Origin of the sequence: Pseudoalteromonas sp. RB2-MNA-CIBAN-0110, assembly GCF_040309305.1 — a bacterium.
Taxonomy (GTDB): Bacteria; Pseudomonadota; Gammaproteobacteria; order Enterobacterales; family Alteromonadaceae; genus Pseudoalteromonas; species Pseudoalteromonas arctica.
The window spans coordinates 1-57,671 of record NZ_JBEOOQ010000008.1 but is presented as its reverse complement, the minus strand read 5'-3'; the positions used below and the strand labels follow the sequence as shown (position 1 = coordinate 57,671).

Here is a 57,671-nt window from a genome sequence, read left to right as displayed (position 1 = left end):
CGCAGTCATCGTTACTCGAAATAAAAAACATTGCTGATGAAGTAAAAGAGCGTAACGGCAACTACACCTGTAGTGTACTCATACTTGAATCAATAAATGCAGTCGCACCTATTGCCATTGCGCTTGGTGTTGAGATTGACAGTGTTGTATATCGAAGTGTACTCGTGCATAACGAAAACGACAGCCCCTTGCAGCTAGAAGAGCGTTTTGTAAACCCTGCACTTGCGGCTGGTTACTTACAACAAGACTTTAGCACGCTTACACCTCATGAATATCTATCTAGTGTTGCACCACTTACCCAAGCGAGGCATACCGTAGAGGCTATTATGCCAAACAGCGAAATGTGCCAATGGTTAAATTTATATAACGAAGAACCATGCTTACAAGTTATTCGACGCACATGGTCTATTAACGGCATTGTAAGCTTTGCGCGCCTTGTATCACCAGGCAGTAAATATCGCTTAGGTGGACACTTAACATTTAAAAAATAACAAACAATAGCGCTTACTGCGCTTTTTTTATAACAAATCACCTTGTATATACAACAGGAGCAAAACATGAACAACCGACTCGACACAAGTCGCGTAATACGTGCACCTCATGGCGATAAAATAAGTGCTAAAAGCTGGCAAACTGAAGCTGCTAAGCGCATGCTAATGAATAATCTAGACCCTGAAGTTGCAGAACATCCTCATGCACTTGTTGTATATGGTGGTATTGGCCGAGCAGCTCGTGATTGGCCAAGTTATGACAAAATTATAGAAACCCTCGATAGACTCGAAAACGACGAAACTCTGCTTGTACAATCAGGAAAACCCGTTGGTGTATTTAAAACCCACAGTAATGCCCCTCGTGTACTTATTGCCAACTCAAACCTTGTTCCACACTGGGCGAATTGGGAGCACTTTAACGAGCTCGATAAAAAAGGCTTGATGATGTACGGACAAATGACAGCGGGTTCTTGGATTTATATTGGCTCGCAAGGCATTGTACAAGGCACTTACGAGACCTTTATAGCCATGGCAAAGCAACATTTTTCAGGCAGTGCTAAAGGCAAGTGGGTATTAACGGGTGGCCTTGGTGGTATGGGCGGTGCGCAACCACTTGCCGCTACAATGGCAGGGTTTAGTGCGCTAGTTGTTGAATGTGATGAAAGCCGTATCGATTTTCGTATAAGAACAGGCTACGTTGATGTAAAAGCAACGAACCTTGAACACGCACTGCAATTAATAACCGACGCGTGCATAAAAGGTGAAGCCCTATCAGTTGGCTTACTTGGTAACGCTGCCGATGTATTTAGTACACTGGTTAAAACAGGTATTACACCTGATGTAGTCACAGATCAAACATCAGCTCACGATCCATTAAATGGTTACTTACCACAAAACTGGACAATGGAGCACGCAGCAAAAATGCGTGAGCAAGATCCAAAAGCGGTAGTAAAAGCTGCTAAACAATCAATGGCAGTCCAAGTTAGAGCCATGCTGGCGCTGCAAAAAGCGGGTGCCGCCACTACTGATTACGGAAATAATATTCGTCAAATGGCGTTTGATGAAGGTGTTACCAACGCGTTTGATTTTCCTGGGTTTGTACCCGCCTATATTCGCCCTTTATTTTGTGAAGGTATTGGCCCATTTAGATGGGTAGCATTATCGGGCGATCCAGAAGATATTTATAAAACCGATGCAAAAGTAAAAGAGCTTATTCCTGATGATGCACATTTACATAATTGGCTTGATATGGCGCGTGAACGCATTCAATTTCAAGGGCTACCTGCACGTATTTGTTGGGTAGGTTTAAAAGATAGAGCACGCCTTGCATTGGCCTTTAACGAAATGGTTAAAAATGGCGAACTTAAAGCTCCTATCGTTATTGGTCGTGACCACCTCGACTCGGGCTCAGTTGCCAGCCCTAACCGCGAAACAGAAAGTATGAAAGATGGCTCAGATGCAGTATCGGATTGGCCATTACTCAATGCACTGCTTAATACAGCAAGTGGCGCTACTTGGGTGTCTCTTCATCATGGTGGCGGTGTAGGTATGGGGTTTAGTCAGCACTCTGGTGTGGTTATTGTTGCCGATGGTACAAATGAAGCTAAAGAGCGTATTGCTCGCGTACTTTGGAACGACCCTGCAACGGGTGTAATGCGCCATGCTGATGCTGGATACGACATAGCAAAGAACTGCGCTAAAGAACAAAATTTAGACCTACCTATGCTAAACGAGGAATGATCATGTTCGAACTTACTCTCACACCAGGCTCACTTAATTTAAACACACTGAGAAAAATTAATAATTCACCGGTAAAGTTAAGCCTTGCAAAGCATGCCGAGTCGCAAATAGCAGCAAGCGCGCAAACCGTTCAAAACGTTATTAATGAACACCGCACTGTATACGGAATTAACACCGGCTTTGGATTATTAGCCAATACCAAAATTGCCGACGACGAACTTGAATTATTACAGCGTTCCATTGTGCTTTCACACGCTGCGGGCATTGGCGAATACATGGATGACAGCACAGTAAGGTTAATGATCACCTTAAAAGTAAATTCGCTTTCGCGCGGCTACTCGGGTATTCGCCTGCAAGTAATCCAATTTTTTATGCAGCTGCTTAGTAGCGAAGTATATCCATGCGTGCCTAAAAAAGGCTCCGTGGGGGCATCGGGAGATTTAGCCCCTCTTGCGCATATGTGCCTACCTTTATTAGCTGAAGGTCAAATGCGACATAAAGGAAAAATAATTAGTGCAGCACAAGGGTTAAAAATAGCGGGGCTTGAACCTCTTACCCTTGCAGCTAAAGAAGGCTTAGCATTATTAAATGGCACACAAGCATCGACTGCGTTTGCACTACAAGGCCTATTTAGAAGCGAGAACTTATATGCACAAAGCTGCGTAATCGGCTCGATAAGTATAGAAGCTGCAATGGGCAGCCGCGCGCCATTTGATGCACGTATTCATGAAATTCGCGGTCAGCGCGGACAAATAGACACCGCTCAAGTATTTAGAGAGCTACTCGATACGCACTCTCAAATTAGTAACTCCCACGTCAATTGTGAAAAAGTACAAGATCCATACTGCCTTCGCTGCCAACCTCAAGTGCTAGGTGCTTGCCTAACTCAGATACGCCAAGCCGCAGAAGTATTGTTATGCGAGTCAAACGGTGTAACCGATAATCCGCTAGTTTTTGCCGATGTAGGCGACATAATATCGGGAGGTAACTTTCATGCAGAGCCAGTTGCAATGGCCGCCGATAACTTAGCTATCGCAATTGCCGAAATTGGTGCATTAGCAGAAAGGCGAATTGCATTACTTATCGATTCAAACCTATCCAAATTACCGCCATTTTTAGTTGAAAACGGCGGTGTAAATTCAGGATTTATGATTGCCCAAGTTACCGCAGCAGCGCTTGCGTCAGAAAACAAATCATTAGCGCATCCGGCTTCGGTCGATAGCTTGCCTACATCTGCAAATCAAGAAGATCATGTTTCTATGGCAACCTTTGCAGCAAGGCGCTTAGATGAAATGGCCAATAATACCCAAGGTGTTTTGGCAATAGAATGGTTAGCATCGGTTCAAGGGCTAGAATTTAGAAAGCCGCTTGAACCATCACATAAAGTGCAAAGCGCTAAAGCGTTGTTACGCGAGCATGTGAGTTATTATGATAAAGACCGCTACTTTGCTCCCGATATCGAAGCTGCTAATACATTACTAAGTGAAGGTAAGCTATGCGACTTCATAGAGAGCAGTCCCCTGCCTTCAGCATATTAAATACCATATTGGTAAGTAAAGCCTAGCGCTTCAATAGCTGAGCCAATAACTTTGCGCTCAGCTTTATCATCACTGGTAAAGCGTGGTAACTCGCCACCATGTTCTGCACACTTCACTGCATAGTATTCAGCTTTTGTTGGGTGCGCAGGATTAACAACATTATAAATATTTTGCCCTACTTGCCAGTGTTCTATCACCGCAAAAATAGCATTAATTACATCTTGTTGATGCACCATATTTACTACTTGCTCACTTGATGTATTAAACTCTTTGCCTGCCACAAAACGACCTGGTTCTCTGTTAGGCCCTAGTAATCCAGCTAAACGCAGCACTTTCCCGTCTTGCTCAAGTACTTGCTCTTCTGCCTCATAGAGCTTTATTTGGCGCTCGTTTGTGCATGAAATATCGCTACTTTCGCTATATACACCAGGCTCTTGATCGTACACCCCGGTTGACGAGCATAATAAAAAGCCCTTTGCGTTTAACTCCTTTGAGAGCTTAAGCGCTGCGGTGAGTGTTTCAGGATAATTACTTTCACTGTGCCTGCTACGTGGTGGAATAGCACATACCCAATAAGCATTTTGTAAATCAACTTGATGTCTTAATTGCCCATCTTCAAGTGTAAACTGACGCTCAAAATCAAACTCGTGTATATCTGTTCTATGCGTTCCTTGTACTTGCCAATCAGTTTTTTGCGCACTTACGCATAAAGCATGCCCTAACCAACCTGCACCTAATACTACTAATTTATTACTTTTATTTGTCATTTTTGTATAAGCCTTTATTTTAAAAGCATAATTAGTTCTTTCTATCTAACTTTATAGAGATTTTAAGTAAGATATGATTAGATATAATTTCATAAATAATAAAAATATGCGCACTCATGCTAAATAATTTATCATTACGGAAGAAAATATTATTATTGATTGGTGGAACAATTACCGTTTTACTAATTATCGCCTCAACATTTTTTGTTAAACACATTGCTAATCTCTCTAGAGAAAACATAGAAAACGAAGCACAAAGTTATCTACAGACCGAGCAACTTTCAATGCAAAGTTACTTTGCGATGTACGGTAAAATGGTATCAACCTTTGTTAATAACCCACATTTAATCAACTTTTTTGAAAATTGGGATACTCGCGATCAAGCACTCGAAAGCGCGTCAGGTTACAACGAAGTAAACCAAGACTTTGTGCGTTTAAGCTCAAACGACGAAAACATCTTATCGGCCTTTTTTGCCTCAGCAACCACCGGTGAATACTTTAAAGAAAATGAACGTACAAGTCACTACAACGGCCAGCCTTATTACGCCTACAAGCGTGGTTGGTGGCAAGAAGCCATGCAAGTTAACAAACTTTACGTAGGTCCAATCTCTGTTGATTTAACCACAGGCGTAGCATCTGCAGTAGTACAACAACCTGTTTATAACGCACAGCGTAAACTCATTGGTATGGGCGGTGTTGATTTACAACTAAACAAAATTAACGACATGGTCGAAAATATTCGCTTTAACGGCCAAGGTTATGGATTTTTACTCGATGGAAATCAAAAAGTAGTTCACTTTTCAAAAGCCACTGGACACAAACTTTCAATTACAGATGAAGGTGCAAACGGTAAAGAAGGACTCGATGCGCTTGAGCAACAATTTACAGATACAGCAGGCTTTAAAGAATTAAATACACAAATGCGAAATAACCTTAAAGGCAGCCAAATGGTTACTTTTAAAGGTGAGCAGTTTTATGTGGTTTACCATCGTCTGCAGCTAGAGCAGCCTCATATAGATTGGTATGTAGGTCTACTTATTCCTACTAGCATGATTGAAGAGCCCGTAAATGCCGCAGTAACCGCAACAACAACTGCAGTAGTTATTATCTTAATTATTATATTAGCCATGATTTTATGGGCTACCCATATGATTTCAAAACCCATCACAACACTTACGCATATTATGCGTGATATAGCATCGGGTGAAGGCGACCTTACTCAAAAAATTGATATTAGTAGTCAAGATGAAGTGGGACAGCTGGCCAATCATATGAACACTTTTATTGATAAGTTACGCGCCATGATGCTAGAAACCGCAGCGCAAGCAGAACAGCTAAGTAATGCAGCAGCTCAATTAAGACGTGTTTCAGAGCAAACTAATTCTGAAATTCAGCAAGAGAAGCAGCAAGTTGATAGCGTCAGCGCCGCGGTAACTGAAATGGCGACTACTGTGCTTGAAATATCACGTAATGCACAACATACAAATAACGCAGCTGAAGAAGTTCAGGCAATTACAGCTGAAGGTGCAAGCCGTTCTACACAGGCGCAAAAAGTAATGACTGAACTGGCGTTGCATATTGGCGAAGCATCTAAAGTGGTAGCAGGCCTTGAGCAAGAAAGTAATAATATTGGCGCATTAGTCGATGTAATTAATTCAATTGCCGATCAAACCAACTTACTTGCACTTAATGCGGCTATAGAGGCAGCTCGTGCCGGTGAACACGGTCGAGGCTTTGCCGTTGTTGCTGATGAAGTACGCTCACTAGCAAGTCGCACACAAGAATCAACAGACGATATTCGTAATATGATTTCGCGCTTGCAGCAAATAGCTCAACAGGCCTCAGTGATGATGCAACAAGGACAAGATCAAACCGAGGGCTCAGTACTGCAAACTAAAGAAGTGCTTAGCTCACTTCACAATATTGCGCAGTCGGTCACTAAAGTACAAGACCAAAGTCATCAAATAGCCACGTCAACTGAGGAGCAAACAGTCGTTGCTGAAGATATTAATACGAGCCTTTCGGCAATTAATAACTTAGTGAACAGTACCGCTGACCATGCGCACACCCTCGCTGACGAAGCTCGTGACTTAAGTGATTTAGCTGCAGCACTTAACAAAACGGTTAACCAATTTAAATTATAAAACACTCATTTAATAGCTGTGTTTAAGCGTCAAACTTAAGCGCAGCTATAACCCTTGTTTTTAATTTATTTAGCACCATATCTTTACAGTTCGCTACTATTTTTACTGTAATTGAGTAATACAAAGTTATTTTTACGAACCAGATCAAATTTTTCGATTTTATACACAGATCTTTTTATTGAGATAGTTTGTTGTTTGGCAGAGTCTGGTATAGTAGCGCACGTAATAAACAGTGCTTTTTGAGCGGTTTAATACAATATTGCTAATTAATATGTTCTAAGTGTTATTTAAAAGCACATATTAATTACCAATTGTTAAAAATGGGTTAGCCGATACTCGGCTGACAAAGAATACATTGTAACGGTTTTATCATGATATCTAATTTATTTACCAAGCTTTTTGGTAGTCGCAATGACCGCACTATTAAAAACTTAAGAAAGACGGTCGCGCTAATCAATGCGCTAGAAACGCAACTTGAAGCGCTTTCTGATGAAGATTTAAGAGCTAAAACAGCTGAGTTTAGAGAACGTTACGATAACGGACAAGGCCTTGACGATATCCTACCTGAAGCTTTTGCTGTGGTACGTGAAGCGTCAAAGCGTGTAAATGGCATGCGTCATTTCGACGTGCAGTTATTAGGTGGTATGGTTTTACATCAAGGTCGCATTGCAGAAATGCGTACCGGTGAAGGTAAAACACTAACAGCTACCCTACCAGCTTATTTAAACGGCTTAACAGGCAAAGGTGTTCACGTAATTACTGTGAATGACTACCTTGCTAAACGTGATGCTGAAACCAACCGTGCGTTATTTGAATTTTTAGGCCTTACTGTAGGCTGTAACGTACCGGGTATGATGCCACAGCAGAAGAAGCTAGCTTATACTGCTGACATTACGTACGGTACAAATAACGAATTTGGTTTTGACTACCTTCGCGATAATATGGCTTTTAGCATTGATGAACGTGTTCAGCGTCCATTATTTTATGCCGTAGTCGATGAAGTGGATTCAATCTTAATTGATGAAGCGCGTACTCCGCTTATTATTTCAGGCCCAGCTGAGGACAGCTCTGAGCTATACACTGAAATAAATACCATCGTTCCTTTACTTGAACTTCAAGAAAAAGAAGACGAAGAAGGTGTTGAAGGCGACGGCGATTACACTATTGATGAAAAGTCTAAGCAAGTTCATTTAACAGAACGTGGTCAAATTAAAGTAGAAGAGCTACTTACTGAACGCGGCTTAATTGAAGAAGGCGATTCGCTTTACTCAGCAGCAAGCATTACGCTACTAAGTCACGTTTATGCCGCCCTTCGTGCCCACAAGCTATACCAAAAAGATGTTGATTACGTAGTAAAAGAAAACGAAGTAATCATTATCGATGAGCATACTGGTCGTTCAATGGAAGGTCGTCGTTGGTCAGAAGGTTTACACCAAGCTGTTGAAGCTAAAGAAGGTGTAAATATTCAGAACGAAAACCAAACACTTGCATCTATTACGTTCCAAAACTACTTCCGTTTATACGAAACATTAGCAGGTATGACAGGTACTGCCGATACTGAAGCTTTTGAGTTTCAATCTATCTACGGCCTAGATACTGTTGTTATGCCAACTAATAAGCCAATGGTTCGTGATGATCGCGCCGACTTAGTTTACCTAACACAAGAAGAAAAGTACGAAGCAATTTTAATTGACATTAAAGACTGTCAAGACCGCGGACAACCAGTACTTGTAGGTACTATTTCAATTGAAAGCTCTGAGTATTTATCGCAGTTTTTACGCAAAGAAAAAATTAAGCACAACGTACTTAATGCCAAATTTCATGCGCAAGAAGCAGATATCGTTTCAGATGCTGGCCTACCAGGTACAGTAACAATTGCAACCAACATGGCCGGTCGTGGTACCGATATCGTGTTAGGTGGTAACTGGAATAGTGAAGTTGAAAAACTTGAGAACCCAACTGCTGAGCAAATTGCTGAAATTAAAGCAGCTTGGAAAATTCGCCATGATGCGGTAATTGATGCTGGCGGTTTACATATCATTGGTACTGAACGTCACGAATCTCGTCGTATAGATAACCAATTACGTGGTCGTTCTGGTCGTCAAGGTGACGCCGGTTCTAGCCGTTTCTACCTATCGATGGACGATGCACTAATGCGTATCTTCGCTGGTGAACGCATGACTAACATGATGCGTAAACTAGGTATGCAACGCGGTGAAGCAATTGAACATCCATGGGTAAACCGTGCGATTGAAAATGCACAGCGTAAAGTAGAAGCACGTAACTTTGATGTTCGTAAGCAATTGCTTGAGTACGATGATGTAGCAAACGATCAACGTCGCGTTGTTTACTCTCAACGTAACGAGCTGCTTGAAGAAGGCGATATTTCAGAAACTATCACAGCAATTCGTGGTGATGTTCTTGCTAGTGTAATTGATCAGTACATTGCACCGCAAAGCCTTGCTGAAATGTGGGATATTCCTGGCCTTGAAGAGCGTTTAAAACAAGACTTCTTACTTGAGTTGCCAATCACTCAGTGGTTAGCAGATGACAATAAACTATACGAAGAAAAACTTCGTGAGCGTATTGAGCAGGCGGTTGAACAGTCATACAAGCAAAAAGAAGAGCAAGTTGGCGATTCTGTTTTACGTCAATTCGAAAAAGCGATTATGCTACAAAGTCTTGATCAGCATTGGAAAGATCACCTTGCTGCTATGGATCACTTACGTCAAGGTATTCATTTACGTGGTTACGCGCAAAAGAATCCTAAGCAAGAGTATAAGCGTGAATCGTTTGAGCTGTTTTCTGAAATGCTTGAAAACTTGAAAGTAGATGTTGTAAGCATCCTAAGTAAAGTACAAGTACGCGCAGAAGAAGATGTTGAAAAAGTAGAAGAGCAACACCGTAAAAGTGAAAATGCTCCTCGCGAATACCAACATGAAGAAGCTGAGCAAGTAGGTGGCGAAGCGCCAGCACCAGAAACAGCTACTGTAATGGCTCGTACAGAACCAAAAGTAGGTCGTAATGACCCTTGTCCTTGTAAATCAGGTCAAAAATTCAAACAATGTTGCGGTAAATTAAAATAGCCCAGTATTGTTATTAGCTTATTAAAAAGCGGCGCTAGCGTCGCTTTTTTTTATGGAGTTTTAAAGTAATGACTATAGAAATTGTACATGTAGCTGTTGGTGTTATTAAGAAAAATAACGCTATATTCATTTGTAAACGCGCAGATGAACAACATCAAGGCGGTTTATGGGAATTTCCTGGTGGCAAAGTAGAAGCAGGTGAAAGTGTTTTTGTTGCACTTAAACGCGAGCTTACTGAAGAAGTTGGATTAACGATTCACAGCTCTAGCCAACTTATGGTGATTGAGCATGACTACGGCGATAAATGCGTTAAATTAGATGTACACGTAGTAAGTAACTTTAGCGGTGAAGCACATGGCGCTGAAGGGCAACCTAGTGAATGGGTAGCAATTAGTGAATTAGAAAATTATGATTTTCCTGAAGCTAATGCTGAAATTATCGAGAAAATAGTAGCCCGATACGCATAACAAACTAGGTACAAGTGAGCACAATGAACATCTCAATACAAAATAAGCTAAGCGAACAATTAGCATTAAATCCTGAGTTAACTCAAGTTAGTGTGATTGGTAGCGGCCATATAAATAGTACATGGCTACTTACGTGTATTGATAAACAGTTTATTGTGCAAAAACTTAATACTGAGGTATTTAAATACCCTGCTCAGTTAGTAAGTAATGCAAAACTAATTGAGCAGCATTTAAATACCAAACAACTACAAAGCAACTACCCCCTTGAAACAGTTAAACATATAGCCATACAAAACAACGAACACTTAATAGAAATTGATAGCGCGCATTATCGCGTCCTTAGCTATATTAGTGACAGTTACAGCGAAGACGTTGTTAAAAATGCGCAACAGAGCGAGCAAGCGGCTTACGCCTTTGGCGTATTTGCTCATGCATTACAAGATTTTGATACACAACAACTACATACTGTAATTCCTGATTTTCACAACTTAGCGATGCGCTTTGAGCAATTAAATACCGCAATCACAAATCACTCTGTAAATAGAGTAAAGCACTGCGCTGACGAAATAGAATATTGCTTATCGCAGCAGCATTTAATTACCGAGCTTAGTAGTATAGCTAAGCAGATACCACTTAGAGTGTGTCATAACGATACAAAAATAAATAATATGCTGTTTTGTAGTGCAACTCACAAAGCAAAAGCAGTGATTGATTTAGATACCTGCATGGCGGGATTTAGGCTTTATGATTTTGGCGACATGGTACGCACTTTCTGCTCCCCCGAAGCCGAGGATTCAACAAACTTACACAACGTTATTATTCGAAAAGATATATTTTCAGCCATTGTTAAAGGCTATGTAACGCCATTAAAAAGCAGCATGAGTACAAAAGAACAAGAAAGCCTGCTGTTAGGCGCTAAAATAATGCCGCTCATGTTAAGTGTGCGCTTTTTAACTGATTACTTAAATAACGATGTGTACTTTAAAGTGGCTCATGCAGAGCATAATTTAGAGCGAGCACAAAACCAACTCGCGCTTTATAAAAACATACTCAGTAACGAAAAATGGATGCACCAATGCTTAATGAGCTAAAGCTTATTTAACCTGAACTCTGGTTAAGAGGTTTATTAACGTATTGAATCATGGTGATATTTAAATTTATTTTCTCTAGCCAGAGATTTTTAGTGAAAACAAGGCGAATTTACGCGTCAATAGCTGGCCTATTGCAAGTAAATTCAACGCAGTTAGCGCTGAAAATAGCTGCTTGAGATAGATTTATTATCCATAGTTCAGGTTATTTACAAATTCAAGATACAAAAAAACCAGTAAGCTAAAAACTTACTGGTTTTTTATTAACTTTAAATCAGTCTATTTAGTAAATTACCAAATTTTTACGCGATCTTCTGGTTTGATATACATTTTATCACCTTCTTTTACGTCAAACGCTTCGTAAAACTCAGGCATATTCGACAAGATACCGATTACACGGTAGTGACTTGGTGAATGAGGGTCTGTTAATAAACGATTACGTAACTCTTCATCGCGGTAGTTACGACGCCAAATTTGTGACCAACCCATAAAGAAGCGTTGATCGCCTGTGTAACCATCAATCACTGGTGATTTTTTATCACCTAAAGACAGCATATACGCTTTATGCGCAACCGTTAAGCCACCTAAGTCACCAATGTTTTCGCCAAGCGTTAGCTCGCCATTAACACTTGCATCTTCAAACGGTTTATATTCGTTATACTGTGCAACTAGAGCCGCTGTACGCTCTTCAAATTGCTTAAGGTCAGTCTCACTCCACCAGTTACGTAAGTTGCCATCACCGTCGTATTTAGCACCTTGGTCGTCAAAACCATGACCAAGCTCATGCCCAATTACTGCACCAATTGCGCCGTAGTTTACAGCATCATCCGCTTCTAAATTAAAGAATGGCGGTTGTAAAATAGCTGCTGGAAATACAATTTCGTTGTTTACTGGATTGTAATACGCATTTACTGTTTGCGGAGTCATGTGCCACTCAGAGCGATCAACTGGTTTACCCAATTTAGCAATCATGTCTGCGTATGCCCATTCGCTATAACGAATGTAATTGCCTACTAGCTCATCTGAGTTAATATCTAGCTCAGAGTAATCTTTCCACGTGTCTGGGTAACCAATTTTAGGCGTAAATTTGTCTAGTTTTTCTTTCGCTGCAAGCTTTGTTTCAGGGCTCATCCACTCAAGATTTTCAATAGCAACGCCATAACCTTTAATTACGTTATCAACTAGCTCTTCCATGCGTGCTTTAGCTTCTGGCGGGAAGTTATCTTTAACGTATACCTTACCTAAAATTTCACCAAGTACACTGTTAGATGCATCAACCGCTTGCTTCCAAAGAGGTGCTTGTTCTTCTACGCCACGAAGTGTTGTGCTGTAAAAGTCAAAGTTAAGGTTAACTAAATCTTCACTAAGTAGTTCTGCATAACCACTTACAAAATGAAATTTTAAGTAGTTTTTCCACGTCGCTAAATCAGTGTCTTTGTAAATAGTAGCAAGTGCTTCTAAGTAGCTTGGTTGACGTACAATAATGTCACTTGAACTCACGCCTGCATCTTTAAAGAATGCAGCTAAATCAAGGTCACCCATCAACTTGCTTGCATCTGCTACTGTCATCTTATTATAAGATTTAGTTGCATCACGGCTTTGCACACGGCTCCACTGAGCATCAGCTAGTGTTTTTTCAAATGCAAGTACGCTCTTAGCTGCTTCTGCCGCATCCTTAACGCCTGACTTTGCTAAAACATCAGTGATGTATTGCTCGTAAGAAGCGCGAATTTTAGTGAATTTTTCGTCATCTTTTAAGTAATAGTCACGATCTGGTAAACCAAGACCCGACTGAGATAAATACAATGCATACTCACTTGAGTTTTTAGCATCGTTATTTACAAACCAACCAAACGGTAAAGTACCGCCTTGTTTTTGAATTTTAGCCATTAAACCCACTAAATCAGCTTTAGATTTAACGCTATCAATTGTATCTAATGACGGTTGTAATGGCGTAATACCTAGCTCATTACGCGCATCTTTATTCATATAGCTTTTATAAAATGCACCAATTTTGTACTCATCACTGCCTTTTTTAGCGGCTTTGTTTGCGGCTGCACTTTCAAGGGCTATTTTCATCGCTTTTTGCGACTCATCATATAACTGCGAAAAAGAACCGTAGTTAGATTTATCACCTGGTATTTCAGTTTTAGCTAACCACTGACCATTTACATGGTAGTAAAAATCGTCTTGTGCGCGTACTGAACTATCCATATTAGCTAATTCAATACCAAGCTCTAGTGGTTTTTCAGCGGGTGCTGTTACTACTGGAGTGTCGGTTACTTTTGTTTCTTGTTGTTTTTCACCACAACCTACCAAGCCAAGCGCAAGTGCGATACTTGCAGCAGCCATTGTTACTTTATTCATAATTATTCCGTTTGTTAGTTAGAATTGAATCATACCAATCTGCTTATATATGGGGTCTATTTAACGTTAAGAAAATTACGCTAGAACCAGGCAAAAGTTTTTGTATCTAGTTGCTCTAAATAAAAAATTTTAACGACGTTATAGTGCAATTTAATTCGTTAAATTGATCAAAGACTTATGCAGGTTGGTATCACATACCAACTCCATTAAATTCTTGAATATAGCAGGAGTAAAAATAGCACTGCCTACACGCTTTTACTTAATGGAATGGGTATCAAAGAGCTTTCGATCAATATAAAGCCCACGCAGTATCATAAACCTCATTAAGCCAACAATAAAATGGAATATGTAACAAAGTATTTTGAATGCGGTGAGCTGCCAAATTAGCCCCACCAATAACAAAATGGTGGGTAGTTAAGACTTACTTTTATTTTTTCCGTGAAGCGCTAAACGCTCTAGTTTTTCTTTTAAAGAAGGGGGTGCAGAAGATGCTATCGCGTTTAAGTAATCAGCTGTTTGCTCACTCATTTTACGTGAGTTGGTAACTGCAGGACTACCCGACTTATTCGCTGTACTTAATCTTTGAGTTGCTTGAGGATTTGCAGTTATTTTTATTTGCCCGAGCTCTGCCATTCCAGCGGCTCTAAAATGTGAAAGCATATCCATTTTTAAATAATTAAGCCTAAGCGCGATAGGTGCAGACACCGCCTCTATCATTAGCGTGCCGTCTCGGTAATTACTAACTCGGCATTTATCACCCAACTTAGGACCCAAAAAATCTTTTAATAGGGTTTGCTGTGTATCAAGTGCTTGGCTTTTGCCTGCATAAGCTGATAAACGATTATTTAACCCCGCCATAATATCGGTTAGCGGTTTTGGTGCATATCTATCTTTAGCCATTTTACACCTCGTAAAAGCTCACTTAGACCCAGAGATAATACTCTAGGTCTAAGTATACACTGCGTATTAATACTACGCGCCGGCTATTTGCATTTGCTCTATTAATACTGAGCCAGTTTGAATACCACCACGGCGTTCTATGTCACCACCAATAGCAGATATGCCTTTAAACATATCTTTTAAATTACCAGCAATGGTAATTTCGCTTACAGGATATTGGATTTCACCATTTTCAACCCAAAAACCAGCAGCACCACGAGAGTAATCACCCGTTACGGTATTTACGCCCTGCCCCATTAGCTCTGTAACTAATAAGCCGGTGCCCATCGTTTTTAATAGTGCAGTTAAATCGTTATGAGTTTGCTCAACAAGCCAGTTATGTATACCGCCAGCATGCCCTGTTGGGGTCATATTCATTTTACGCGCGGCATAACTTGCTAATAAATAAGTTTGTAGCTCGCCGCCTTGAATAATTTCCCTATCGAATGTTTTAACACCTTCGCTATCAAACGGTGACGACGCCAACCCTTTTAAAATATGTGGGCGCTCAGCAATATTCACACAATTACTAAATACTTGTGTGCCTAAGCTATCAAGTAAAAAACTTGATTTACGATAAAGCGCACCACCACCAATTGCCGACACTAAGTGACCAAACAATGAATTTGCAATATCGGCTCTAAAAATAACAGGCACTTTCATTGTGCCTAACTTTTGGCTATTTAATTTAGCCAATGTTTCAGCTGCTGCTTCAAGCCCAACTGCCGCTGCGTCATTTAAACCCGCTTGATCGCGTGCAACAGTATAAGCAGAGTCGCGTTGCATCTGCTCACCATCTTGACCAATTACCATAGTACTAATGCTATGACGAGTGCGTGGAAAGCCAGTTATCAAACCATGGCTGTTACCATAAACACGTAATCCTTGGTGAGATGAAAAACTCGCGCCATCAGAGTTAACAATACGCTCATCTGCGTTTAATGCAGCTTGCTCAGCAGCATGACAAAGCTCAATGCCTTCCTCAGGGCTTACATCCCAAGGATGGTATAAATCTAAATCTTTAGGATTAAATTCAAGCAATTCTTTATCAGCAACGCCGTTAAATGGGTCATCCGATGTAAATTTGGCTATATCAATCGCTTTTTCGACTACCATGCGCAATGTTTTTGGATTTAAATCAGCGGTTGACGCCGAACCTTTATTATTACCAACGTATACACTAATGCCTAAGCCGCCGTCCTGGTTAAACTCAATGGTTTCTACTTCACCCATTCGTGTACTAACCGATAAACCAGACGTGCTAGACATGGCAGCTTCTGCAGCTGTAGCGCCTAATTTTTTAGCATGTTCGAGTACTTCTGCTACCGCATCTTTAACTTGCGATATTTGAGAATAAATTGGATCGTTTTGTTGGCTTTTCATAAATTAAGTCCTGAGCCTTAGAGGCATAATGCACGCATTTCTTATATTTAAATGCTAACACACTCAATGCATCACATCAGCTAATATTCCTAAGTATCATATTCATGTATAATGGCAAAAGTTATTTTTATTTAAGAGCACCCCATGGCAAAGAAAAAAGGCAAGCCTGCTGAAATTGAAGAAGAAATTGAATATGTATCAAGAACGGAACTTAAGCGCGAAGCGCAAGAGTTTCATCAGTTAGGTACTGAAATTGCCAAAATGGGTAAAAAACAGCGCGAACGCCTGCCATTAAATGACGATTTAAAAGCGGCAATGGTTGTTGCTGATAAAATAAGTAATAAAAGTGACGCGTACCGCCGTCACTTAAACTACATCGCTAAAACGTTGCGTACTGTAGAAAACATTGACGCTATTAGAGCGATTATCGATGTAATGCTTAATAAAAATAACCAAGCTGAAGTATTGGTCAAAAAAATTGAGCAATTACGTTCAGACCTAATTGAACAAGGTGATGACCTTATCAATGAGACTATTGAACAGTTTCCGTCTCTTGATCGTCAGCAAATGCGTCAATTGGTTCGTAATGCGGCAAAAGAAGCGAAAGCTGAAAAGCCGGGTAAAGGTTATAAAGAGTTATTTCAATATCTCAAAGATGCCCATACTGTTACGTATTAATTAGACCGCATTAATTGATATTTTATTAAAAAAGGTGCTTCGGCACCTTTTTTGTTATAGATCAAACCGCCTCACTGCGTACTTTTTTATAATCACCCCCTAAATAAATACTTAGGTGCGCGTGATGATTAAACTTCCACACTGGGATCAGACCCTAATAAACAAATATAATGTGTCTGGCCCACGCTATACCTCGTATCCCACCGCTCTATCGCTGCGTGATGGGTATCAACAACAAGACCTACTAAACGCTGTAGAATCATCAACGAGTCGTTCACTCTCTTTATATATTCATATTCCGTTTTGTAGTCAGCTTTGCTACTACTGTGGCTGTAATAAAATAATTACCCGCCATCAATCTAAGGCCGATACGTATCTCGACTTTTTAGCAAAAGAAATTACTGCCCAAGCTCATTTATTTAAAAACTACACGGTTGAGCAATTACATTTAGGTGGCGGTACTCCCACCTTTTTAACCGCAAAACAAATGACTCGTCTAATTAAGCTTTTAGAGCAGCACTTTGATTTTACAAGCACAACAGAGCGCGGCATTGAAATAGACCCACGCTCACTTGCCGATAATATGCTTGTTGATTTAAGAATGCTTGGCTTTAACCGTGTCTCATTTGGGATTCAAGACTTTAACGACGACGTGCAACTTGCTGTTAATCGCCCGCAAAATGCAGATACGGTCAAGCAATTAATTACACAAGCTCGCGAGCTGGGATTTCAATCTATTAATGCAGATATGATTTACGGGCTTCCTCTGCAAACGCCAGAGAGCTTTAAGCAAACTATAGAGCAACTTATTGAGTTAAGCCCTGACCGAGTATCGGTGTTTAACTACGCGCATTTACCAGAGCGCTTTGCCGCACAGCGTAAGATTAAAGATGCAGATTTACCCAGTTCACATAATAAACTCACTATGTTTAAAAACACGCTGGAGCAGATGACGCAAGCAGGCTATCAATTTATTGGTATGGACCACTTTGCAAAAACCGATAACGAACTAGCTATTGCGCAAAATGAAGGCAAGTTACATCGTAATTTTCAAGGTTATACAACACATGGAAATTGTGATTTATTAGGCTTAGGCGTGTCATCAATTTCACAAATTGGCACTGCCATTTTACAAAATCAAAAAGAATTAAAACATTATTACCACAGCATCGAAACACAAATCGGCTGTGCTCTTAATAAAGGTATGCACTTAACACATGATGATGTAATTCGTGCTGATGCAATTAAGCAGCTCATTTGCCAGTTTGAATTAGATATACAAGACTTTAGCGAAAAGCATGCGCTTATATTTAATGACTACTTTGAGGATGCATTAATTGCGCTTACGCCACTTATAAAAGATGAACTAGTCACTATAAATGATAATAAAATTAGCGTAACGCCACGCGGCAACTTATTCATTCGTATTATTTGCATGTGCTTCGATGCTCATTTACAAAAACAAATAAATGCGACGCGTTTTTCACGAGTGATTTAGCAGATCACTAATTTAATGCAATTAGTATGAAAATTTTTACGCATAAAAAAAGCAGACCAAGGTCTGCTTTTTTTGAGTACTAGAAAAATTAAAGCTAGTTAAAAACCACTTTATCGCTGCCAGGAGCGGCTTTAAACTCGATGATAATTTTAGCGCAATCGGCTTTAACTTCATCTTTAAGTGTTTCTTCAGCTTGCCAGCGAGCCTTATCTAGCTTAAAAATCTCTTTTTTAGCATATTTTTTACGTGCATCGTGTGTCGGCATTTCTTTAACTACCTGGTACATTTTATAAATGCCAGGATATTGTGTCGTTAAATCACGCTCGCTCTCAAAGCCATATTGAGACATAAGTACCCAAATACGTAAACAGCCTTCAGAAAACTCACACTGCTCTTCATTCATTGCACGCGCAATTAAATGAATACTATCGGCTAGTTTGGCATTTCGCTTTAAACGCGACTTCTCAAGCTTTTGCTTTTGTTCAGCCTGCGTTTTAGCAATTAACTTTTTTTGCGCATTTAACTTATACAGCAACTGACCCGCATAAAATGCCAGACCAACTATTATAGCAGCGCCTAAAAGTAAGGCTAAAATTACCGCGGTACTCATTATTTATCCTTACTATTTGTCGTCTTCATCTAACCATTCGTTGGCTAAATCGTCAGATAAGTATTGATCGAAATCAGAATTGCCTTTGCTTTCAATATCATCTTCAAGGTCATCTTCAAATTCGTCTTCATCCTCGTCTTCAATACCAAGAATTTCACATAACGCCTGATGGCGAGCAATACGGCTATTAAAGTACTTAGCATCTTTACCAGTTAGCATTTCACCTTCTTCATGACGCTCTACTAGTTTAAGTAAACGCTCGTCATTCTCAAGTGCTTCTAGCTCTTGTTCAGGTGTAAATTCAGGCTCGATTACCTTTTTCAGCTCAATAGTTGGCTTTAAGTTGCGTTTCATTTCAACTTTAGGCTCAGGCGCAGTTGCAATTAATGGTACAGGCTTTTTACTGCCTACACGCTTATCTTTAGGCGCGTGACCAGCATTATGGCTTTCGCTATCTAGTAAATCTGGCGCGTTACGAGAACCTGGCTTAGCGCCTTTGGTTTTTTTAACTCGCTGCTCTTTTAATGCGCGCATTTCTTTAAGCTTATCTTGGCTTAAACGAACAGGTCCGTTTGCTGGGCTTTTGCGTGACTTTTTAGTTCTACTCATATCTTGATCATCTCACTTAAGAGGTTTTGAGCGAAGCGCAAATTAATGGGCATCGCAGTGCTGGCCTAGCCAGAAGAATTCAGTTTGCGCTTAGAGGTTGGGTCTCTCATTTAAAAGCGCCTTAGCTAATTAATCGCTAATTTTAAACGGTGGGTATTGTAACAGGACAAATAAAAAGGCGGTAGAGAAAACATCTCTACCGCCTGCTAATCTGAGCGCCATTATCTGGACACTTCTCCCTTCGACTTTTTTTAGTCTTTATTATTTTTATTATTATCAGTCCGTATTGTTATTATTTTTACGTTCCTTGTTACATTCCATTTTGTTTTTATTATTAAACTTCCATGAGTTTTTTATTATTTTCGGTCATCCTGACACTTTTTTATTATTTCCTTTAGTAGCACTAATCTTATGCTATGTAGTCATGCCGCGTTACTTTCCTTGATAGTTATTTCCGTTTTGTTATTGTTGTTTTGCGACAGTGGTTAATTTACTCGTTAATGATTTTGTTACAACTGGTTTATATAACTTTTATTATCTTTATTACATTGAGATATAAAAATAAACATAAATTACAATAAGTTAATCAATAATCAAAAATAAAAAGAAGACTTTTCTTACAACCAGACATGGTCAATGTCTTACATTAAAACGGACGATATCGTTAATTTTTGACACAAAAAAAGCAGCCTAGGCTGCTTTTTTTAACACATTGTAGTTTATTTATTATTAACTGCTAAATAAATACGACTTTAGTGTAAGCCACCTAAATACTGAGAAAGTACTTCGATGTCTTTATCTGTTAATTTTTTTGCAATATCGCCCATCATGCCATTTAAGTCATTATGACGAGTACCATCACGGAATTTTTCAAGTTGAGCCTTGATATATCCTGGATGCTGAAAAGAAATTTTTGGAAACTTAGCAAGTGACGAGCCATTACCACGTGGGCCATGACATGCTGCACATGATGGAATTCCACGTTCTGCATCGCCTGCTTTAAAAAGCATCTCGCCAACTTCAACAACATCTTTAGGTGTAGCACCTTCAGTCATGTTCATTGAAGAAAAATAAGCAGCTAGATCTTTCATGTCTTGCTCGCTAAGTGGCATAGCCATAGCGCTCATTACTGGATCCATACGCCCTTCTTTGCCGCCTGACGTCATACCTAATTTTAAATCCTGAAGTTGCTTGAGGATATAATCTGGATGTTGACCTGCAATTTTAGGGTAAATATTAACCGGCGCATTACCGTCTGGGCCGTGACAAGCCGCACACGTTGCTGATTTTTCTTTACCTGCGTTTACATCGCCATCAAATGCTGTTGCGTTGCTTGCTGACAACGCACCAAGCAATATTGTTAAAGATAGTGCTATTTTTTTCATGGTGAATTCTCTGTTTCCGACCCTGTATCATCTACAATCGTGATGTTGTAATACATATATTCTACACGATAATAAATTCTCTGGCACGTTTTCTACACATATTAAGCTTATAATTTACAGGGTTTTGACTTAGATTAAGCTTTAACATGTTTTAAATGTACCATAGGTGCTGTTTTTAGGTGGTTAAATACGCTTTTTAATACATCCTTTATAGTATAAAATACGCGCCCTGAGTGAATTTGGTTTACTCAACGTTATTTATTTAAGTTTTAGGAGAGCCTGTGCTCAAATCTCGTATCAAATATAATACTGCGTCTTTCGTAACAAGCGCTCCCGACATTACTAAATTACCTGCTGATACGGGAATTGAAGTTGCGTTTGCCGGTCGCTCCAACGCAGGTAAGTCGAGTGCATTAAATGCATTAACCGATCAGAAGCTAGCACGTACAAGTAAAACACCTGGACGTACTCAGCTAATCAATACATTCGATTTAGCTGATGTTGACGATATGCGCCTTATCGATTTACCAGGCTATGGTTTTGCTAAAGTACCAATCGAAATGAAAAAGAAATGGCAAAAATCGCTAGGTGAATACCTACAAAAGCGTCAAAGCTTAAAAGGTATTGTTATTTTAATGGATATTCGTCATCCATTAAAAGATTTAGACCGCGATTTAATTAATTGGGCTATTGGTAGTGAAATTCCAGTATTGGCACTATTAACTAAAGCCGATAAATTAAAGCAAGGCCCTCGTAAATCACAAGTACTGCAAGTTCGTCGTGAATTAAGCACACTTGATGGGGATATTACAGTTCATGCATTTTCATCATTAAAAGGCACGGGTTTACCAGAAGTAGCTAAAAAACTAGATGAATGGTTTTTAGGTCCTGTTATTGCTGTACCACCTACCGATGAAACAATCACAGACGAAACAAACCCAGAGGCTTAAACGCTGGCGTTACGATAAATAAAACTGCTTTCCTGCAGATTTAATAAAATAGCCGAGCTTATCAGACTCGGCTTTTTCAGCCCACTGATAAAATACGCTTCGCGCAACACGCGCACTACAGCCATAAGGTAGCTTTAGATAAGGCACTTTTGACCCTTTATAGTCTTTTATAACTAAAGGCTGCTGAGCGCTCACCAACCACTGCCTAGCTAAATTATCAATACAGCACAACACCTGCCCTTGCACTGTATTTTCAAAACGCCAATCAACAATAATAAACGGCGCATCATCAACCGTTATTGTTATTTTTTCGACAGGTGTTTTTAAATAAAATTGCTCACCTTCTTTACATAGAACAGAAGCAAACAGCTTCACCATGGCTGGGCGTGTTATTTCGCTGCCATCGTAAAACCATTTCCCCTCATGATTAATGACAATTGGCAGTTCACCACAATGATTAGGCTGCCAACTATCAAAAGGTTTGCTTGGCTCGCTTAATTGCTTGCTAAGCTCACTTAAAGAAATCACTGTTTTTTAAGTGTAATTGCAAATGTAACAGGCACTGCTGTTGCAATTGAAGGTAAGCCCGCTAGCTCTTGCAGCTTTTTAACGCCTTCGGTTACACCAAAATCATCACTATTAATAATAATAGGTGTTAATGATGATACCGTTAAATCACCACTTTGCGTGCTGTTAACGAGTACATCAATTGCCAATGGCTTTTTATTACCGTGAAAATCAAGCTCAGCTTTAATACCCTTCAATACATATTGACCAGGCTTTTTAATATTGCTCAGTTCTTTAGTTAAATTTGCAGTTAAAACAGCATTTGGAAATTTAGCCGCTTCGAATAAAAATGTTGTTAAACGCTCATTACGAATAGGAATTAGAGTTTCGGCTGATGTTAAATCAACATTAACGCTAAACTCGCCTTTATCAGAAAGCATACCTTCAAGGTTAGTAAAATGGTGAGCTTCAGCAATCGAATCTTTTTTAATTGAAACAAAGCTTAGTTGGCTTTTATCATTCACTAGCTGCCAATTGGCCTGAGCAACATTAGAAATAACTAAACTTGATAAAGAAAAACCTGCAATAGCTAATGCTTTAAACATAACGCACTCCTTAGTAATAAAATGAAAAGAATAAAAATAATATCACTTCGATGGTATCACCTGCGATGTACCCAAACCACCTCGAAATGACGAATGAATAATACAATTGGTATAGCGCAATAAAGAATTAATTAGATAGGATTTTCAGGCGTAAAACAAAAAACGGCCCACCAAACAAGTTGGTAGGCCGGTATAGCAAACTGGGGAGAAGCTATCAATTTGTTGCACCCTTTCAGATGCATCATCAACAGGATGTCCTACAGGATAGGACAGGCGGGACTTTAACAAAAGCACGCATTAAAATACAATCATATTCCTGTAAAACAGCTCGAATTGACGAACATATAACTATTTAATACAAATAGTTGCTTAAATTAACCTTATTTTAACTAAAGCTTGCATATACCTGATTGAATCGCTGTTATTCGCCATTTTTATTAAACATAAAAAAAGCGCCAAAAGGCGCTTTAATTAAAATGCTCAAATTGCATTAATGAGCTTGTTCCCAGTTGTCACCTTCATCAGCTTCAACTATAAGTGGTACATCTAGCGCAGCAGCTTGCGACATCAGTTCACAAATATGTTTTGTGTACTGTGGTGCGCAGTCTGTTTTGATTTCAAATACTAATTCATCGTGCACTTGCATAAGTAACTTAATCGTATTTGGTGCTTGTTCGTGTACCCAACGATTGACGCTCAGCATTGCCTTTTTAATAATATCGGCGGCAGTACCTTGCATTGGTGCGTTTATAGCAGCACGTTCGGCTCCTTTTCTACGCGCCCCATTACGTGCGTTTATTTCTGGTAAATGTAGGCGACGACCAAATATTGTTTCAACGTAGCCATTTTCAGCTGCTTTTTCGCGTGTTGTTTCCATGTACTCTAATACACCTGGAAAACGCTCAAAGTATTTATCTATGTAATGCTGCGCTTCGTGGCGTGGCACATCTAGTTGACGTGCTAAACCAAATGCCGACATACCGTAAATTAAGCCAAAGTTTACTGCTTTCGCCTTACGGCGCATATCGGTAGTTACATCATCAAGCTCTACACCAAATACTTCAGCGGCAGTGGCACTATGTACATCTAAGCCGTTAGCAAATGCATTTAATAGACCTTTGTCTTGTGAAAGATGCGCCATAATACGCAGCTCAATTTGACTGTAATCGGCAGCAACAATTTTATAACCATCTGCGGCTATAAACGCTTCACGAATACGACGTCCTTCTTCTGAACGAATAGGAATATTTTGTAAATTAGGATCAGTTGAACTCAAGCGCCCCGTAGCTGTAATTGCCTGATGATAAGACGTATGTACACGCTGGGTTTTCTCATTCACCATTAATGGTAATTTATCGGTGTAAGTTGATTTAAGCTTTGATAAACCACGGTGCTCTATAATTACTTTAGGTAGCGGATAATCATGAGCAAGTTCTTGCAGTACTTCTTCTGCGGTAGAAGGTGCACCTTTAGGCGTTTTTTTAATAATAGGCAGTCCAAGCTTTTCAAACAACAGTACTTGTAGCTGTTTTGGAGAACTTAAGTTAAATGGTTCGCCTGCTATTTCAAACGCTTCTTTTTCAAGCTCAATTAAACGCTCGCCTAAACGTTGACTATGCGCTCCAAGCATATTGCTATCTATCGCAACACCGGTGCGTTCAATATCAGAAATCACACTAATAAGTGGCATTTCTATATCTTCAAATACCGATTTTAGCTTTTCATCAGCTGCTATTTTTGGCCAAAGCACTTCGTGTAAACGCAAAGTAATATCGGCATCTTCTGCGGCGTAAGGCGCTGCTTTTTCAAGTTCAATTTGGTTAAAGGTAAGTTGCTTTTTACCTTTGCCAGCAATATCTTCAAAGCTAATATTTTTATGACCTAGGTATTTAAGTGCTAGCGAGTCCATATCGTGACGCGTGCCTACACTATTAAATACATACGACTCAAGCATGGTGTCAAACTTAATACCATTTAGCGCAAAACCTGCATTCGCTAATACACTTTTGTCATATTTAAGGTTTTGCCCTACTTTAGCTTTGTTTTCATCTGCCAAAATTGGACCTAGCTTTTGCATTACAAATTCAAGGCTTAATTGCTCAGGCGCACCCGGGTAGTCATGCGCTACCGGTAAATACACAGCTTCACCCGCTTTTACGGCAAAGCTCATACCCACCAATTGCGCTTTCATGTAATCAAGGCTGGTTGTTTCAGTATCAAATGCAAATAACTCAGTACTATTTAATTGATCTATTAGCGTATCAAATTGCACTTGCGTTAAAATAGTTTCGTAATGAGCATCTTCTACTTTTGGTAATTCAGTGGCTTCGGTAGGTACAGCTAAATGTGTTTCAGCATCTTTAGGATTATCAAGTAATTCAGCTAACCAACGACGGAATTCGCACTCACCATATAATGCAATTAATTCGTCTTTGTTAGGTTCTTGAAGTTTGAATGTATCAAGATCAGATTCAACTTCAACATCACACTTAATTGTCGCAAGTTCGTAGCTTAAAGGCAGATGATCAAGAGCAATTGCTAACTTTTCGCCTATTTTACCTTTAATCTCACTGGCGTGATCCATTACACCTTGAAGAGAACCATATTTTTCTAACCATTTAACTGCAGTTTTAGGACCACAGCCTTCAACACCCGGAATATTATCGACCTTATCACCCATTAATGCTAAGTAATCAATAATAAGTTCAGGGCCTACACCAAACTTTTCAACCACGGTAACGGGATCTGAAATACTGTCAGTCATCGTGTTTATTAGCGTAACGTGTTCATTAACAAGCTGTGCCATGTCTTTATCGCCAGTAGAGACGAGTACATGTCGTTTTTGCTCTGACGCTATACGTGCAAATGTACCAATAACATCATCAGCTTCAACGCCTTCAATACTAATTAGCGGAAAGCCCATCGCTTTAATAATACTGTGTATCGGTGCTATTTGAGTGCGTAAGTCATCCGGCATAGGCGGACGATTTGCCTTATACTCGCTATACATATCGTTACGGAACGTTTTACCTTTAGCATCAAATATAACCACCATATGTGAGGGATCGTATTGTCTGATCAAGCTTTTAAGCATGTTGATCACGCCATAAATAGCGCCCGTAGCTTCACCTTTAGAATTAGTTAAATGCGGCGGAGAATGATAAGCACGAAATAAATATGACGAGCCATCAACTAAAATAAGTGGGTTTTCGGGGATCTGAGCCATGGTGAATTTGGATCCTAAATGCAAAAAATTAAGGTAATTATAAGCATGCCATAAGGTAGTAAATAAAACGACAGTGAATTACTGCTTATCGTGTTATTAAAACTATAGCAAGCTGTGGATAAGTGTGTAGATAACAGCCACGAGCTATTCTTCCAAAGCATTATAAAATGCCTAGAAAATACTTTAACTGTATGTTTTAATTTAAAAAAGATAATACGAGGTTCTTTTTTTATTATTTTAAACCAATGTGGAAAAAGGTTTTCTAACGACTGCTTGTGTTGTTATTCACTTTGATTATTCGCGTCCATTTAAATAACCGGAGGAGTATTCTAGCACAATGGATCGAAGATCATAGCGATCCTTTATAATTTTTTTAAAGGCAAAGTGATCGCAAATGGCATAAACCGCAATACAACTTGTATAGAGAATGATTTTTGTACTAAAAATTTATTTTCGCGAGAAATTTTGAGCATGTTAGACTTCATCCGATCGACTTATAAAAAAGACTTTAGGGGCACAAAAGCATGAAAAACGTAGCGGTAATATTAGCAGGGTCTGGTGTGTACGATGGTAGTGAAATTAATGAAGCAATTTTAACTTTATTACATATAGCTAAAAATGGCGCAACGTATCAGTGTTTTGCACCGGATATTGAACAACTTCATACCATTAACCATTTAACGGGCGAAGTAATGCCTGATAAACGTAATGTATTAACAGAAGCGGCTCGTATTGCACGAGGTGACATTAAATCGCTGCTTGAACTAGACGTAACTCAGTTTGACGCATTAATTGTACCTGGCGGTTTTGGCGCTGCAAAAAACTTATGTGACTTTGCAATTAAAGGCGCAAAAGCAAATATTAATGAAGACGTACTTAATGCTTGTAAATCATTTGCAAAAGAAAATAAGCCTGCTGGTTATATGTGTATTGCACCCGCTTTGATCCCATTTATTTACGATAACGCTGTACTTACGATTGGTAACGATGCAGAGACAGCACAAGCGCTAAGCACATTAGGCGCTAAACATATAAATTGTGCAGTAGATGATGTTGTTATTGATCAGCCAAATAAGCTAGTTACAACCCCAGCTTATATGCTTGCGCAATCAATTATTGAAGCCGATGCAGGGATCGAAAAACTAGTTAGTAGCGTATTATCAATAAATTGATCTTAGGATCTAAAAATTAATTGTATGACTGTTTGCGCTTATTAAATTGCTTAACAAAAAACAGTAAATAATTAAATTTTATTGCGTTAACGCAAAAAGTAGTCAGTTTTATTAATAAAAACGCCTCTTAGCATTTTATAAATTGGCTCAGAGAGTTATAATCGGTTTAATTTCCGTCATCTTTAATCGTGATTGATCACGTTCAAATCGAAGTGAGCAAGGCAAAATGAAAAAATTAACAGCTGCAGCATTATTAATGCTAGCAACCACTGCATACGCACAGCCATATGATAACTCTATGACTGAAGATGCAATTAAAGCACGTCTCGCGCCGGTTGGTGCTGTATACCTTGAAGGCGATAAAGCTGCTGTAGCAGCGGCGCCTACAGGCCCTCGTTCTGGTGAGCAAGTGTATCAAGGTGCATGTTTTGCATGTCACGGTACTGGTGCACTAGGCGCGCCTAAATCGCCTGACGATTGGGCTCCACGTATAGCTAAAGGTAAAGACACTTTACTTGAGCATGCACTAAATGGCTTTAATGCGATGCCTCCAAAAGGCACCTGTATGGATTGTTCTGATGATGAGATAAGCGCTGCCATCGACTTCATGACATCTAAGTAAATACAGCTGAAATACACAAAAAAGGTTTACTTCGGTAAGCCTTTTTTAATACCTAAAATAGTGTTTCTAGCCAGTATGATAGTACGAATATCAACTTGACGATAAGCGCTAAAAGTGAAAGTATAAGGCTAATAACTATACAATAAAAATAGCCGGTTAGATCATTGGAAGATAAACTCTCAGTATCGAGTAAATTGGCGTATCAAAATAAACGTCTAAAAACATTACTCAATAAATACAAACAATCACATCACTTACAAAATGCGCTGATACAATTATCAGAGCAAGCAAGTACTGTTGCCGAGCTAACCCTACTTTATCCCGCTATCCACGACATTTTACAAAAATATGTGCCGAGTAAAAGTTTTTATGTGGTGCTATTAAATCAATACAGTCAATCGTTAGAACTTTCTTACTTTTCAGATGAAAAAGATGGTATTGCCGTCGCCCTTAACCAATCAAATAGCTTTGATGAAGGCGCCACTGGTTATGTATTTAAACAGGGTAAAACCACATGTTTTACCAAGCAGCAAATGCAAAATGCCGCAGCAGAAGGCTTATTTAAAGCATTAGGCACTCCAGCAGAGCATTGGGTAGGTGTTCCGGTTTACCAAGAACATAATATTATCGGTGTTTTAGCAGCGCAAAGTTACGATACAAAACAAGGCTATAGCTCACAACAAATACAATTACTTGAGTTTATGTCGCTTTATTTAGCAACTGCAATAGAGCGTGTAAAAAAACGAGAGCTCCTTGAGTCAGAAGTTAAAATTCGTACCCGTGCACTCACTCAAAGTAACGACGCGTTAAACCTTGAAATAGAACAACGCAAACGCGCACTTCAACGCCAACAAATTCTGTTTAAAATATCTGAAATAGCAACGCAAGCTAAAAACCTTGATGATGCTTACTTTAAGATACATGAAATAATAAAAACAATTACCTACGCAGAGAACTTATATATTGCACTTTACGATAAAGAGTCTGGCTGGATAAGCTTCCCTTATTGTGTAGATGAATTTAAAGAAAACACACAACCAAGACGCTTTGCTAAAGGTTATAGTGAACTGGTAATAAGCACTGAAGAAACGCAACTTATACACCCGTGTAGAGCAAAAGAATTAATAGAAAGCGGTGTAGTACAAAGAGCTAAGCCTGTACAAAAAGAGCAAATGGCCACTAGTTGGTTAGGCGCTCCACTTAAAACAGCTCAAGGTGTTATCGGCCTTATTGTTTGCCAAGCTTACGATAACAAACATATTTTCAGCCGGGATGATTGCGAGTTAATTACCTTTGTATCTCATCAAATTGCAGCGGTTTTACAAACCAAGCTCACCAATCAAGCGATTGCAAAAAGCCATCAAGAACTCGAATTTAGAGTAAACGAAAAAACCAAAGAACTGCGTCAAACAAATCTGCACTTACAAATGCAAATAGATGAGCGTAAAAAAATAGAGCAGCAGCTTTATCACGACGCACATCACGACTCTCTTACTAGCTTACCTAATCGCAGCCTCTTTTTAACTCAGCTTGAAAAAACACTACAACATTATCAGCGCTTTCCTGAACATAATTTTGCTGTTTTATTTATTGATTTAGATAAGTTTAAAGACATTAACGACCAACTTGGTCACCATGCAGGCGATCAATTTTTAATTAACGTTAGTGAGTTATTTGCCCAGTGTATACGCGAACATGATTTACTAGCACGCTTAGGTGGCGATGAGTTTGTTATTTTATTAACGCACTTAACTGAGCCTCAACAAGCAGAAGATGTTGCTAATCGTATTATCGATTTAATGAAAAAGCCTTTTTTCCTTAAAGGCGAATCACTTCAAAGTGGTGCTAGTATAGGAATAACCTACTCAAAGAAAAGCTATACGCATACGGATGAAATTATTCGTGATGCCGATGCTGCAATGTATCACGCTAAAAACTCCGGAAAAAATCGCTACGAGCTATTTCATCCGCTATTAACGCAATCAATACCTGCGCAGGCACTAAAAGCACAACATCACCTTGATATATTGCCTATGAGTTTTAGAAGCTCAGAAATAATTACTCTTGATGAACAACATCAGTCTGAATCTTTATTTGAAGCATTTGGTGAACACCCAATACTTGGCTTTACTAGCTTTGATATTTTGAAAAAGTTTGCATCAGATAAAGAACAGCACCTCGAGATAGAGTTACAGTTATTACAACGCGCTTATGCACAAGCAATTACCGCAAATGTAACTATGGCGCTGGTTCCTTGCTCTGGTTTACTACTCGAGGAGCACGAATTTGTTTTATTTACAGATACGCTAAATAAACAACAAGGACATAGCCAGCTCTGTTTGCTATTTGATGAGCAAGAAATTCGTCACGCAAGCGCAACACAAATAGAAAACCTCAAAAAGCTATCACAACTTGGTTATTCAATTGGTTTAAACAATTTTGCTAAAGATAGATGCGAACTTAATTTACTAACCGATATTAATTTTGACTATCTGCTACTTAGCTCGACCTTTAGTAAACGTGTTTTACAACAAGAAAGTTACGATTTTCAGCTACAAGGGGTGCTAGCAATTACGAAGCTCAAAGCAATGAAAGTCATTGCTAAAGGCCCGTCAATACTTAATTTTAGAGCTTTACTAGACAAGCATGGTTTGGCATTTTTTGTGGGAAAACAACACGCTCTAGTGTGTTCTGAGTTACCTGAGATACAAGCAACCCAGTCTTTATAAAATTAGCCTGAGGTATTACCCAGGCTTTTTAAACATTGCACGAAGGTTAGCGACTCTTGCTTGGCCTTTTTCCATTCGCTCTGCTTGCGTATTTGGCGCCTTTTTATTTTCAAACGCGAGATCGTCCTGCGGTAACTCTTGTACAAATCGGCTTAACTCAGTTTGTGAGGTTTCACCAAATTGACGACGTATTTTTGCATAAGTAAGTGTTAACTCCTGCTGTGCACGAGTAATACCAACATAAGCTAAGCGGCGTTCTTCATCTACGTTATCTTCATCAATACTTACCTGATGCGGAAGTAAGCCCTCCTCCATACCTACCATAAATACATATGGGTACTCTAAGCCCTTAGATGCATGCAGTGTTGATAAATGCACTGCATCGGTTTCATCTTCTTCTTCGTTACGCTCAAGCATATCACGAAGGGTTAGCTTGCTAACAACCTCGGCTAATGTCATTGGTTCGTTGTCGGCATCACCGGTCAACATATCGGTGATCCAACGATACAGCTCAGATACGTTTTTCATACGCATTTCAGCGGCTTTAGCACTCGGTGACGACTCGTACAAATATGCCTCGTAATTAATATTACGCACTAAGTCTTTAACAGCTTCGAGCGTATCACCGCGTACTGCGTTATCAGATAGCTCAACAACCCAGCGTGAAAACCCAGCAAGCGCATTAAAACCACGCCCTTTTAGTCTGTAGCCTAAATCGTTATCAAAACAGGTAGCAAATAAGCTCGCGTGTTTTTCGTTAGCAAGCGTACCAAGCTTTTCAAGTGTAACCGTGCCTATTTCGCGTCGCGGTGTATTTACGATACGTAAAAATGCATTGTCATCATCTTGATTAACTAGCAAACGTAAATACGCCATAATATCTTTAATTTCTGAACGAGCGAAAAACGACATACCGCCACTAATTTTATAAGGGATACGGTTACTCATTAAAGATTTTTCAAAGCCACGTGCTTGATGATTACCACGATATAAAATCGCGTAATCTTTATAGCTGGTTCGCTTCATAAACTTATGTGAAATTATTTCAGCAACTACACGCTCAGATTCATGCTCTTCATCGCGGCACCCTATTACTTTAATCGGCTCACCATAACCTAGTTCACTAAATAACTTTTTCTCTATGTCATGTGGGTTATTCGCAATTAAAATGTTAGCCGCTTTTAGTATTCGCCCTGCACTTCGATAGTTTTGCTCAAGCTTTATAAGTCTAAGCCCTGGGTAGTCTTTACCTAATAACACTAAGTTTTGCGGGCGAGCACCACGCCATGAGTAAATTGATTGATCGTCATCACCTACCACAGTAAAACGGGCACGCTCGCTTACTAGCAATTTAACAAGTTGATATTGGCTTGTATTGGTATCTTGATACTCATCCACCAGCAAGTATTTAAAGCGTTGCTGCCAGCGCTCACGAGATGTGGCGTTATTAGTAAGTAACAAAGTAGGGATCATAATTAAATCATCAAAATCCAGTGCGTTATAAGCACGTAGCTGATTTTGATAGCGAGCATACAGCTGTGCAAACAATGCCTTTTGCGCATCACGCGCTTCGCGTATTGCTTGCTCTGGCAGTACTAATTCGTTTTTCCAACTACCAATTTCCATTTTAAGTAGTTTGAGTAAGTCCTTGTCTTTTTTTAGCTCATCTTCGGTGAGTTCACTAAGAAGCAGATTGGTATCTTGATCATCAAATAACGAAAAGCCGGGTTTAAACCCTAATGTGCTTAACTCTTTTTTTATTATTTCTAAACCGAGTGTATGAAACGTCGATACCCACAAACCTTTGGCGTCTTGTTTACCAAGTGTTTGCAGTACTCGTTCACGCATTTCTTTGGCTGCTTTATTGGTAAAAGTAACAGCGGCTATATTTCGCGCTTTGTACTCACATTTTTTCACTAAATAAGCGATTTTATTCGTAATAACACGGGTTTTACCAGAGCCTGCGCCTGCGAGTACTAAGCATGGACCACTAATATATTTTACGGCTTCATCTTGTTTAGGATTGAGTTTCATAACGACCAAAGAAATTTAAAAGACGCGCAATTTTAACGTAACCATTACTGCGAGCATAGCAATTGCCTTAATTAATTAAGGTAAAGATGATCATGTGTTAAATACCGTGGGTATAAGGTAATATTAGTTATTATTATTTTAGGCCGCATCGAAGGGACAAATATGATCAACCCAGCAAAACTTGAAGAAATTGCTAAGCAAATTACTAGCAATATGCCACAAGGTGTAAAAAACCTAGCAGAGACACTCGAAGGTAAAACAAAGCAAGTTTTACAAAACAAGCTTGCTGAGATGGATTTTGTGAGCCGTGAAGAATTTGATGTGCAAAGCCAAGTACTTATTCGTACTCGCGAAAAACTAACCGAACTTGAAGCTAAAGTTGCATTGCTTGAGCAACAACTTAGCATTAAAACTGACGCTGAATAATTATACCAATTGCATTAAATTAGTGTTCTATTATAGCGATAAGGAAATAGCTCTATAACAAGGCTAAAATTATGATACATAGTTGTTCTATATAAATAATTTTTAACGTAGTTAGTGAGTTATTTAATACGCTAGAATGATCATGTTTTTAATAAAATTGGTATTAATTTAGTGTACAAAAAAGGCAGCTTAGGCTGCCTTTTGCGTTTTACCAAGTTTATTCAAATAGCTCATCAAGTACGTAATAAAATAACTTAGCCTGTTGCTCTAAGCTCACACTCAGCATTTTTTGCGCAACTTGCTCGCCAGTTATTGGTTTGTAACGCTTTAAAAACGGAAGTCGTGTAATAACAGGAAAAATAATACTGCCTATCTTTTCTGCCACTCTAAATTGCTCACGATCACCCAATAATAAAGACGGTTGTAAAATACTTATTTTATCAAAAGGGAGTGCTTTAATATGTTGCTCAAGCTCACCCTTCATTTTCAAATAAGCACTATTACTGTGCGTGTTCGCCCCGCTTGATGACACTAAGCAGTAATGCGTAACACCATTACATGCCGCTAACTGCGCCGCTATAAACTGATAATCAAAATCTACTTTACGCTGAGCTTGTGTAGAGCCCGCCCGTTTACGGGTTGTGCCCAAACACGAAAACAATACGTCACCTTTGAAAAGCTCAACGTATTGAGTTAATTTTTCAAAATCAATAACGTGATTAACTAGCTTTGCGTGTGTAATAGGCAAAGCCCGACGACTTAACGTAACCACTTTGGTATAACGATCGCTATTAAGTAGCTTATGTAGCAACTCATTACCGACCAAACCTGTAGCACCTATTAATATCGCCGTTTTAGTCATAAATTTATTTATTCTCGCCCACTTTTTTAAGTACGTGTTGCACTGCTTTTTTGTAGCTTTGCGTTTCTTCACTCGCGCACGTTACTACAGATTCTAAATCATGAAGGTGGCCGTTTTCTAAACCATAAACCCAACCATGAACGCTTAGCTCTTGGCCGCGCTCCCACGCATCTTGCACAATGTTAGTACGGCATACATTACGTACTTGCTCAATTACATTTAGCTCAATAAGGCGGCTTAAACGTTCGCTTTCAGGCATTGCATCAAGTTGTTCAAGATGCTTTTCTTTTACATCCCCTACATGGCGTAGCCAATTATCAATAAAGCCAAATTTTGCATTGTTTAAAACGGCTTGTACGCCACCACAGCCATAGTGACCTACTACCATGATATGTTTTACTTTTAAAACCTCTACAGCATACTGCATAACCGACAAACAGTTATGGTCAGTGTGTACAACCACGTTTGCAACGTTACGATGCACAAATAATTCGCCTGGTAATAAATCAACTATTTGATTAGCAGGTACACGAGAGTCTGAACAACCAATCCATAAATACTCTGGATTTTGTTGCATAGATAAAATTTTAAAAAACTCAGGATCAGCTTCGCTTGTACGTGCAGCCCAACGTTTATTGTTATCGAATAAATTTTTTAACTTTCTCATTGCATCTCTTATTAAGTCGAGGACGGAAATTTAATGGATATTAGCAAGAATCAAAATATTACGAGGCGTTAACTGCTTTTCACAAAACGTTTTAACGCTTACTTGATAGCCTTGCTGTTGCAAATATAAAGCACGATCGAGCACAAGCCAAACTTCAATTGCTCTTCTGAACACATGTCGAACCAGTTCAACTCGGTCAGTTATTTTTTTTCGAGCAACCCCAATATCTAAATATTTATTATAATCAGTATCTTGAGGTAGGTTTATTGCCTTTTTTTCTGCAGCCCATGCACAAAATGATTTAAACGAATCTGAGAATATAGCTTTGTTAACCGAAGGTACGCTTACATAATATTGCTCGCCAGTAATCGATTTTCTAAGTGCGTCAAAACCAAGTCGCCATTCTAGTTCTGTTTTACGTACTTTTTCCAGACGAGAAGGCGCTGTAACGGTTTCTTGTAATGCGAGCTTTAAATCGCGATGCGTTAGGTTAAGCTCACTTTGGTTTGCAACCTCACTCATTACACGGTACTCATTAGCCGTAAATAAATGATAGCAACAAGGTGAAAAGCTAATTTGCTGTACTTTCGCTAAACTTGCTTGGCGCATAAATGCTTGGTGCAAACCACCACATGCGTGTAGCGCTACGGCATGCATATCAGCATTAAAAAATTGAGTGATATCCTCTTTTAATACATCTGCTTGGCTAAAGTGCATTGCCAAGCCTTGTTGCTGTGCACTTTTTTGTCCTTGCTCGCATAAGCTTTGTTGCAGTTCAATACTATGCACATCACTTGCGCCATTAAAAGCAAGCATTCGCCCTAAGTGTCCTTTACCCGCACACCACTCTAAAACTGGTTGCTTAGTATTAGGTAGTGCAGATACAAAGTCTTGTAACTGATCAAACTTACGACCTTTAATGCCGTTACTTATCCAAAACGGATAATCAGCTCGAGAGTGTGCAGAGCTAGGTAAGTCACATAGCTTAGCAAGTTCATCAGGTTGGTTTATGTGTTGGCTAAAAAATTGGTATAGCTGATTTTGATCGTTATCAAGAACGGTTACCTGATCATCAGTTAGTTCGTTAAGTATGCCTTGCAGCTCTGGCCAAGGAATAGTGTCAAAATCAAATGCGGTGCACTGCCAATACTGACGATGGCGCATCAAAAGTGAATCAAGTGCAAAAAATTGCTCGGCTAAAGTCATAACAGCTTAAAAAATAAAAAGACAATTAATTATATCAGCTCAGTGAGCTCTCATTAAGCAGTTATTTTTGGCTAAAAATCAGCCGTAAATACAAAGGTATTGAAATAATACTCACCAAAATAGCTGCTATAAGCATCCATGATAATTGCATCTTTTCTGGCTCTTGGTATTTATAAATAAAGTGAGATTTCACTTCGTCAAATTCGTTTTGCTGTATGCCATATAAGTCAGCAATTAAACGCCACTTTGCTATCGACATATGCCCTAAACTGGTAGTGGGTGGGGTTATATAACTTTTTAGTACTTCAGCCTCAAAGGCGAGCTGATGAAAGCTCTTACTCGGTGCATAGTTTTGCTGGGTGACTGCAATTGCTTCATCCATATTCATCATTGCATAGCGCCAACCTTTTAGGCTCGCTTGGTAGAATTTTTCGACCGTTTGTGGATTTTGCTTAAGCATGTTTTCGCTGGTAAATAAAATGTCGCTATATACATCCATACCATAACGCTGTGGGCAAACAAGCCGATGAGCTACGCCTTGTTGAGTCATATAATAAGGCTCTGTAGTAACATAAACTTGCATAGCATCTAGCTTGTTTTCAATCCAAGCCTGGTTAAAATTTTCGCCATTGTAAACTTTGAGTTTATCTACATCAACGCCACTGCGTTTAAGCATAATAAGTAGCTCGGTGCCGTCATTTTTGCTCACAGCAGTGATACGTTTATTAACAAAGTCACGAGGGTGAAAAATATCAGACGTGTCTTTTACCATCCAGCAATAAGGTGAAAACTGCAATAAGGCTGCCATTGCAACAAAAGGCTGACCATTAATACGTTGCTGTAAAATACCGGAATGCCCTACACCAAATTGTGCTTCGCCACTGGCCACAGGACCAAAGGTATCAGGTTTCATTGGATTAGCTTGTTTAATAGTTACATCAAGGCCCGCTTCATTATAAAAGCCTTTTTGCTTAGCCATATAGTAGCCAGCAAACTGAAACTGATGTGTCCATTTTAGCTGTAATGTGACTGATTCTTGCGCCGCGATATGGCTGCAAAAAAAGCACAATCCAATGATTAATCCTTTAAATAGCAAATAGGTGTCCTCAAAAAGTATGACGATTACCTGTAACTATATGTAAAACGTGTAATAAAGCAAGCACCCTAGTTAGGTGCCTGCCTTTAAAGAAGGGTTATACTGAGGCGAGTTTTTCGGCTTTTTCTGCTTGCGGTTTTGATGTTAAAAATTGGGTAAAACACGGATTTTGTGTTTCATCTTGTACACTGTAACCTAAGCGATTCAAATGCTCGTTAAACATTTCATACTGACTCGGCTCAATAGCAAAACCTGCCAATACATTCCCCATCGAACCACCGTGATTACGATAATGAAATAAGGTAATGTTCCAATTGCTGCCTAAAGTATCTAAAAAGCGTGCAAGCGCACCCGGATACTCAGGAAATTCAAAACGCAATAAACGTTCATGTAATTGCTCTGGTGCTTTTCCGCCAACCATATAACGCACATGTAATTTAGCGAGTTCGTTATCCGACAAATCGCAAAATTGATAATCGTTATTTGTTAAGTCTTGTTTTAACTCATTGAGCTCTTGCTCGCCTTGGCGAAGTGCAATACCTACAAATATTTGCGCCTCACCAGGTCCTGCATAACGGTAGTTAAATTCAGTAATAGCACGGCCACCTAAAGAAGCACAAAACTGTTTAAAGCTGCCTTTTTCTTCTTTAATAGTAACCGCTAATAGCGCTTCGTTTTTTTCACCCAGCGCAGTGCGCTCTGCTACATAACGCAGGCGATCAAAGTTTAAATTAGCACCCGAAAGCACAGCCGCTAAATGTAGTCCTTTTAACCCCGACTGCTGACTCCACTTTTTAAGCCCAGCCGTTGCAAGTGCACCTGATGGCTCTGCAATTGCACGCGTAGATACAAAAATATCCTGCATGGCTGCACATATTTCATCGCTAGTAACGGTTACAACTTCATCGCAAAACTTTTGCGCTAAACGAAATGTTTCAGTGCCAATAATTTTAACCGCTACGCCATCGGCAAAACTACCAACGCGATCAAGCTCTACTGGCTTACCGGCTTCAAGTGCTGCTTGTAAACACGCACTTTCGTCAGCTTCTACGCCAATTACTTTTATATCTGGACGCAGCGATTTAATATAAACCGCCATACCAGCAAGTAAACCGCCGCCGCCAACAGGAATAAACACAGCATCAAGCTCGTTTAATTGCTGCATTAACTCGCGTGCTACAGTGCCTTGACCAACAATGACATCCGGATCGTCAAATGGCGGGACAAATATACCGTTACGCTGCTCTGTAAGCTCAAGCGCATATGCTTTTGCTGCATCAAAATGATGGCCATGTAATACAACTTCACCGCCAAGTGCGCGCACTGCGCTGACTTTTATTTCAGGCGTTGTTACTGGCATTACAATAGTTGCTTGATGCCCAAGGTGAGATGCACTCAATGCAACCCCTTGAGCATGATTACCCGCAGAAGCAGTAATAACCACTGAGCCTTTAGGTAATTTATTTAATTTGTTATACGCACCGCGTAACTTAAATGAATACACGGGCTGTTGGTCTTCACGCTTTAACCAAACATGGTTACCTAGCTTTTTACTGAGTTCAGCCATTTCGCTAACCTCAGTAACTTTAGCTAAAGGCTCCATGTTTGCTTGAATAATAGCGCGAAAATAATCGAGCTCTTGAGAGACCATAATTAACTAAGCGCCTCCAATTTAGCTAAGTCGCGCACAGCGCCTTTATCAGCACTTGTTGCAAGTAATGCATAAGCCTTTAAAGCAGACGAGACATAGCGCTCACGATCAACTGGCTTGTACGCCATTTTTCCGCGTGCTAATTGCTTTTGTTTTCGTGCCTCAAGTTCTTCATCGCTTAGCGCTAATGTGATTTCACGTGTTGCGATATCAATAATGATTTTGTCGCCATTTTCAACATAAGCGATTGCACCACCACTCGCCGCTTCTGGCGATACATGGCCAATTGATAAACCCGAAGTACCACCCGAAAAGCGACCATCAGTAATAAGAGCACACTTTTCAGCTAAGCCTTTAGATTTTAAGTAACTCGTTGGATATAGCATTTCTTGCATACCTGGGCCGCCTCTAGGGCCTTCATAACGAATAACAACAACATCGCCGGCTTTTACTTCGTTATTTAAAATCCCTTCTACTGAATCATCTTGTGATTCGTATACAATGGCGGTGCCTTCAAAATGTAGCATTTCATCAACTACGCCAGCACTTTTTACAACACAACCATCAACCGCTAAATTACCCGAAAGCACAGCTAAGCCACCATCTTGGCGAAAAGCGTGTTCAACGCTTCGAATACACCCATTCACGCGGTCATTATCACCTTCATCCCAACGACACTCTTGGCTCATTGCTTTAGTAGTACGAATGCCCGCAGGACCCGCACGATAAAATTTGCGCGCTACTTCGTTAGTTGGGTCAGTTGCATCCCATTTTTTAACAAGCTCAGCCATTGTTGACCCTGCGACATGATTCACTGACATATCAACTAAGCCCGCTTTACCAAGCTCGCGTACAACAGCCATCATGCCACCTGCACGGTGGACATCTTCAATATGGTACTCTGGTGTTGCTGGTGCAACTTTACATAAAAACGGTGTTTTACGAGATAAAGCATCAATGTGCGACATATCAAAATCAACGCCGGCCTCTTGCGCTGCAGCAAGCAAATGTAATACGGTATTTGACGAGCCGCCCATTGCAATATCAACAACCATTGCATTCATAAAGGCTGTTTTGTTAGCGATAGCGCGGGGCAATACATCTTGATTATCTTTTTGATAATACTCACGACATAAATCAACAATACGAGCACCCGCTTCAACATACAGTTGTTTACGGTCTTTATGGGTGGCAAGCGTGGTACCGTTACCCGGCAGTGCTAAACCTATTGCCTCTAACAAACAGTTCATTGAGTTTGCAGTAAACATACCTGAGCACGAACCACATGTAGGACATGCAGAGCGCTCTACTTGCTCTGAATCTGCATCACTTACCGATTCATCTGCACCTTTAACCATGGCATCAACTAAATCAAGCTTAATGTCGATGTTAGCAAGTTTAGTTTTACCTGCCTCCATTGGACCGCCCGATACAAATATTACCGGAATGTTTAAACGTAGCGCTGCGAGCATCATCCCAGGGGTGATTTTGTCGCAGTTTGAAATACAGATCATCGCATCGGCGCAGTGACCATTTACCATGTATTCAACCGAATCAGCAATTAAATCGCGTGAAGGCAGCGAATAAAGCATACCGCCGTGTCCCATCGCAATACCATCATCAATCGCAATGGTATTAAATTCTTTTGGAACGCCGCCGGCTTGGGTTATTGTCTCACCCATAAGCTCACTAAGCTGATTAAGGTGTACATGCCCTGGTACAAATTGTGTAAACGAGTTAACTACGGCAATAATCGGTTTACCAAAATCAGAGTCTGTCATACCTGTTGCGCGCCATAATGCTCTTGCGCCTGCACGTTTACGTCCTTCAGTTGTTGTTGCACTTCTTAATTTAGCCATAGTTACCTCAGTTTTTGCCGCAATATAAGCGGGCATTCCTCATTCTAAAATTGGTGAATAACCTAGTGACTCAGTTACTCGTAAATTATTTTGTAATTCGTAATTACACAGCCTGTTGGTGCTGTAAATTTTGTAAAGTGACTTCTTTTACATCCACCAGCTTGTTTAGCTGGCTGGTTAATAGGTGAATAGGTTTATCACTATCTACCGTCATGGCTACGTTGTATAAGCCATCATCCATATTGAGCTGAAAATGCGTTAGGTTAAAACCACGATGACGCACCACTCGTAAAAAGCGCTCTACCGCTATACTTTGGCTTTTTAATGCAATAGTTAGGCTGTGTTTCATTTTGCTTTCTCCGTCATCATTTCGTCGTTAGCAGCCCCAGGTGGTACAAGTGGCCAAACATTTTCTTTATCATCAATACAGGCATGTACTATGTACGGGCCTTTGCTGTTAACTAATGCTGTAATAGCATCATCAACTTGGTTAGCGTGGGTAATTGTTTGCCCTGGAATACCAAATACAGCAGCTAGTTGCACAAAGTCTGGGTTATCCGAAAGGTTAGTTTCAGAGTAACGTCCTTCAAAAAACAGTTCCTGCCATTGGCGAACCATCCCTAAACGCTGGTTATCTAAAATTAATATTTTTACAGGTAAATTATTACGGCGAATCGTGGCCAATTCTTGAATATTCATCATTATTGAGCCATCGCCCGATACAGTGATAACAAAGTCATCAGGGCGTGCTACTTGCGCGCCAATAGCCGCAGGTAGACCAAAGCCCATTGTACCTGCACCACCGCTGCTTAAATGATTACTCGGGTGAGTAAACTTCATGTGTTGTGCTACCCACATTTGGTGCTGACCAACATCGCAACACACAACGCCTGTTTTTGGCATGCGTTGGCTCAGTTGGTTTAATAAGTACGGTGCGTAAACCTTCTCACCTGGGTAGTCGTAACGCCACGCGTGCTTAATATTCATTTCTTTATTTGTGTCACACCACGCTTTAGGTGTTACAAAGCACTCAAGTGCAGGTAACGACGTTTTTAAATCAGCAATTAGTGAAGCTTTAGCAGGTTTTCGCTTACCTACTTCAGCGGCATCAATATCTAAATGAATTACTTTAGCTTTAGCTGCAAATTTAGCTAAGTTACCCGTTACGCGGTCATCAAAGCGCGCACCTATACACACAAGTACATCACATTCTTGCACGGCAATATTAGCGGCTTGACCACCATGCATACCTAGCATGCCTAAGTAATGCTCGTAGTCAGGTAACACACTGCCTAATGCTTTTAGTGTTGATACAGCAGGCATCTGGGTTTTATTTAAAAACTGCATTAACTCGTCTTGCGCATCAGCGGCTTGTACACCACCGCCTACGTACGCTACAGGCTGTTTAGCCTCACTCAACAATTGATTAGCAATAGCAACTTGCTTTAAATCTAACTCAGGTAAGTATTCATCAGCTGCAAGCCAAGGCTTAAAAGGTACTTGCGCCATTTGAATATCTTTTGGGATATCGACAAGTACAGGACCTGGTCGGCCGCTTTGCGCTAAATGAATAGCTTCTTGTAATATCTCTGCTAAGTCTTCCGCTCGTTCTACCATGTAGCTGTGCTTAGTACACGAAAGCGACATACCTAGTACATCTATTTCTTGAAACGCATCTGAACCAATAGCTGCAGTAGGCACTTGGCCGGTGATCGCCAATAATGGTACTGAGTCCATCATCGCATCAGCAAGGGCAGTTATTAAGTTAGTTGCACCTGGGCCCGATGTTGCAAAACACACACCTAATTTACGCGTGCTGCGAGCATAACCAACAGCTGCAAACCCTGCACCTTGCTCATGACGAGTAAGGTAGTGTTTGACTGGCGCGCCATACAGCGCATCGTAAATTGGCATAATAGCTCCGCCTGGGTAGCCAAATACTTCATTTACGCCGTGTTTGGCCAATAAGTCGATTGTTAGTTCTGCGCCTGTCATTAATAAACCCTCATTCCTCAGTGACAACCCAATTACATTTTTACGCTAAAAACTTTGCCCTTAAAACTAAAAAGCCCTCCGAACGGTTAAGTGCGGAGGGCTTTTTTAATGCTTAAGTTTTTAAAGCACTACGAAGCCCTCGCGGGAATAATCACCACGATAATAATCAGGACTAGGTTAAGTGCGTTTGTAAGCATGTAATTAATACCAAATTTTGTTCAATTATCGCGAAGGTTATTCCTTCGCTCTCTTTTTATATTAGTACCGCGCTAGGCCCTTTAAGTCAACACCAAAGTTAATCTAACAAAAAGACTAAAAGGCAATTTATCAGGTTTTAAAATTCATTATACAAGCTAGTAGTGGTTTTTTTATGCTCTAATTTTAATCTCAGAAATTCACTATTCTTATATCCCTTATTTAAGGTTTGATTAATTTTTAAGAATATTTTTATAAATAAAATTATTTATCACCTTCAGGTAATGCGTAGGTTCTCTTAAGCGACTCTTAAGTGTTGTTGCATAGCATGGCGTTGTTATTTTAAACGAGCCTAAATATGAACGTAATTAGTCAAACACCAGCACAAAAAAAGCCAAATCGTAGTAAACGGTTTTACATTCACTGTAGTGCAAATGCCTTTGTAGTGATGATTGCCTGTTATTACTGTTTAGTTATAAACATTCCTTTTATTCAAGGTTCGTTTAGCGCCATAACCTCTCTTGCATCTTTTTCATGGCTATTTTTACTTTCAGTCCCACTACTTTTGCTATGCCTTTTAATTATTTTCTTTTCGATAGTGTCGGTTAGATGGTTATTAAAACCAGTTAACTATCTTTTACTGATAATTTCTAGCGCCGTGCTTTACGGCTCATTAAATTACGGTGTTGTGTTTGACTATTCAATGATTCAAAACACGTTCGAAACAGATTCAAGCGAAGCGCTGAGCTATTTAAACCCGCAGCTCATAGCCTTTTTACTACTTTTTTGTGCGCTACCTGTTTTTATATTAAGCAAAGTAAAAATACACTTTACTCGCCCTCATCAAGAAGCGATTAGCCGCATAAAACTTATTATTGCCTGCTTAACGCTAATTGCTTTAGTGGTCGCTAACTTTTACGCCGATTACGCAGCCACTGGACGTAACAACCGCATTTTGAAAAAAGAAATTATTCCGTTTCAGTATCTCTCTAGCGGTTATAAATATATGCGCGATCAACTGCTGTACACCAATATAGAATTTAAAAACATAGATGCAGCACCCACCCTAATTGCGCCTAATACCACCAGCGTAACAGTTATAGTTGTTGGCGAAACCGCACGAGCAGAAAACTTTGCTTACCAAGGTTATAAGCGCAACACAAATTCTTACACACAAAAGTACAATGTGACGTATTTCAATAATGTGGCGTCTTGTGGCACCGCTACTGCTGTGTCTGTGCCGTGTATGTTTTCACTGCAAACACAAGATAACTTTGATCGATTAGCAGCTGACAACCAACAAAACCTGATTGACTTAGCACAACAAGCTGGCAGCGATGTATTGTGGGTTGATAATAACAGCGGCTGTAAAAACGTATGCACACGTGTTGTTAATATTGATATACCAACCACCCCATCAACGCTTTGCGATGGAAAATATTGTTTTGATGAAGTGCTTATTGCTCCACTTAAGCGCAAACTCGCTAATTTAAACCAAGCTAACACCGTTATCGTCCTACATATGATGGGCTCACACGGACCAACCTACTTTAAACGCTACCCAGAAAAATTTAAGCAATTTACGCCCACGTGCGACAGAAGCGACATTCAAAACTGCTCACTCGATGAATTAGTTAATACCTACGACAACACAATTGCGTACAGCGACTTTGTTAACGCCCAGGTAATTGAGCAATTAAAAGCGCTGCCAAACAATATAGATAAGCAGTTTTTATATGTCTCTGATCATGGTGAATCACTTGGCGAAGCCGGGGCTTATTTACATGGTTTTCCGTATAGCTTTGCACCTAGCACACAAACGCACGTTCCTCTTTATATCTGGGCTGATGAGCATAACCAGCGCATTACTAATACCTGTTTAGCTAATTTAGACACCACTGCTGCACGCTCACACAACAATATTTTTCACACCCTTTTAAATTTAATTGGCATTAAAAGCAAAACGTATCAGGCATCGCTCGATTTACTTGCTAGCTGCCAAACAACACCAAGCGAAATAAAAATATGAGTAATAAAACCGTTATAAAACGCCAAGGCTTAATGCGCCTTATTTTTACCTTAAGCCATTCTTTTAACGGCTTAAAATGGATGAGTCGATTTGAAGCGGCGTTTCAACAAGAGTTAGCACTGTTTTCGCTACTCGGTGTGTTTGTATGGCTACAAGAAATTGCACTAAGCGACAAGTTATTACTTAGTGCCAGCCTGCTTTTTGTATTATTTGCTGAGCTGGTAAATACGGCAGTTGAGGTTGTAGTTGATAGAATTGGCAGTGAATACCATGAGCTTTCAGGGCTCGCTAAAGATATTGCCTCTGCAAGCGTGTTTATAGCTATGCTAATTGCCGCACTTATTTGGTGGGCTGTGTTATGGGCATAAAGCTAACTTTTATACCTAAAATAACGAGGCTAATATTTAAAGTAATACCTAAAATACAAAATGCACTTGGCCCTGTATGGATTTTTGTTGTATTTGCTGTTTTAGCACTTAGTTTTTTAACACTTGCTCGCTTTGGTTTAAGTGTATGGCAAGGGGAGCGTGTATTTGGATCGCATGCGTGGTTGTCTATATTTATAGGTGGTTTAAGAGTTGATATAGCCACTTTAAGCTACATTATTATGCCCGCATTACTACTTACCTTACTGATGCAAAGCGTAGGTTGGCAAAATAAAGTACGCGGCCTCATTAAAATTTATTTAGTGGGAATGTCTGCTTTACTTGTTTTTTTTGAAGTGATTACGCCTACATTTATAAACGAATACGATTTACGCCCAAACCGCTTATTTATAGAATATTTAATTTACCCTAAAGAAGTCTCAAAAATGATTTTTTCAGGCTATAAGTTAGAAGTATTTATTGCTGTTATAGCACTTATTTTAAGCTGTAAATTTGCAGGTAAAGTATTTGGCAATCAATGGCAAAGTACGTCATCACTAACAAGCTTAAACCAATCAATTTTAGCGCTCGTTTTAGTATGCTTAACTATTTTGGGCGCGCGTAACTCATTAGGGCACAGACCACTTAACCCCGCCATGGTCTCGTTTTCTACCGATCATTTACTTAACGACTTAACCCTTAACTCACTTTATAGCGTCGCATTTGCAGTTAAGCAACTCTCTAACGAGCAATCAAGCCAAGACTATTATGGCAAAATGCCTACCGATGAATTACTTAGTATTGTGCGCAGTAATATGCAAAATACGCAGGCTGCATTTAATGATGCAACCGCCCCCACAAAAACGTTTCATGCAGCAAGTAATATAGATAAGCAAAAAAACCTAGTCATTATTTTACAAGAAAGTTTAGGCGCTCGTTATGTAGGCACGCTTGGCGGTTTACCGCTTACACCTAATATTGATGCACTTTATAAACAAGGCTGGGGATTTGATAATTTATACGCAACAGGTACACGCTCTGTTCGTGGTATTGAGGCGGTAATTACAGGATTTACACCAACACCTTCGCGTGCGGTTGTTAAGCTTGATAAATCACAACGTGATTTTTTTACCATTGCTGACTTTTTAGCGAAGCAAAATTACAACACACAGTTTATTTATGGTGGCGAAAGCCATTTTGATAACATGCGCAGCTTCTTTTTAGGCAACGGTTTTAAAAGTATCGTAGATACAAATAATTTTAAAAAAATAGACTTTAATGGCTCGTGGGGCGCATCAGACGAAGACTTGTACGACCAAGCCGACATAGAACTTACTAAGCTTAAAAATCAAAACAAACCCTTTTTTAGCCTTATATTCTCAAGCTCTAATCATAGCCCGTATGACTTTCCTGACGATAAAATAACGCTGTACGACAAACAAAAACAAACCCGTAATAATGCTGCCAAGTATGCCGATTACGCACTAGGTACCTTTATCAAAAAAGCTAAAAAATCGAGCTACTGGGATGATACCGTATTTATAGTTATTGCCGATCACGACTCGCGCGTATCGGGTTCGAATTTAGTACCGGTTGATCACTTTAAAATTCCGGCCGTTATTTTTGGTAAAGGTATTACCCATAAACGAGATAGCCAACTAGCCAGTCAGCTCGATATTCCTGTTACTCTACTGTCTTTGATTGGCGCAAGTGGTAAGCACCCAATGATAGGTCATGATTTATCAAAGCCAATTAGCGACAACAAACAACGCGCAATGATGCAATACGACAAAAACTTTGCTTACATGCACGATAATAAAGTGGTGGTGTTACAACCACAAAAACCAGCAACCACCTATACGTATAGCAATAACCAGCTTGTGCCATGTGAAAACGATGAGCAACTAGTTAAAAAAGCCCTAGCCCACGCGAACTTAGGTAATTTAGCCTACACAAATGGCTGGTACCATTAGTTATTATTCTTGCAGTGACTTGATAATAAAGCCTTGTTAAAGTAACAAGGCTATTTTTATAAACCGAGTAAACATGAAAATCCTCGTAATTGAAGACTCTGAAGCACTAAGACGCAGCTTGCAAGTTGGCCTTAGCAACCTTGGTTTTACCGTAGATGAAACAGGTGATGGCTCAGAAGGGTTGAGTATGGCACTGAGTGGAAACTACGACCTCCTCGTACTTGATTTAATGCTACCGAGCGTTGATGGCATGAGTATTTTACAAGCACTGCGCAGCAGTAATAGCCAAAGCCGTGTGCTAATTTTATCTGCACGAAGTGAGCCTCAAGATAAAATTAGCGGCCTTATGAAAGGCGCTGACGATTATTTAACTAAGCCATTTTCGTTTGAAGAACTCCATGCTCGTGTCCTTGCATTACTTCGTCGCGGTTCACTGCAAAACCAACAAAATACCCTTACCGTAGGTGATTGCGTATTAGATCTGTCACTTAAAACTCTTCACTACAAGCAACATGCCATTGAGCTCACGCGTAATGAATACAAAATAATAGAATGCTTATTTAATGCCCCAGAGCGAGTATTAGGGCTCGAGCTTATAAGTGAAGCCGTGGTAGGTCAGTTTGATATGCTCTCTAAAAATGCGCTTGAAGCACACATCTCAACCATACGTAAAAAAGTAAGACAATTTAATGGCGAGCTCCCGATAAAAAACAAACGTGGATTTGGTTATGTCGCAACAACAAAATAAAAGTCACTCAATAAAGCGTAAACTCGTTAATAATATTAGCGCTGTAATCTCAGTTATTTTATTCACCATATTTTTAACCGTTGATTTAAGTGTTGATACTTGGGTGGAAGATCAGTTCAATCAGTCTTTAACTAACAAAGCTAACTACTTAAAAACCTTAGTTGAAGATGACAACAACGTGGTTGAATTTGATTTTGCTGGTGAGTTTATGTCGGAGTATGAAGCAGCCGATGCCACGGAATTTTACCAGTTATGGCATGGCCGTGATGTGTTTGAGCGCTCGGACTCATTAGCGCTTTATGAAAATGCTAACCTGCCTTTTTTAGAAATGCCGATAAACGAATCTAAAATTATAGATTACGAGCTTCCTAACGGGCGTGATGGCCGCGCACTTATAAGTCACTTTGTAGCCCAAAAAGATGATAGAAATCCCACTCACTCTTCTGTTTTTAATACCATGACGCTTGCAATCGCAGCGCCCACCTCCGAACTTAATAAAGTACTGATTATTATTGATGTAGTCTTTATTTTAACCTGTGTGCTTGGTGTGTTTGGTGTGCGCTATTTAGTGACACGGATTGTAAATAAAGGCCTTCACCCACTACACAACTTAAACGATCAAATTAAGTTACTCGATATTACCGGTGTTGCGCAAACAATAGAAAGCGACTTTAAAGTAGAAGAAATAGAACCTATACGTAACGAGCTAAATAAATTTATTACCGTTAATCAGCAACTCTATAGTAATGAAAAACGCCTAACAAGCGACATTGCACACGAGCTTAAAACCCCAATAGCTGAACTCATAAGCCTCTCAGAGGTGGCTATTCGCTACCCTGACGATAAACGCATTAGCGACACCTATACCAGTGATGTGCTTAATATTTCACAGCGTATGAAAACGATTGTTAGCAACCTATTACTGTTGCAGCGCTCAAGTAGCAGTGCAATGCAATTAAATGCACAAAATATCATTCTAAATAACCTAGTAAATCAAATTGTTGATGAGCTGACCTTTAAGCACCCAAGTATTAAAGCGCGTTTAAATAATGAGATAACTGACGAGTTTACACTTAATGCTGACGAATTTAGTTTAAATACCATTTTATGTAACTTAATCGATAACGCACTATTTTATGGACTCCCTGAGGCACCAATTAAATTAACTGCCGTAAATAACAGCACAAACATGAACATCTCTGTTAGTAACAAAGTAAATAAACCACTAAGTAGTGAACAGCTCACTGCTATTTTTGACCCGCTCTATCAGCTAGATTCATCTAGAACTAATAACCAGCGCCATGGTTTAGGATTATCAATTGTACAGAGCTTATGTAACTTAAATGGCTTTACTATCACGGCCAGTAATACCGAAAACAATACGTTAACGTTTATATTAACGTTACCTCTGAAGTAAATTTAGGTTAGTATTTACACTACTAACCTTCGAGGTTTTAAGGACAAACCATGAATGCTCTTACCCGTGTTAGCCACTTTTTTATTGTGGCATTACTTATAACATTTAGCCTTAACAGCTATGCAGCTCCTGCCATATACAAGATAGAAAAAAATGGCGTTAGCTCTTACTTATTTGGCACCGTACACGTTGGTGATGCCAGCATGAAAGGCTTACCTAAAAATGTAACCGATGCAATTAGTGCAAGCAAAGAAGTGATTGTTGAAGTTGATATAAGCAAACTTACACCACTTGAAATGCAACAGCGCTCAATGCCATTTATGATGCTAAGTGACGGTAAAACATTACAAACTGAGCTTTCAAAGCAAAATTATACCAAGCTAAAAAATTACTTTGCTAAAAAGTCGATTGATATTGCTATGTTTAATGGCTTAAAGCCTTGGGCTGTTATGGTGACTATGATGCAAATTGAATTTCAAAATGCAGGATATTCAGATAAAACCGGCATAGACAAGCAAGTACTTGCTTACGCTAAAGAACATAAAATAAAAATTGGTGAGCTTGAAACTCTAGAGCAACAACTGCAAATGTTTGATGGCATGGCGCTATTAAGCAATGAAATGATTGAAGAAACATTTGAGCAACTCAGCGATATTAATACTTACTTTATCAAATTAGTTAATGCCTGGAAAAACGGGGATATGGATACACTAACCGATTACTACAACATGAGTTTTGATGACAGTAATTATGGTGAAATTAGCGAGCAAGTAATGCTAACTAACCGCAATAATAATTGGGTTAAACAACTCACACCGCGTTTAGCAAACGAGCAATTATTTATTGCCGTAGGCGCTCTGCATTTACCTGAAAAACACGGGTTACTTAAACAGCTACGAGATAAAGGCTTTAGCGTTACTCGTCTTTAAAATAAAAATGGTTGAGTGATTTTTCGCTCAACCTTTCTGTGAGCTTTTAATGAAAGTCTTCCATTTTTAAGTAATTCTCTATTCCTTTAATTTTGTCTGCCGCATGATGATTTACATAAATCACAGTACTTGTATTGGCAGCACAAATTTTCTCTATTAGTAGCAGTACACGCTGCCTGTTTGCTTCATCTAAGCCTAAGCAAGGTTCATCTAAAATGAGTAACGTTGGATGTTTTACCATAGCCCGCACAATTAATAACATACGCTGATCGCCGTACGAAAGCTGAGTGAATGAGATATTTTGTTTATCACTTAAACCAATAAATGCCAGCCACTGTTGAGCAATATTAATTTGTGCGTCGCTCGGTTTTTGATATAAACCTATGCTGTCGTAAAAACCTGAAATAACAGTATTTAAAGCCGATATACTTACGCGGTAATCCATATGTAGCGCGTTAGATATAAAACCAATATGCTGTTTTATATCCCAAATACTCTCCCCGGTTCCGCGTTTAAAACCGAACACTTCAATGTCATTGTTATAACACTGTGGGTTATCACCTGTTATTAAATTTAATAGGCATGTTTTACCTGAACCGTTCGCTCCAGTAAGCTGCCAATGCTGATGCTTTTTTATAGTCCAATTGAGATTTTTGAATATGCTTACGTCACTATAACTAACTTTAGCATTACTCAATTTAACTAAGGTATTACCGGTGAATGCCTTTTGCTCTTGCTCGGCGTCAGGAGATGGCACATCCAATGAAGTATGCTCTAAATGAAGTAGTTTTAGTAAGTCACTTAATTGCTCACTACTTGGCTTTGCTAAAGTATGTAACAAGCAGCCTTGGTTTACATAACCATAGTGAGTAATGAATGAAGGGATTTCGTCTAAGCGGTTTAGCACAAAAACAAAAGTAATCGTGTGGCTAAGCTCTATAAGTATTTTATTAAGTTGCTGGCAAGATTGTACGTCGAGTCCATCAAATGGCTCGTCAAGCACGACTAACTCACTATGGGAGCTGAGTGCTTTAATAAGTAGGAGTTTACGAGTTTCACCCGTTGAAAGATCTCTAAAATGCCTATTTAGTAATGAGCTAAATTTAAATAATTTTATTAGCTGCGCTAATAACTCACCATTATTACTATGCTCTGCAAATATAAGGTCTTTAACGAGGGTGTGCTTTTCATGCTCTAATTCTTGGGCCAGTAACTGTTTATGCGAATCTGAAGACACGAGCATAAGCTTATTAATACTACTTATACGCTTACCACTTTCGCACTTAGCTTCACCAACTAACGCAGCTGTCAGTGCAGATTTACCGGCTCCATTAGCACCTAGAAGCAGCCAATGTTCTCCTAGATTCACTTGCCAATCTAGGTTGCATATGTCGTAACGACTTTTGCCTTGCCCTTGTAAGTAACCATTAAATTGCTCAAGCGTAATTGACTGCACTAACTTTTCCTAATAAACCTTAAAACAGCAAGTTAACGCATATTAAAAGAGCTTAGCAAGCTTGTTATCTGCAAAATTAATTTATTTCACTAGGGCGTGTTGATCTTTGTGGATTGAAATTTGTTCAATCTAGGGGCGATTAAATCGCAGCGCGAGGTTTGTAACCTAGTGGGCTAAGTCAAAACCGAGTAAAGCTTCCGCGTCCTGCTCACGCCCCTTACCTACATCCATGTAGGCAACAAAGAGTTAATCGTCCCTAGAAAGAACCCAATGGGCAGCGCATGTTTGGTATTTATGCTGCGTTATCGCCTATTTATGGGGAATAACCACACTACATAGGCTCTGCCTTGCCTAAAAACCAAACAGTCTGCTGCAAATTCAACTACCAAAGATCAACACGCCCTAGCAACGCTAATACTATTTAATGCGTCTTTAATTGCTTGCTGGCTTATTGGCTTATGAATATGGAGGTTAGCTCCGTATTCATAAACTCGCTCTATATCATTTTGTGAAGTATTTGCTGTTATAACAATAATTGGCATTACTTTATTAAGATCAGAGCGTATTTTTTTAATCGCCTCAAACCCATCCATTACTGGCATATTTAAGTCCATAAAAACAATATCGTATTGATTTTCACTCACCATATCGCACGCGACTTTGCCGTTTTCAGCGCAATTATAGCTTAAACCTAATAAGCTAAGTATGCGGGTCAGTAATATAGTATTTAATGGATTGTCTTCAACGACTAAACACTTTAGTTTGTCATTTATCTTATGAGGGTTTGGGAGGGCTTTACTGGCAATTATTGGTAAGTGCAAAGATACCAGCGCTCCATTAGCTTCATTATTTTTGAAGGTAATTTCACCGTGCAACGCCTTTACAACATACTGAACCCGAGTGAGACCTGTTCTTAATCCTTGAAAATGGTTTGTTTGTTTAAATGAGTCAAATTCAAGATCAGTAATCTCTTTCGAAAAACCACAACCAGTATCACTTACAGTTACACAAAGTTCATCATTAAAAAGCTTTGCAGAGACAGTAATTTCACCTTCTGTCGTAAACTTAATAGCGTTACTGATTAATTCTGTAAGCGTATGCTGCAAACGTTGATGATCCAATTTACATACACAATTTAATGATTCATCTAAACAACTAACTAGTTTCAGGCCTTTTTGCTGACAAGCATGCTCGTAAGCCATTAGTACTTTATTACACGACTCTAGAAGGTTTTCATTTTTAAATTGCGGTACCCACTTACCTGTACTTAAAGCTTGCAAGTCCTGCAGTTCATCTAATATAGCTATTAACCTAAGTGCGCAGTAATTAGCTTGGGTTTTAACGCTTTGCTGCGTATCAGAAACCTTTAACTCCTCAATAGACGTAATAAGACCCTGTAAAGGAGTTCTAAATTCGTGACTTGCTCTGGCAATAAAATGCTCTTTATTTTGACTCACTTGTTGAGCGAACTCTTTTTGTTTTTGGTATTTAGACAATGCGTTACCTATTTCTTTTTCCATTGGCATAAATACAAATCTTAACTCTACAAGTAGTAAAAACATCGCCATAAGCCAAAATAATAATTCAAGGTTAGATACCCAGTTCAATTTTTGGACAGCTTGCTCTTCAAATAAATTCACTGCATGATCTAGTTGCTTTAATAGCTCTTCAACCTCAGTTACAGAGAATATACGCTTATCTACTTGGCCTTGTTGATAAAGCAAATTTTCCGCTTGCTGAATATATGTTGCAACTTGGGTATCTAGTTTATGAGGAGCTAACGTATATAGCTTAATAAGCTTAGGTGTAAGGTACTGATACTCTCCATTAGCATTTTTTGAAAGTAAGTAATTATGAGTTTTTTTGAATGATACGACTGATGCCTTTAACGCTTTAGTATGCTCAGAAATATTTGTTGCCGATAATAATAACTCATTACTATGCCAAGCTATTTTTTGAGAAAGCATTCTCTGCTTACCAGCCATATTTATTATTTTTGCGTCGTATTTTTGCACCGAAAAATAATACTGCATAAGTGATGCTGATGTGCTTATTAATAGTGCTATTGCTATTAATGCCCATCGGTAACGAGTACGGATATTCGCGACAACTTTAAACATACTAAGCCCTGTTTTTGTTTTAAGTGTAGCTCAATTTTTTAGAACTAATAAGCAGCTTAAATAATGATTATTAAATAAAAAAGCCCAACTAAAAAGTTGGGCTAATAAAATAAAACTATTTAACTATCTATTTTCTAAACGGTTATAGTCGAACATTCCATATTCTATCCCACGATATTTTTTAGCTGTATCGTGCAATATATCGCTGTATTGCCAAAACTGTGGATGAGTACGTCGAATACCAAACTTAGATTTCAATGCACCATAATCAGCTTCTATTTGCATCATAGGCAATTGCTCGGCAAAAGCATTTACTTGCTGCTCGTTATTTAAATACCAAATAGCTGCTGGATAATCTCCGATAAACCCAGGAACAATAGTCGCGGTATCTTCATCATAAGCACGTTGGCCATCTTCGTTTAATAAACTAGATATATTGTAGTGCGCATTATGATGAATAATAGTGTAGCCCTTATGGCTATTATCTTCTTGCTTTACAAGTATAAAAGAAAGCTGAGGTAATAAGTTAACCGCTTTTGCTGGCATTTCACTTATTACATTTAACGGCTTTGCCACTTCAGTGTAGTTGTATTTTTCACTTAAAACTGGCGCTAAGGCTTCTTTCATCAAGGTATATAGTTCATGCTGTGGATCATCAGTTTCATAGTTAATACCACTGGGCTGGCTAAATTCTCGGTTACTTTTAAAGAACTTAGATAAGTCAGGTGGTGAATTACGATACCACTGCTTTTTGATTTGATTACGCTTGTGCTCAGGTAATAGAGCTAAAAAGTTTTGCTCTCCCTCTAAACGTAAAAAATCCATATATAAACGTGTAACCAATTGATGGCCTATATTTCCGTATACATCAAAGCCTGCCACAAGCAAATAATGAATACGTTCAAATAACGCATAATCAAGTATCCACGTGGTTTTAGGCTCTTGACCAATAAAACCTTTAACAACAGTTGCACTATCAAAGTGGCGGAAAATGGTCAGTGCAGCATTTTTATTATGCCCATCACCTTTCCAAAGCAAGTCAGTTGTAAGATGCTCGCCACCTTTGAACATTTCGTTTGCAAGCTCAACTTTTGCCTGTAAATATTTTTTCTCACGAACTGAATATTTAACCCAGCTAGAAATAGGTAACGCATTACTTTCCTCTGCGGCAGGAAGTTCTAGAGCTTCTTCATGTTGCATTAGCATTTCCCCTACAGCAGGAGTCGCAACCTTATCAGGATCAGCAAATGCCACCCAAAAGTGATCATTTATGACATTTAAAGCAATCTGACCACGACAAACAGGCCCTTTTATAAAGCCCATAATAATTAACTCTGCTTCATCAAGCATAAATTGATATTTAGAATTAATAGGAATAACTTCAAAAGTTTTAAATGGGTTAGATGCTGACTTAGGCTCATAACTCGGCATTTGCGTAACTGTATAATCTGGCGCAATAAACTGCTCGTACAAACGCAGTAATTTAGTTTCATTAAGCTCAAGTGGTAAATGCGTTTTAGAAAGTATGGTTGTACGCTCTTGCATAAAACGATAATAAACACGGCTAACTTTAGGGTCATCGTATGGACGACGCGTATTAATTAACTTTATTTCCTCACCAGGAGGCGTACTTGAGCGAACTAGTTTAAAAAAGCTTTGTGGGTCCTCTGACGTAAAATAAATATGTGCTAAAAACCAATGTTCATAAATATAACGTGCTGATAACTGATACTTTAAGTTATCTTGATTTAAAAATGCTTCCCAGCCCTTTATTTTATTCTGATCATACTTACTTGGTGGCTCAATATGTGACATTTTACCGCCATTTTTAAGCCAGTTCTGTAAATGATTAAACTCTTCGCGCGAAACCCCAGGTAAACCATAAGGCATACCGCCATGAGGTTGCTCGTCAGCTAATCGGTCAAACTCCCCCATTGTTGCACAGGTTTGCGAACGCCCTAATGAAAAATCAAATTCATCATCTAGCACTTCATTAGTTGGTAATTCATAGCTTTGCTTTAACACTAAACTATTAAATAAAACACTTCCCGCTAAGTTTGCTTCTTCACTTTGTACGCGCTCATTTAGCACTGGCGTAAAGTTCTTTTCTCGCCATTGCTGTGTATTGGTTGCATCAAACAATAAACGGCTTGGGGTCGTTGCCAATAAACGAGTTCCATCGTAAACGAGCTCTTTACTCAAACCTCGATCAATACCTTCAGGGGATGAGAGCTTAAGCTGGCAAGGTGCGTCGTAACAACCATGGCAAACGACGCAGCGGGTATCGAGTACTGGTTTTACGTTTTGTAAAAAATCAGCTCCAGCAAGGGTAGAATGTGGAACGATACGCTCTTGCGCTTGTTCAGGGCCAAATAAATCATCGTAATGTGCATTACCTAAGTAAGCACAACCACTAAGGATAATTAATACAAATGTACTTATTATTATTTTTTTCATTCGTCCTCGTCACCTAAATCGAAGGTGGGCATCATATCCATTTGAGGAGAAACGAATGTTTTTTGACCTTCAGTATTCAAAACAATACTTAAAAGAGGCCCATGCGTTAATGTTATCTGCGCATCATGCTCTTGCTCTAATATACTTAAATACAGAGAATCAGTTATAAGCAACTCATAACCGCTAACGGTAATAGCTACACTGCTATCTTCACTTGGATTTTGGCAAATTTGAGCAAGTAACTCATCATCAAGTCCAATTGATATTTCAAAATCAGGCTGCTCTAAATCTCTATCACTTAATGATTCATCTAATAGAAATAAAGGAAGGGTTAAATTGCTATCTTGTTCAAATTCCATTGCGTTCTCTGCACTTTCTGACGATTTAATTGGCGAGTATTATAACAAACTAGCGAGTAAATTAACGCTAAAGCTAATGTAACTGTTTAAACGTCATCTATAACAGATTCGATCACCGAAAATACAGCACCTTGAGGGTCGCATATAATACTAAAACGACCAACATCGGGGATATCTGTTGCAGGAACACATACTTGTCCACCTAGGCTAGCGGCTTTATTTACTGCTGTATCGCAGCTCTCTACTGCAAAATAAATCATCCAATGAGCAGGAATATCTTCAGGCCAATCGCTTGTCATCTCAAGCATACCGGCAATTGGCTGTCCATCAACCAAAAATAAAGTGTAGTTCATACCTTCCATTGGCTTTATTTCACTTTCCCAGCCTAGTAAAGCACAGTAAAAGTCTCTACTTACTTTACTATTTCTGGTTGCTAACTCATGCCAATAAGGCGTGTTTAATTCACCTAAGTGCTTACAACCTCTATGCTCATTCCCCTGCCATAGTGCAACAGTGGCACCTACAGGATCTTTTAGCATCAACATTCGTCCTGCATTCATAACATCATGAGGACCGGCAATAACTTTAGCACCTAGTTCTTTAGCTTTTAGCGCACAATCATCAACATTATCGACGGCAATGTAAGCCAACCAATGACTTGGGATCCCTTCACTAATTTGCTCTTTAGGCATTTCATACATAGCGGCTATATCACCACCTTGCTTTTGTAGCATGGTGTAATATATGCCCTCCCCAATAGGCTGGTCGTCATACCCCCAATCAAATAATGAGGTATAAAACGTCTTACCTTCTTTCCAATTGTGTGTACAAAGTTCTGACCAACAAAAAATACCATGCGGATGATTATCAATTTCACTCATTATTAAGCCCTTATTATTCTAATTTCACCTAAACGAGTTCTGTCACATTTTTATAAACTACATAATTGAACAGATCATAAATTGAGATTAGAGCAATAACTAAGCAGAGTCGATAAAAGAAGGGCAAAAATTCGTTATTTAATTGTTGTATATATGAGGTTTTTAACGCAGTTAGCGTCAGATTTAATCCCTCAAATTGATTAAATATTATTGCTGATCGATATAAATTATTTACTAAGAAGTCCTTCGCTCTAAAGGAATCCCTGAATCACTTTTCTGCAGACGTAAAAAAGCCCGAATCGTTAGATTCGGGCTTTCTACAATTTGAAGCCTGGTAATGTCCTA

At 39.3% G+C, this 57,671-nt stretch carries 44 protein-coding genes (1 of these 44 running past the window's edge); 20 read left to right on the top strand and 24 right to left on the bottom strand.

The window, feature by feature from the left end; translation table 11 throughout:
* The 3 genes from hutC to hutH all read left to right on the top strand — a co-directional run.
* Positions 1-491, top strand: the 3' portion of a protein-coding gene (hutC, locus tag AAEY68_RS06370; protein ID WP_007582045.1) for a histidine utilization transcriptional repressor HutC. The gene continues 217 nt to the left of window position 1, outside the view; only the last 491 of its 708 coding nucleotides appear in the window; its start codon lies beyond the left edge, outside the window; the stop codon is at positions 489-491.
* A gap of 66 nt (positions 492-557) precedes the next feature.
* Positions 558-2,231, top strand: coding sequence for a urocanate hydratase (hutU, locus tag AAEY68_RS06365; protein ID WP_350585694.1), 1,674 nt, complete (start codon positions 558-560; stop codon positions 2,229-2,231).
* A gap of 2 nt (positions 2,232-2,233) precedes the next feature.
* On the top strand, positions 2,234-3,769 hold the full coding sequence (gene hutH / locus AAEY68_RS06360) for a histidine ammonia-lyase (RefSeq protein WP_350585693.1): 1,536 nt from the start codon (positions 2,234-2,236) through the stop codon (positions 3,767-3,769).
* On the opposite strand, the gene AAEY68_RS06355 is transcribed toward hutH, so the two are convergent.
* Positions 3,766-4,536: a Rossmann-fold NAD(P)-binding domain-containing protein gene (locus AAEY68_RS06355; RefSeq protein WP_350585692.1), complete on the bottom strand. Its 771-nt coding sequence runs from the start codon at positions 4,534-4,536 to the stop codon at positions 3,766-3,768. The genes hutH and AAEY68_RS06355 overlap by 4 nt on opposite strands.
* A 116-nt stretch (positions 4,537-4,652) precedes the next feature.
* Here AAEY68_RS06355 and AAEY68_RS06350 point away from each other — a divergent pair, with 116 nt between their 5' ends.
* The 4 genes from AAEY68_RS06350 to AAEY68_RS06335 all read left to right on the top strand — a co-directional run bounded on the left by AAEY68_RS06350 (position 4,653) and on the right by AAEY68_RS06335 (position 11,324).
* Positions 4,653-6,680 (top strand): methyl-accepting chemotaxis protein, encoded by a 2,028-nt coding sequence (locus AAEY68_RS06350; protein ID WP_350585691.1) that lies wholly within the window; start codon positions 4,653-4,655, stop codon positions 6,678-6,680.
* 371 nt (positions 6,681-7,051) lie between these two features.
* Positions 7,052-9,766 (top strand): preprotein translocase subunit SecA, encoded by a 2,715-nt coding sequence (gene secA / locus AAEY68_RS06345; protein WP_007582061.1) that lies wholly within the window; start codon positions 7,052-7,054, stop codon positions 9,764-9,766.
* Positions 9,767-9,834: 68 nt separating this feature from the next.
* The gene (mutT, locus tag AAEY68_RS06340) at positions 9,835-10,233 is read left to right on the top strand and encodes an 8-oxo-dGTP diphosphatase MutT (protein WP_010553815.1); all 399 of its coding nucleotides are present in this window, start codon (positions 9,835-9,837) and stop codon (positions 10,231-10,233) included.
* A 23-nt stretch (positions 10,234-10,256) separates the two neighbouring features.
* Positions 10,257-11,324 carry a phosphotransferase enzyme family protein gene (locus AAEY68_RS06335; RefSeq protein ID WP_024594421.1) on the top strand — a complete coding sequence of 356 codons (1,068 nt, stop codon included), beginning with the start codon at positions 10,257-10,259 and terminating at the stop codon, positions 11,322-11,324.
* 288 nt (positions 11,325-11,612) lie between these two features.
* Here AAEY68_RS06335 and AAEY68_RS06330 read toward each other — a convergent pair whose 3' ends face one another.
* The 3 genes from AAEY68_RS06330 to pmbA all read right to left on the bottom strand — a co-directional run bounded on the left by AAEY68_RS06330 (position 11,613) and on the right by pmbA (position 16,010).
* Entirely contained in the window at positions 11,613-13,688 is a 2,076-nt protein-coding gene (locus AAEY68_RS06330; RefSeq protein WP_350585690.1) for a M13 family metallopeptidase, read from the bottom strand.
* Positions 13,689-14,102: 414 nt separating this feature from the next.
* Entirely contained in the window at positions 14,103-14,588 is a 486-nt protein-coding gene (locus AAEY68_RS06325) for a DUF721 domain-containing protein (RefSeq protein ID WP_024589904.1), read from the bottom strand.
* A 72-nt stretch (positions 14,589-14,660) separates the two neighbouring features.
* Entirely contained in the window at positions 14,661-16,010 is a 1,350-nt protein-coding gene (gene pmbA, locus AAEY68_RS06320) for a metalloprotease PmbA (protein WP_007582066.1), read from the bottom strand.
* Between the two features lie 144 nt (positions 16,011-16,154).
* Here pmbA and yjgA point away from each other — a divergent pair, with 144 nt between their 5' ends.
* Positions 16,155-16,688, top strand: a complete 534-nt coding sequence (yjgA, locus tag AAEY68_RS06315; protein ID WP_007582068.1) for a ribosome biogenesis factor YjgA — start codon at positions 16,155-16,157, stop codon at positions 16,686-16,688.
* Positions 16,689-16,812: 124 nt separating this feature from the next.
* Positions 16,813-18,186 (top strand): oxygen-independent coproporphyrinogen III oxidase, encoded by a 1,374-nt coding sequence (gene hemN, locus AAEY68_RS06310; RefSeq protein WP_024594419.1) that lies wholly within the window; start codon positions 16,813-16,815, stop codon positions 18,184-18,186.
* A gap of 94 nt (positions 18,187-18,280) precedes the next feature.
* On the opposite strand, the gene AAEY68_RS06305 is transcribed toward hemN, so the two are convergent.
* The 3 genes from AAEY68_RS06305 to AAEY68_RS06295 form a co-directional block, all read right to left on the bottom strand.
* Positions 18,281-18,796: a DUF2489 domain-containing protein gene (locus tag AAEY68_RS06305; protein ID WP_010553820.1), complete on the bottom strand. Its 516-nt coding sequence runs from the start codon at positions 18,794-18,796 to the stop codon at positions 18,281-18,283.
* Positions 18,797-18,808: 12 nt separating this feature from the next.
* Positions 18,809-19,405 carry a Der GTPase-activating protein YihI gene (gene yihI / locus AAEY68_RS06300; protein WP_007582074.1) on the bottom strand — a complete coding sequence of 199 codons (597 nt, stop codon included), beginning with the start codon at positions 19,403-19,405 and terminating at the stop codon, positions 18,809-18,811.
* A 752-nt stretch (positions 19,406-20,157) separates the two neighbouring features.
* A complete protein-coding gene (locus AAEY68_RS06295) occupies positions 20,158-20,790 on the bottom strand; it encodes a c-type cytochrome (RefSeq protein WP_007582080.1) in 633 nt (210 codons plus the stop codon).
* 281 nt (positions 20,791-21,071) lie between these two features.
* Between AAEY68_RS06295 and yihA the strand changes: the two genes are divergently transcribed.
* Positions 21,072-21,740: a ribosome biogenesis GTP-binding protein YihA/YsxC gene (gene yihA, locus AAEY68_RS06290; protein ID WP_007377272.1), complete on the top strand. Its 669-nt coding sequence runs from the start codon at positions 21,072-21,074 to the stop codon at positions 21,738-21,740.
* A gap of 9 nt (positions 21,741-21,749) precedes the next feature.
* On the opposite strand, the gene AAEY68_RS06285 is transcribed toward yihA, so the two are convergent.
* From AAEY68_RS06285 to polA, 3 genes are all read right to left on the bottom strand, one after another.
* A complete protein-coding gene (locus AAEY68_RS06285; RefSeq protein WP_007377273.1) occupies positions 21,750-22,268 on the bottom strand; it encodes a DUF1285 domain-containing protein in 519 nt (172 codons plus the stop codon).
* Positions 22,265-22,852 (bottom strand): YceI family protein, encoded by a 588-nt coding sequence (locus AAEY68_RS06280; protein ID WP_007582084.1) that lies wholly within the window; start codon positions 22,850-22,852, stop codon positions 22,265-22,267. Before AAEY68_RS06280 ends, AAEY68_RS06285 begins: the two co-directional genes overlap by 4 nt.
* A gap of 490 nt (positions 22,853-23,342) precedes the next feature.
* A complete protein-coding gene (gene polA / locus AAEY68_RS06275; RefSeq protein ID WP_024594418.1) occupies positions 23,343-26,078 on the bottom strand; it encodes a DNA polymerase I in 2,736 nt (911 codons plus the stop codon).
* Positions 26,079-26,602: 524 nt separating this feature from the next.
* On the opposite strand from polA, the gene elbB reads away from it, so the two are divergent.
* From elbB to AAEY68_RS06260, 3 genes are all read left to right on the top strand, one after another.
* Positions 26,603-27,250 (top strand): isoprenoid biosynthesis glyoxalase ElbB, encoded by a 648-nt coding sequence (gene elbB / locus AAEY68_RS06270; RefSeq protein ID WP_007582090.1) that lies wholly within the window; start codon positions 26,603-26,605, stop codon positions 27,248-27,250.
* 226 nt (positions 27,251-27,476) lie between these two features.
* Positions 27,477-27,872: a c-type cytochrome gene (locus tag AAEY68_RS06265; RefSeq protein WP_007582093.1), complete on the top strand. Its 396-nt coding sequence runs from the start codon at positions 27,477-27,479 to the stop codon at positions 27,870-27,872.
* A gap of 164 nt (positions 27,873-28,036) precedes the next feature.
* A complete protein-coding gene (locus AAEY68_RS06260; RefSeq protein ID WP_007582095.1) occupies positions 28,037-30,601 on the top strand; it encodes a sensor domain-containing diguanylate cyclase in 2,565 nt (854 codons plus the stop codon).
* A 15-nt stretch (positions 30,602-30,616) separates the two neighbouring features.
* On the opposite strand, the gene rep is transcribed toward AAEY68_RS06260, so the two are convergent.
* On the bottom strand, positions 30,617-32,635 hold the full coding sequence (gene rep, locus AAEY68_RS06255; protein ID WP_350585689.1) for a DNA helicase Rep: 2,019 nt from the start codon (positions 32,633-32,635) through the stop codon (positions 30,617-30,619).
* Positions 32,636-32,797: 162 nt separating this feature from the next.
* Here rep and ubiK point away from each other — a divergent pair, with 162 nt between their 5' ends.
* On the top strand, positions 32,798-33,061 hold the full coding sequence (gene ubiK / locus AAEY68_RS06250; protein ID WP_024594416.1) for a ubiquinone biosynthesis accessory factor UbiK: 264 nt from the start codon (positions 32,798-32,800) through the stop codon (positions 33,059-33,061).
* A gap of 217 nt (positions 33,062-33,278) precedes the next feature.
* On the opposite strand, the gene AAEY68_RS06245 is transcribed toward ubiK, so the two are convergent.
* The 8 genes from AAEY68_RS06245 to ilvG all read right to left on the bottom strand — a co-directional run bounded on the left by AAEY68_RS06245 (position 33,279) and on the right by ilvG (position 42,397).
* Positions 33,279-33,923 carry an NAD(P)H-binding protein gene (locus tag AAEY68_RS06245; RefSeq protein WP_024594415.1) on the bottom strand — a complete coding sequence of 215 codons (645 nt, stop codon included), beginning with the start codon at positions 33,921-33,923 and terminating at the stop codon, positions 33,279-33,281.
* A 4-nt stretch (positions 33,924-33,927) separates the two neighbouring features.
* Positions 33,928-34,590: a carbonate dehydratase gene (gene can, locus AAEY68_RS06240; protein WP_197181296.1), complete on the bottom strand. Its 663-nt coding sequence runs from the start codon at positions 34,588-34,590 to the stop codon at positions 33,928-33,930.
* Between the two features lie 30 nt (positions 34,591-34,620).
* Positions 34,621-35,796, bottom strand: a complete 1,176-nt coding sequence (locus AAEY68_RS06235) for a methyltransferase (protein WP_024594414.1) — start codon at positions 35,794-35,796, stop codon at positions 34,621-34,623.
* A 61-nt stretch (positions 35,797-35,857) separates the two neighbouring features.
* The gene (locus AAEY68_RS06230; protein ID WP_024594413.1) at positions 35,858-36,892 is read right to left on the bottom strand and encodes an ABC transporter substrate-binding protein; all 1,035 of its coding nucleotides are present in this window, start codon (positions 36,890-36,892) and stop codon (positions 35,858-35,860) included.
* 97 nt (positions 36,893-36,989) lie between these two features.
* A complete protein-coding gene (gene ilvA / locus AAEY68_RS06225; RefSeq protein ID WP_007582109.1) occupies positions 36,990-38,543 on the bottom strand; it encodes a threonine ammonia-lyase, biosynthetic in 1,554 nt (517 codons plus the stop codon).
* Positions 38,544-38,545: 2 nt separating this feature from the next.
* Positions 38,546-40,402, bottom strand: coding sequence for a dihydroxy-acid dehydratase (gene ilvD / locus AAEY68_RS06220; protein ID WP_010553830.1), 1,857 nt, complete (start codon positions 40,400-40,402; stop codon positions 38,546-38,548).
* Positions 40,403-40,505: 103 nt separating this feature from the next.
* Entirely contained in the window at positions 40,506-40,751 is a 246-nt protein-coding gene (gene ilvM, locus AAEY68_RS06215; protein WP_010553831.1) for an acetolactate synthase 2 small subunit, read from the bottom strand.
* A complete protein-coding gene (ilvG, locus tag AAEY68_RS06210; protein ID WP_007582116.1) occupies positions 40,748-42,397 on the bottom strand; it encodes an acetolactate synthase 2 catalytic subunit in 1,650 nt (549 codons plus the stop codon). Before ilvG ends, ilvM begins: the two co-directional genes overlap by 4 nt.
* A gap of 553 nt (positions 42,398-42,950) precedes the next feature.
* Here ilvG and AAEY68_RS06205 point away from each other — a divergent pair.
* The 6 genes from AAEY68_RS06205 (at position 42,951) to AAEY68_RS06180 (ending at position 50,053) form a co-directional block, all read left to right on the top strand.
* Positions 42,951-44,621: a phosphoethanolamine transferase gene (locus tag AAEY68_RS06205; RefSeq protein ID WP_024594411.1), complete on the top strand. Its 1,671-nt coding sequence runs from the start codon at positions 42,951-42,953 to the stop codon at positions 44,619-44,621.
* On the top strand, positions 44,618-44,989 hold the full coding sequence (locus AAEY68_RS06200; protein WP_024591426.1) for a diacylglycerol kinase: 372 nt from the start codon (positions 44,618-44,620) through the stop codon (positions 44,987-44,989). Before AAEY68_RS06205 ends, AAEY68_RS06200 begins: the two co-directional genes overlap by 4 nt.
* Positions 44,980-46,959 (top strand): LTA synthase family protein, encoded by a 1,980-nt coding sequence (locus tag AAEY68_RS06195; RefSeq protein ID WP_350585686.1) that lies wholly within the window; start codon positions 44,980-44,982, stop codon positions 46,957-46,959. Before AAEY68_RS06200 ends, AAEY68_RS06195 begins: the two co-directional genes overlap by 10 nt.
* A 73-nt stretch (positions 46,960-47,032) precedes the next feature.
* On the top strand, positions 47,033-47,707 hold the full coding sequence (locus AAEY68_RS06190; RefSeq protein WP_024594409.1) for a response regulator transcription factor: 675 nt from the start codon (positions 47,033-47,035) through the stop codon (positions 47,705-47,707).
* A complete protein-coding gene (locus AAEY68_RS06185; RefSeq protein WP_024594408.1) occupies positions 47,688-49,124 on the top strand; it encodes a sensor histidine kinase in 1,437 nt (478 codons plus the stop codon). Before AAEY68_RS06190 ends, AAEY68_RS06185 begins: the two co-directional genes overlap by 20 nt.
* Before the next feature lie 50 nt (positions 49,125-49,174).
* Positions 49,175-50,053: a TraB/GumN family protein gene (locus AAEY68_RS06180; protein ID WP_007582127.1), complete on the top strand. Its 879-nt coding sequence runs from the start codon at positions 49,175-49,177 to the stop codon at positions 50,051-50,053.
* Between the two features lie 46 nt (positions 50,054-50,099).
* On the opposite strand, the gene AAEY68_RS06175 is transcribed toward AAEY68_RS06180, so the two are convergent.
* The 5 genes from AAEY68_RS06175 to AAEY68_RS06155 form a co-directional block, all read right to left on the bottom strand.
* Complete coding sequence (locus tag AAEY68_RS06175; RefSeq protein WP_024594407.1) at positions 50,100-51,509, bottom strand: ATP-binding cassette domain-containing protein; 1,410 nt, start codon at positions 51,507-51,509, stop codon at positions 50,100-50,102.
* 392 nt (positions 51,510-51,901) lie between these two features.
* Positions 51,902-53,629 carry a response regulator gene (locus AAEY68_RS06170; RefSeq protein ID WP_024594406.1) on the bottom strand — a complete coding sequence of 576 codons (1,728 nt, stop codon included), beginning with the start codon at positions 53,627-53,629 and terminating at the stop codon, positions 51,902-51,904.
* 123 nt (positions 53,630-53,752) lie between these two features.
* A complete protein-coding gene (locus AAEY68_RS06165) occupies positions 53,753-56,086 on the bottom strand; it encodes a fatty acid cis/trans isomerase (protein WP_024594405.1) in 2,334 nt (777 codons plus the stop codon).
* The gene (locus tag AAEY68_RS06160) at positions 56,083-56,445 is read right to left on the bottom strand and encodes a hypothetical protein (RefSeq protein WP_024591417.1); all 363 of its coding nucleotides are present in this window, start codon (positions 56,443-56,445) and stop codon (positions 56,083-56,085) included. Before AAEY68_RS06160 ends, AAEY68_RS06165 begins: the two co-directional genes overlap by 4 nt.
* 86 nt (positions 56,446-56,531) lie before the next feature.
* The gene (locus AAEY68_RS06155; protein ID WP_024594404.1) at positions 56,532-57,326 is read right to left on the bottom strand and encodes a VOC family protein; all 795 of its coding nucleotides are present in this window, start codon (positions 57,324-57,326) and stop codon (positions 56,532-56,534) included.
* Between the last annotated feature and the right edge of the window lie 345 nt (positions 57,327-57,671).

What these genes read in the sequence shown, in the direction of transcription:
- hutU (WP_350585694.1), top strand. Translation starts at nt 558, where the DNA reads ATGAACAACCGACTCGACACAAGTCGCGTAATACGTGCACCTCATGGC.
- hutH (WP_350585693.1), top strand. Translation starts at nt 2,234, where the DNA reads ATGTTCGAACTTACTCTCACACCAGGCTCACTTAATTTAAACACACTG.
- AAEY68_RS06355 (WP_350585692.1), bottom strand. Translation starts at nt 4,536, where the DNA reads ATGACAAATAAAAGTAATAAATTAGTAGTATTAGGTGCAGGTTGGTTA.
- AAEY68_RS06350 (WP_350585691.1), top strand. Translation starts at nt 4,653, where the DNA reads ATGCTAAATAATTTATCATTACGGAAGAAAATATTATTATTGATTGGT.
- secA (WP_007582061.1), top strand. Translation starts at nt 7,052, where the DNA reads ATGATATCTAATTTATTTACCAAGCTTTTTGGTAGTCGCAATGACCGC.
- mutT (WP_010553815.1), top strand. Translation starts at nt 9,835, where the DNA reads ATGACTATAGAAATTGTACATGTAGCTGTTGGTGTTATTAAGAAAAAT.
- AAEY68_RS06335 (WP_024594421.1), top strand. Translation starts at nt 10,257, where the DNA reads ATGAACATCTCAATACAAAATAAGCTAAGCGAACAATTAGCATTAAAT.
- AAEY68_RS06330 (WP_350585690.1), bottom strand. Translation starts at nt 13,688, where the DNA reads ATGAATAAAGTAACAATGGCTGCTGCAAGTATCGCACTTGCGCTTGGC.
- AAEY68_RS06325 (WP_024589904.1), bottom strand. Translation starts at nt 14,588, where the DNA reads ATGGCTAAAGATAGATATGCACCAAAACCGCTAACCGATATTATGGCG.
- pmbA (WP_007582066.1), bottom strand. Translation starts at nt 16,010, where the DNA reads ATGAAAAGCCAACAAAACGATCCAATTTATTCTCAAATATCGCAAGTT.
- yjgA (WP_007582068.1), top strand. Translation starts at nt 16,155, where the DNA reads ATGGCAAAGAAAAAAGGCAAGCCTGCTGAAATTGAAGAAGAAATTGAA.
- hemN (WP_024594419.1), top strand. Translation starts at nt 16,813, where the DNA reads ATGATTAAACTTCCACACTGGGATCAGACCCTAATAAACAAATATAAT.
- AAEY68_RS06305 (WP_010553820.1), bottom strand. Translation starts at nt 18,796, where the DNA reads ATGAGTACCGCGGTAATTTTAGCCTTACTTTTAGGCGCTGCTATAATA.
- yihI (WP_007582074.1), bottom strand. Translation starts at nt 19,405, where the DNA reads ATGAGTAGAACTAAAAAGTCACGCAAAAGCCCAGCAAACGGACCTGTT.
- AAEY68_RS06295 (WP_007582080.1), bottom strand. Translation starts at nt 20,790, where the DNA reads ATGAAAAAAATAGCACTATCTTTAACAATATTGCTTGGTGCGTTGTCA.
- AAEY68_RS06280 (WP_007582084.1), bottom strand. Translation starts at nt 22,852, where the DNA reads ATGTTTAAAGCATTAGCTATTGCAGGTTTTTCTTTATCAAGTTTAGTT.
- polA (WP_024594418.1), bottom strand. Translation starts at nt 26,078, where the DNA reads ATGGCTCAGATCCCCGAAAACCCACTTATTTTAGTTGATGGCTCGTCA.
- elbB (WP_007582090.1), top strand. Translation starts at nt 26,603, where the DNA reads ATGAAAAACGTAGCGGTAATATTAGCAGGGTCTGGTGTGTACGATGGT.
- AAEY68_RS06265 (WP_007582093.1), top strand. Translation starts at nt 27,477, where the DNA reads ATGAAAAAATTAACAGCTGCAGCATTATTAATGCTAGCAACCACTGCA.
- rep (WP_350585689.1), bottom strand. Translation starts at nt 32,635, where the DNA reads ATGAAACTCAATCCTAAACAAGATGAAGCCGTAAAATATATTAGTGGT.
- ubiK (WP_024594416.1), top strand. Translation starts at nt 32,798, where the DNA reads ATGATCAACCCAGCAAAACTTGAAGAAATTGCTAAGCAAATTACTAGC.
- AAEY68_RS06245 (WP_024594415.1), bottom strand. Translation starts at nt 33,923, where the DNA reads ATGACTAAAACGGCGATATTAATAGGTGCTACAGGTTTGGTCGGTAAT.
- can (WP_197181296.1), bottom strand. Translation starts at nt 34,590, where the DNA reads ATGAGAAAGTTAAAAAATTTATTCGATAACAATAAACGTTGGGCTGCA.
- AAEY68_RS06235 (WP_024594414.1), bottom strand. Translation starts at nt 35,796, where the DNA reads ATGACTTTAGCCGAGCAATTTTTTGCACTTGATTCACTTTTGATGCGC.
- ilvA (WP_007582109.1), bottom strand. Translation starts at nt 38,543, where the DNA reads ATGGTCTCTCAAGAGCTCGATTATTTTCGCGCTATTATTCAAGCAAAC.
- ilvD (WP_010553830.1), bottom strand. Translation starts at nt 40,402, where the DNA reads ATGGCTAAATTAAGAAGTGCAACAACAACTGAAGGACGTAAACGTGCA.
- ilvM (WP_010553831.1), bottom strand. Translation starts at nt 40,751, where the DNA reads ATGAAACACAGCCTAACTATTGCATTAAAAAGCCAAAGTATAGCGGTA.
- ilvG (WP_007582116.1), bottom strand. Translation starts at nt 42,397, where the DNA reads ATGACAGGCGCAGAACTAACAATCGACTTATTGGCCAAACACGGCGTA.
- AAEY68_RS06205 (WP_024594411.1), top strand. Translation starts at nt 42,951, where the DNA reads ATGAACGTAATTAGTCAAACACCAGCACAAAAAAAGCCAAATCGTAGT.
- AAEY68_RS06200 (WP_024591426.1), top strand. Translation starts at nt 44,618, where the DNA reads ATGAGTAATAAAACCGTTATAAAACGCCAAGGCTTAATGCGCCTTATT.
- AAEY68_RS06195 (WP_350585686.1), top strand. Translation starts at nt 44,980, where the DNA reads ATGGGCATAAAGCTAACTTTTATACCTAAAATAACGAGGCTAATATTT.
- AAEY68_RS06190 (WP_024594409.1), top strand. Translation starts at nt 47,033, where the DNA reads ATGAAAATCCTCGTAATTGAAGACTCTGAAGCACTAAGACGCAGCTTG.
- AAEY68_RS06185 (WP_024594408.1), top strand. Translation starts at nt 47,688, where the DNA reads ATGTCGCAACAACAAAATAAAAGTCACTCAATAAAGCGTAAACTCGTT.
- AAEY68_RS06180 (WP_007582127.1), top strand. Translation starts at nt 49,175, where the DNA reads ATGAATGCTCTTACCCGTGTTAGCCACTTTTTTATTGTGGCATTACTT.
- AAEY68_RS06170 (WP_024594406.1), bottom strand. Translation starts at nt 53,629, where the DNA reads ATGTTTAAAGTTGTCGCGAATATCCGTACTCGTTACCGATGGGCATTA.
- AAEY68_RS06165 (WP_024594405.1), bottom strand. Translation starts at nt 56,086, where the DNA reads ATGAAAAAAATAATAATAAGTACATTTGTATTAATTATCCTTAGTGGT.
- AAEY68_RS06160 (WP_024591417.1), bottom strand. Translation starts at nt 56,445, where the DNA reads ATGGAATTTGAACAAGATAGCAATTTAACCCTTCCTTTATTTCTATTA.
- AAEY68_RS06155 (WP_024594404.1), bottom strand. Translation starts at nt 57,326, where the DNA reads ATGAGTGAAATTGATAATCATCCGCATGGTATTTTTTGTTGGTCAGAA.